The 57,671-nt window shown below is 71.6% G+C and carries 44 protein-coding genes and 2 pseudogenes (1 of these 46 running past the window's edge); 33 read left to right on the top strand and 13 right to left on the bottom strand.

Annotation, left to right across the window (positions count from 1 at the left end):
• Positions 1–81 precede the first annotated feature (81 nt).
• From EJG53_RS12010 to gatB, 7 genes are all read left to right on the top strand, one after another.
• Positions 82–1,044 carry a methionine synthase gene (locus EJG53_RS12010; protein ID WP_032927093.1) on the top strand — a complete coding sequence of 321 codons (963 nt, stop codon included), beginning with the start codon at positions 82–84 and terminating at the stop codon, positions 1,042–1,044.
• A 31-nt stretch (positions 1,045–1,075) separates the two neighbouring features.
• Complete coding sequence (ligA, locus tag EJG53_RS12005; protein WP_125044834.1) at positions 1,076–3,292, top strand: NAD-dependent DNA ligase LigA; 2,217 nt, start codon at positions 1,076–1,078, stop codon at positions 3,290–3,292.
• Positions 3,293–3,448: 156 nt separating this feature from the next.
• Positions 3,449–5,566 carry a putative bifunctional diguanylate cyclase/phosphodiesterase gene (locus EJG53_RS12000; protein WP_032927073.1) on the top strand — a complete coding sequence of 706 codons (2,118 nt, stop codon included), beginning with the start codon at positions 3,449–3,451 and terminating at the stop codon, positions 5,564–5,566.
• Positions 5,567–5,908: 342 nt separating this feature from the next.
• Complete coding sequence (gene gatC / locus EJG53_RS11995; RefSeq protein ID WP_003984986.1) at positions 5,909–6,205, top strand: Asp-tRNA(Asn)/Glu-tRNA(Gln) amidotransferase subunit GatC; 297 nt, start codon at positions 5,909–5,911, stop codon at positions 6,203–6,205.
• A gap of 5 nt (positions 6,206–6,210) precedes the next feature.
• A complete protein-coding gene (gatA, locus tag EJG53_RS11990) occupies positions 6,211–7,704 on the top strand; it encodes an Asp-tRNA(Asn)/Glu-tRNA(Gln) amidotransferase subunit GatA (RefSeq protein ID WP_125044833.1) in 1,494 nt (497 codons plus the stop codon).
• On the top strand, positions 7,701–7,943 hold the full coding sequence (locus EJG53_RS11985; protein WP_030018300.1) for a hypothetical protein: 243 nt from the start codon (positions 7,701–7,703) through the stop codon (positions 7,941–7,943). Before gatA ends, EJG53_RS11985 begins: the two co-directional genes overlap by 4 nt.
• 24 nt (positions 7,944–7,967) lie before the next feature.
• Positions 7,968–9,476, top strand: coding sequence for an Asp-tRNA(Asn)/Glu-tRNA(Gln) amidotransferase subunit GatB (gatB, locus tag EJG53_RS11980; protein ID WP_125044832.1), 1,509 nt, complete (start codon positions 7,968–7,970; stop codon positions 9,474–9,476).
• 57 nt (positions 9,477–9,533) lie between these two features.
• On the opposite strand, the gene EJG53_RS11975 is transcribed toward gatB, so the two are convergent.
• Positions 9,534–11,282, bottom strand: coding sequence for a chitinase (locus EJG53_RS11975; protein ID WP_371858676.1), 1,749 nt, complete (start codon positions 11,280–11,282; stop codon positions 9,534–9,536).
• Positions 11,283–11,626: 344 nt separating this feature from the next.
• On the opposite strand from EJG53_RS11975, the gene EJG53_RS11970 reads away from it, so the two are divergent.
• Positions 11,627–13,261 carry an FAD-binding oxidoreductase gene (locus EJG53_RS11970; RefSeq protein WP_125044831.1) on the top strand — a complete coding sequence of 545 codons (1,635 nt, stop codon included), beginning with the start codon at positions 11,627–11,629 and terminating at the stop codon, positions 13,259–13,261.
• A 42-nt stretch (positions 13,262–13,303) separates the two neighbouring features.
• Here the strand turns inward: EJG53_RS11970 and EJG53_RS11965 are convergent, their stop codons facing one another.
• The 4 genes from EJG53_RS11965 to EJG53_RS11950 are packed head-to-tail and all read right to left on the bottom strand — an operon-like array spanning position 13,304 to position 14,706.
• On the bottom strand, positions 13,304–13,546 hold the full coding sequence (locus EJG53_RS11965; protein ID WP_125044830.1) for a hypothetical protein: 243 nt from the start codon (positions 13,544–13,546) through the stop codon (positions 13,304–13,306).
• Between the two features lie 31 nt (positions 13,547–13,577).
• Positions 13,578–13,958 (bottom strand): glycine-rich domain-containing protein, encoded by a 381-nt coding sequence (locus EJG53_RS11960; protein ID WP_244955109.1) that lies wholly within the window; start codon positions 13,956–13,958, stop codon positions 13,578–13,580.
• The gene (locus EJG53_RS11955) at positions 13,955–14,230 is read right to left on the bottom strand and encodes a DUF7848 domain-containing protein (RefSeq protein ID WP_125044829.1); all 276 of its coding nucleotides are present in this window, start codon (positions 14,228–14,230) and stop codon (positions 13,955–13,957) included. The genes EJG53_RS11960 and EJG53_RS11955 overlap by 4 nt, the downstream gene beginning before the upstream one ends.
• Positions 14,227–14,706, bottom strand: a complete 480-nt coding sequence (locus EJG53_RS11950; protein ID WP_125044828.1) for a hypothetical protein — start codon at positions 14,704–14,706, stop codon at positions 14,227–14,229. Before EJG53_RS11950 ends, EJG53_RS11955 begins: the two co-directional genes overlap by 4 nt.
• A 103-nt stretch (positions 14,707–14,809) precedes the next feature.
• Here EJG53_RS11950 and EJG53_RS11945 point away from each other — a divergent pair, with 103 nt between their 5' ends.
• The 4 genes from EJG53_RS11945 to EJG53_RS11930 all read left to right on the top strand — a co-directional run bounded on the left by EJG53_RS11945 (position 14,810) and on the right by EJG53_RS11930 (position 21,656).
• Positions 14,810–16,012, top strand: coding sequence for a helix-turn-helix transcriptional regulator (locus EJG53_RS11945; protein ID WP_125044827.1), 1,203 nt, complete (start codon positions 14,810–14,812; stop codon positions 16,010–16,012).
• Positions 16,013–16,234: 222 nt separating this feature from the next.
• Positions 16,235–18,328 (top strand): phosphocholine-specific phospholipase C, encoded by a 2,094-nt coding sequence (locus EJG53_RS11940; protein WP_244955108.1) that lies wholly within the window; start codon positions 16,235–16,237, stop codon positions 18,326–18,328.
• A gap of 245 nt (positions 18,329–18,573) precedes the next feature.
• The gene (locus tag EJG53_RS11935) at positions 18,574–20,823 is read left to right on the top strand and encodes an MMPL family transporter (RefSeq protein WP_125044825.1); all 2,250 of its coding nucleotides are present in this window, start codon (positions 18,574–18,576) and stop codon (positions 20,821–20,823) included.
• 212 nt (positions 20,824–21,035) lie between these two features.
• Complete coding sequence (locus EJG53_RS11930) at positions 21,036–21,656, top strand: hypothetical protein (RefSeq protein ID WP_125044824.1); 621 nt, start codon at positions 21,036–21,038, stop codon at positions 21,654–21,656.
• Between the two features lie 83 nt (positions 21,657–21,739).
• On the opposite strand, the gene EJG53_RS11925 is transcribed toward EJG53_RS11930, so the two are convergent.
• The 3 genes from EJG53_RS11925 to EJG53_RS11915 all read right to left on the bottom strand — a co-directional run bounded on the left by EJG53_RS11925 (position 21,740) and on the right by EJG53_RS11915 (position 24,447).
• Positions 21,740–21,922 carry a DUF6191 domain-containing protein gene (locus tag EJG53_RS11925; RefSeq protein WP_125044823.1) on the bottom strand — a complete coding sequence of 61 codons (183 nt, stop codon included), beginning with the start codon at positions 21,920–21,922 and terminating at the stop codon, positions 21,740–21,742.
• 165 nt (positions 21,923–22,087) lie between these two features.
• Positions 22,088–23,245 carry a PQQ-dependent sugar dehydrogenase gene (locus EJG53_RS11920; RefSeq protein WP_244955107.1) on the bottom strand — a complete coding sequence of 386 codons (1,158 nt, stop codon included), beginning with the start codon at positions 23,243–23,245 and terminating at the stop codon, positions 22,088–22,090.
• A 209-nt stretch (positions 23,246–23,454) separates the two neighbouring features.
• Entirely contained in the window at positions 23,455–24,447 is a 993-nt protein-coding gene (locus tag EJG53_RS11915; RefSeq protein WP_125044821.1) for an aldo/keto reductase, read from the bottom strand.
• Positions 24,448–24,534: 87 nt separating this feature from the next.
• Between EJG53_RS11915 and EJG53_RS11910 the strand changes: the two genes are divergently transcribed.
• From EJG53_RS11910 to EJG53_RS11870, 8 genes and pseudogenes are all read left to right on the top strand, one after another.
• On the top strand, positions 24,535–25,497 hold the full coding sequence (locus tag EJG53_RS11910) for a 2-hydroxyacid dehydrogenase (RefSeq protein ID WP_125044820.1): 963 nt from the start codon (positions 24,535–24,537) through the stop codon (positions 25,495–25,497).
• 333 nt (positions 25,498–25,830) lie between these two features.
• Complete coding sequence (locus EJG53_RS11905; RefSeq protein ID WP_174856398.1) at positions 25,831–28,854, top strand: putative bifunctional diguanylate cyclase/phosphodiesterase; 3,024 nt, start codon at positions 25,831–25,833, stop codon at positions 28,852–28,854.
• Between the two features lie 209 nt (positions 28,855–29,063).
• Positions 29,064–30,928 (top strand): annotated as a pseudogene (locus EJG53_RS11895) (acetolactate synthase large subunit).
• A gap of 45 nt (positions 30,929–30,973) precedes the next feature.
• The gene (gene ilvN, locus EJG53_RS11890) at positions 30,974–31,498 is read left to right on the top strand and encodes an acetolactate synthase small subunit (RefSeq protein WP_030018315.1); all 525 of its coding nucleotides are present in this window, start codon (positions 30,974–30,976) and stop codon (positions 31,496–31,498) included.
• 150 nt (positions 31,499–31,648) lie between these two features.
• Positions 31,649–32,647 (top strand): ketol-acid reductoisomerase, encoded by a 999-nt coding sequence (ilvC, locus tag EJG53_RS11885; protein ID WP_125044817.1) that lies wholly within the window; start codon positions 31,649–31,651, stop codon positions 32,645–32,647.
• A gap of 297 nt (positions 32,648–32,944) precedes the next feature.
• Positions 32,945–34,536: pseudogene (serA, locus tag EJG53_RS11880) on the top strand (phosphoglycerate dehydrogenase).
• 261 nt (positions 34,537–34,797) lie between these two features.
• Positions 34,798–35,778 carry a PRC and DUF2382 domain-containing protein gene (locus EJG53_RS11875; RefSeq protein ID WP_125044816.1) on the top strand — a complete coding sequence of 327 codons (981 nt, stop codon included), beginning with the start codon at positions 34,798–34,800 and terminating at the stop codon, positions 35,776–35,778.
• Positions 35,779–35,982: 204 nt separating this feature from the next.
• On the top strand, positions 35,983–36,624 hold the full coding sequence (locus tag EJG53_RS11870; protein ID WP_125044815.1) for a TetR/AcrR family transcriptional regulator: 642 nt from the start codon (positions 35,983–35,985) through the stop codon (positions 36,622–36,624).
• A gap of 664 nt (positions 36,625–37,288) precedes the next feature.
• Here EJG53_RS11870 and EJG53_RS11865 read toward each other — a convergent pair.
• A complete protein-coding gene (locus EJG53_RS11865; protein WP_125044814.1) occupies positions 37,289–38,602 on the bottom strand; it encodes a PucR family transcriptional regulator in 1,314 nt (437 codons plus the stop codon).
• A 266-nt stretch (positions 38,603–38,868) separates the two neighbouring features.
• Here EJG53_RS11865 and EJG53_RS11860 point away from each other — a divergent pair, with 266 nt between their 5' ends.
• Complete coding sequence (locus EJG53_RS11860; RefSeq protein ID WP_125044813.1) at positions 38,869–39,795, top strand: proline dehydrogenase family protein; 927 nt, start codon at positions 38,869–38,871, stop codon at positions 39,793–39,795.
• A 108-nt stretch (positions 39,796–39,903) separates the two neighbouring features.
• On the top strand, positions 39,904–41,535 hold the full coding sequence (gene pruA, locus EJG53_RS11855) for an L-glutamate gamma-semialdehyde dehydrogenase (protein WP_125044812.1): 1,632 nt from the start codon (positions 39,904–39,906) through the stop codon (positions 41,533–41,535).
• 66 nt (positions 41,536–41,601) lie between these two features.
• Here pruA and EJG53_RS11850 read toward each other — a convergent pair whose 3' ends face one another.
• A complete protein-coding gene (locus EJG53_RS11850; RefSeq protein ID WP_244955106.1) occupies positions 41,602–42,231 on the bottom strand; it encodes a Uma2 family endonuclease in 630 nt (209 codons plus the stop codon).
• 321 nt (positions 42,232–42,552) lie between these two features.
• On the opposite strand from EJG53_RS11850, the gene EJG53_RS43310 reads away from it, so the two are divergent.
• Positions 42,553–42,684 carry a hypothetical protein gene (locus EJG53_RS43310; RefSeq protein WP_274535863.1) on the top strand — a complete coding sequence of 44 codons (132 nt, stop codon included), beginning with the start codon at positions 42,553–42,555 and terminating at the stop codon, positions 42,682–42,684.
• 69 nt (positions 42,685–42,753) lie between these two features.
• Here the strand turns inward: EJG53_RS43310 and EJG53_RS11845 are convergent, their stop codons facing one another.
• Positions 42,754–44,325: a purple acid phosphatase family protein gene (locus EJG53_RS11845; RefSeq protein WP_125044811.1), complete on the bottom strand. Its 1,572-nt coding sequence runs from the start codon at positions 44,323–44,325 to the stop codon at positions 42,754–42,756.
• A 145-nt stretch (positions 44,326–44,470) separates the two neighbouring features.
• Here EJG53_RS11845 and EJG53_RS11840 point away from each other — a divergent pair, with 145 nt between their 5' ends.
• The 3 genes from EJG53_RS11840 (at position 44,471) to EJG53_RS11830 (ending at position 47,601) form a co-directional block, all read left to right on the top strand.
• On the top strand, positions 44,471–45,511 hold the full coding sequence (locus EJG53_RS11840) for a 3-isopropylmalate dehydrogenase (protein WP_125044810.1): 1,041 nt from the start codon (positions 44,471–44,473) through the stop codon (positions 45,509–45,511).
• A gap of 314 nt (positions 45,512–45,825) precedes the next feature.
• Positions 45,826–46,911: a branched-chain amino acid aminotransferase gene (locus EJG53_RS11835; RefSeq protein ID WP_125044809.1), complete on the top strand. Its 1,086-nt coding sequence runs from the start codon at positions 45,826–45,828 to the stop codon at positions 46,909–46,911.
• Between the two features lie 147 nt (positions 46,912–47,058).
• Entirely contained in the window at positions 47,059–47,601 is a 543-nt protein-coding gene (locus EJG53_RS11830) for an NUDIX hydrolase (RefSeq protein WP_125044808.1), read from the top strand.
• Here EJG53_RS11830 and EJG53_RS11825 read toward each other — a convergent pair.
• The gene (locus EJG53_RS11825; RefSeq protein WP_154806369.1) at positions 47,598–48,923 is read right to left on the bottom strand and encodes a hypothetical protein; all 1,326 of its coding nucleotides are present in this window, start codon (positions 48,921–48,923) and stop codon (positions 47,598–47,600) included. The genes EJG53_RS11830 and EJG53_RS11825 overlap by 4 nt on opposite strands.
• A gap of 199 nt (positions 48,924–49,122) precedes the next feature.
• Here EJG53_RS11825 and EJG53_RS11815 point away from each other — a divergent pair, with 199 nt between their 5' ends.
• From EJG53_RS11815 to cimA, 6 genes are all read left to right on the top strand, one after another.
• Positions 49,123–49,563: an ATP-binding protein gene (locus tag EJG53_RS11815; protein ID WP_244955105.1), complete on the top strand. Its 441-nt coding sequence runs from the start codon at positions 49,123–49,125 to the stop codon at positions 49,561–49,563.
• Between the two features lie 263 nt (positions 49,564–49,826).
• Positions 49,827–50,876, top strand: coding sequence for an agmatine deiminase family protein (locus EJG53_RS11810; protein WP_125044805.1), 1,050 nt, complete (start codon positions 49,827–49,829; stop codon positions 50,874–50,876).
• Positions 50,877–50,893: 17 nt separating this feature from the next.
• Positions 50,894–51,511, top strand: coding sequence for a TetR/AcrR family transcriptional regulator (locus tag EJG53_RS11805; RefSeq protein WP_125049318.1), 618 nt, complete (start codon positions 50,894–50,896; stop codon positions 51,509–51,511).
• Positions 51,512–51,733: 222 nt separating this feature from the next.
• Complete coding sequence (locus EJG53_RS11800) at positions 51,734–52,957, top strand: TolB family protein (protein ID WP_125044804.1); 1,224 nt, start codon at positions 51,734–51,736, stop codon at positions 52,955–52,957.
• Between the two features lie 65 nt (positions 52,958–53,022).
• A complete protein-coding gene (locus EJG53_RS11795; protein WP_125044803.1) occupies positions 53,023–54,342 on the top strand; it encodes an MFS transporter in 1,320 nt (439 codons plus the stop codon).
• 399 nt (positions 54,343–54,741) lie between these two features.
• The gene (gene cimA, locus EJG53_RS11790; RefSeq protein ID WP_125044802.1) at positions 54,742–56,352 is read left to right on the top strand and encodes a citramalate synthase; all 1,611 of its coding nucleotides are present in this window, start codon (positions 54,742–54,744) and stop codon (positions 56,350–56,352) included.
• A gap of 90 nt (positions 56,353–56,442) precedes the next feature.
• On the opposite strand, the gene EJG53_RS11785 is transcribed toward cimA, so the two are convergent.
• Positions 56,443–57,078: a YceI family protein gene (locus EJG53_RS11785; protein WP_125044801.1), complete on the bottom strand. Its 636-nt coding sequence runs from the start codon at positions 57,076–57,078 to the stop codon at positions 56,443–56,445.
• 237 nt (positions 57,079–57,315) lie between these two features.
• Between EJG53_RS11785 and EJG53_RS11780 the strand changes: the two genes are divergently transcribed.
• On the top strand, positions 57,316–57,671 hold the beginning of the coding sequence (locus EJG53_RS11780) for a polysaccharide lyase 8 family protein (protein ID WP_125044800.1). It continues 2,089 nt past the right edge of the window; only the first 356 of its 2,445 coding nucleotides appear in the window; it begins with the start codon at positions 57,316–57,318; the stop codon falls past the right edge of the window.

Genomic DNA, 57,671 nt, shown 5'->3' with positions numbered 1-57,671 from the left:
CCTCGGACGGTGACCGAGAACACCACCCCCGCCCGCCTCGCCGGCCACGCCGGCATCGGTACGGCCACCGGCATCGGCTCGATGCCCGGCGGCGACGCCCGCGAGGCCGCCCGGACCGTCACCGGTTCGCTGGAGACCCTGCCGTACCTGCCGGAGCTGCCCGCCCGGGGCCCCGGCGCCGACATGATCGGCCGTACCGCCGGGCTCCTCGTCGACGTGTACGCGCACGTGGAGCCGAGCGGCTGGCGGATCAGCGACCGGCCGGGCCGGGACACCCGGCGCGCCCGTTCCTGGATGGGCGAGGACCTGGACGCGCTGGAGGAGTTCACCCAGGAGTACGAGGGTGACCTGAAGGTCTCGGCGGTCGGCCCGTGGACCCTGGCCGCCGCGCTGGAGCTGCGCAACGGCGAGGCGGCCCTCAGCGACCCCGGCGCCTGCCGGGACCTGACGGCGTCGCTGGCCGAGGGGCTGCGCGCGCACCTCGCCGACGTACGGCGGCGGGTGCCCGGCGCGCGTCCGGTGCTCCAACTGGACGAGCCGTCGCTGACCGCCGTCCTCCAGGGCCGGATCAAGTCCGCGAGCGGCTACCGCACGCACCGCGCCGTGGACCGGGCCGTCGTGGAGGGCGCCCTGCGCGACCTGGTCGGCGTCGCCGGGGAGGCGGGCGCGCCGGTGGTCGTCCACTCCTGCGCCCCGGACGTCCCGTTCGCCCTGCTGCGGCGCGCCGGTGTGCACGGCGTCTCGTTCGACTTCGGACTGCTCACCGAGCGTGAGGAGGAGGCGATCGGCGAGGCCGTCGAGGGCGGTACGACACTGCTGGCGGGCGTGGTGCCGGGCGTGGACGGCCCATTGTCAGACCCTGCCGGTAGCGTCATGGGTGTCAGGACGCTGTGGCGCAGGCTGGGGCTGGCGCCGGGGACTCTCGCGGAGTCCGTGGTGGTCACCCCGTCGTGCGGGCTGGCGGGCGCTTCGCCCGCATATGCCCGTTCGGTGCTCGCCCACTGCGTCCGGGCCGCGAGATCGCTCGCAGACAACCCTGAGTGACGGCACTCAAGGACCACGGGAGGACGTAACGGTGGCCGGCGAACAGCACACGGCGGGGCACGCGGTGCCCGCGAAGGCGCGGGAAGAGCATGCCCATCTGGCCGAGCAGATCGAGGAGCACCGCTTCCGCTATTACGTGCGGGACGCCCCCGTCGTCAGCGACGCGGAGTTCGACAAGCTGCTGCGGTCCCTGGAGGCGCTGGAGGAGAAGCACCCCGAGCTGCGCACCCCGGACTCGCCCACGCAGAAGGTCGCCGGGCAGTATGAGACGGAGTTCACCGAGGTCGCGCACCGCGAGCGGATGCTCTCGCTGGACAACGCCTTCGACGACGAGGAGCTGGCGGCCTGGGCCGAGCGGATCGCGACGGAGCTGGGCGGCGACCCGAAGAGCGCCGGCTACCACTTCCTGTGCGAGCTGAAGGTCGACGGCCTCGCGGTCAACCTGACGTACGAGAAGGGCCGGCTGACCCGCGCCGCGACCCGCGGTGACGGCCGTACGGGCGAGGACATCACGCCCAACGTCCGCACGATCACCGAGATCCCGGACCGGCTGAAGGGCGACCGCGTCCCGGACCTGGTGGAGGTCCGCGGCGAGGTCTACTTCCCGATGGAGAAGTTCCTGGAGCTGAACGAGCGGCTGGTGGCCGACGGCAAGCCGCCGTTCGCCAACCCGCGCAACGCCGCCGCCGGTTCGCTCCGCCAGAAGGACCCGAAGGTCACGGCCACCCGCCCGCTGCACATGGTCGTGCACGGCATCGGCGCCCGCGAGGGCTTCGACATCGACTGCCAGTCGCACGCCTACGACCTGCTGCGCGAGTGGGGCCTGCCGACCGCCGACCACAACGAGGTCGTCGACTCCCTGGAGGCCGTGCGCGGCTTCATCAAGCGCTACGGCGACCCGGAGACCCGACGCACGGCCGTCGCCCACGAGATCGACGGCACCGTGGTCAAGCTGGACGAGATCGCCCTCCAGGGCCGCCTCGGCTCGACCTCGCGCGCGCCGCGCTGGGCGATCGCGTGGAAGTACCCGCCGGAGGAGGTCAACACCAAGCTGGTCGACATCCGCGTCGGCGTCGGCCGTACGGGCCGCGTCACGCCGTACGCGGTCGTCGAGCCGGTCACGGTGGCCGGCTCCGAGGTCGAGTTCGCCACACTCCACAACCAGGACGTGGTCAAGGCCAAGGGCGTCTACATCGGCGACACGGTCGTGCTGCGCAAGGCGGGCGACGTGATCCCCGAGATCCTGGGCCCGGTGGTGGACCTGCGGGACGGCAGCGAGCGGGAGTTCGTGATGCCCGCCGAGTGCCCCGAGTGCGGTACGGCGCTGCAGCCCGCCAAGGAGGGCGACGTCGACCTGCGCTGCCCCAACGCCCGCTCCTGCCCCGCCCAGATCCGTGAGCGGCTGTTCTACCTGGCCGGCCGCAAGTCCCTGGACATCGAGAACTTCGGCTATGTCGCGGCCACGGCGCTCAGCCAGCCCCTGGAGCCCGCCGAGCCGCCGCTGAAGGACGAGGGCGACCTCTTCGACCTGTCCATCGAGCAACTGCTGCCCATCAAGTCCTACGTGCTCGACCCGGACAGCGGTCTGCCCAAGCGCGACCCGAAGACCGGCGAGGAGAAGGTCGTCACCTTCTTCGCCAACCAGAAGGGCGAGCCGAAGAAGAACGCCCTGGCGATGCTGGAGAACATCCAGGCGGCCAAGGAGCGCCCGCTGGCCCGCATCCTGACGGGCCTGTCGATCCGTCACGTCGGGCCGGTGGCCGCCCAGGCGCTCGCCATGGAGTTCCGTTCGCTGGACCGGATCAGGGACGCGAGCGAGGAGGAGCTGGCCGCCGTCGAGGGCGTCGGCGCGACCATCGCCGCCTCGCTCAAGCAGTGGTTCGCCGAGGACTGGCACCGCGAGATCGTGGACAAGTGGCGGGCGGCCGGCGTCCGGATGGAAGAGGAATCCTCAGGAGACGAAGGCCCGCGGCCACTTGAAGGCGTCACCGTCGTTGTAACGGGCACACTTCAGTCACACACCAGAGATGGCGCGAAAGAAGCCCTGCAGCGTCTCGGAGCGAAGGTGACCGGTTCCGTTTCGAAGAAGACCGGTTTCGTGGTGGTGGGAGACAATCCTGGTTCGAAGTACGACAAGGCCATGCAGTTGAAGGTGCCTGTGCTAGACGATGACGGCTTCGCGGTGCTGCTGGAGCAGGGTCCCGATGAAGCACGAGCGGTAGCTGTCACTCCGCCTGAGGGCGAGTGAGGAGTCACCTCATCGGCGCATAGCAGATGGTTCCGGATGGCCGGGTCGCATTCGGGCAACCGCTGCCGATCGCTGCCCGCGGCGGCCTTCTGCGGCCTACTGTTGAGGTGTGCGCCTGCCGTGGCGCGGGCACAGCCGGCTGTGAGAGGTATCGGAATGAAACCGACCGACAGCGCCGCTCCGGCGTCGCGGCTCCGCCGGCTCGTCGTGCCCGCGCTGCCCGCGGCCGTCGTGCTGGTGGCGGGCACCGCGCTCGCGGCGGGAGTGATCCGCACGCTCGGCGCCGGCCGGGCCCTGTTCCCGGAAGGCGCCGTCGGCTGGGCCCTGGCGATCCTGACCGGTGTCATCGTGGGCCACCTGGTCGCCCTCGGCCGCGACCGCTGGTGGGGCGGCACGGGCTCGGGCGCGGCCCTGGCCCTCGCGGTCCTCCTGCTGTACGGCTGGGTGCCCGCCGTCCTGGTGAGCGTCGCCGTCGTGCTGCTGGTCGGCGCCGCGCGGCGGCACCGCTGGCGACAGGCCCTGCTGCACGGCGCGGTGGACATCCTCGGGATCGGCGCCGCGGCCCTGGGCCTCGCCGCCTTCCAGGTCGTACCGACCGTCGAACACCCCTGGCAGCCCGCGGCCTGGGACCTGTCCGTACTGCCCGACATCCTGGTCGCGGCCGCCGCCTACCTGGTCGTCACCCGCGCCCTGCTGTGGTTCACGATGGCCTCGCGCAGCGGCAGCCTGCCCACCGTCGCCCGGACGGCGCTGGCCCGCCAGGCCCTGGTCGGCGTGGCGCTGCTCGGCATCTCACCGCTGATCGTGGTGGCCGCCGTGCACGCGCCGTTCCTGCTGCCCATGTTCGCCGTACCGCTGATCGCCCTGGACTCCACCCTGTGGATCGCCCGCGCCCGCGCCGAGGAGCAGCTTCGGGACCCGCTCACCGGCCTGCCCAACCGCCAGTGGCTGCTGGAGCGCACCTGGACCGCGCTGGACGACGCCGAGCGCATCGGCGCCCGCTCCGCCCTCGTCCTGATCGACCTGGACCGTTTCCGCTCGGTCAACGACACCCTCGGACACCTCGCGGGCGACCGGCTGCTGCTCCAGATAGCCGACCGGCTGCGGCACGCGCTGCCGCGCGGCGCCGAGGTCGCCCGGCTCGGCGGCGACGAGTTCGCGGTCCTGCTGCCCACCGCGGACTCCCTGACCAGCGCCCAGCGGGTGGCCCGCAACCTGGTCGCGGCGCTCGGCTCGCCGCTCGACCTGGACGGACTCACCCTCGTCCTGGAAGCCAGCGCGGGCGTCGCGGTCTTCCCCGACCACGCCCTGGACGCCGAGGGCCTGCTGCGCCGGGCGGACGTCGCGATGTACCAGGCCAAGCGGGACCGCAGCGGCGTCGAGGTGTACGAGGCCAAGCGGGACGGCAACACTCCCGACCGGCTGGGCCTCCTGGGTGATCTGCGCCGCGCGCTGGACGCCGGCGACGTGGAGCTGCACTACCAGCCCAAGGTCGGCTTCGACGGGCACGTGGCCGGGCTGGAGGCACTGGTCCGGTGGGTCCATCCGGAGCGCGGCAGGGTCCCGCCGGACGAGTTCATCGCCATCGCCGAGTCGTCCGGGCTGATGCCGCGCCTGACGGAGTACGTCCTGGAGACCGCGCTCGCCCAGGTGGCCCGGTGGCGCAAGTCCGGCCTGGAGGTCCCGGTCGCGGTCAACGTCTCGCCGCGCGACGTCCACACCCCCGGCTTCGCCGGCGCGGTCGCCGCGCGGCTGGCCCGCCATCAGGTGCCCCCGGGTTCCCTCCAGTTGGAGATAACGGAACACGTCCTGCTGGAGGACCCGCAGCGGGCCGCCGACACGCTCGCCGGGCTGACCGGGCACGGCGTCAAGATGTCCCTGGACGACTTCGGCACCGGCTACTCGTCCCTCGTCCACCTGCGCCGCCTGCCGGTCAGCGAGCTGAAGATCGACCGCTCCTTCGTCGCCCGGCTCGCCGTGGACAACGAGGACGCCGAGATCGTCCGGTGCACCCTGGACCTGGCCCACTCGCTCGGACTGCTGGTGGTCGCCGAGGGCGTCGAGGACGACGAGACCTGGGAGCGACTGCGCGACCTGGGCTGCGACGCCGTACAGGGCTGGCTGGTCGCCGCCGCGATGCCGCCGGACGAGACCACGGCCTGGCTGCGGGCCCGCGGCGAGCGCGGCTGGCAGCGCGAGGCGGAGCGCCCCGCCGTCGAACCCCGGCACGAGCGCGCCACGGCGGTCGAGGAAGCCGACCAGCGCGTCATCTGATCTCCGACCGGCGCGCCGTCCGACCAGGCCCGGCCGCCCCGGGCCGGCCCCGGCCACCCGCGCGGCGCTCGGCCCCACGGCCCCGGCCGGCCGCGCGGCGCACGGCCCCGCTGCCCGCGCGGCGCACCGCCCCACGACCCCCACCCCCGTCACGGCGCGCCGCCCCGCACCCCGCCGTCCTAAGCCCCCGCAGCCCCCACCGCCCCCGCCGCCCCACGCCCCCACCGCCATCCGGGCACCCCTCCGCCGGCCCCTCCGGGAATGCGTTTCGAACCCCTCTCGGCTACGCAATAGGATTGGCCCGGACAACACAGCCAAGACACTCACCCTGAGGATCGCTGCATGCCTGGCATCACGCGCGAGGAGGTTGCCCACCTCGCCCGGCTGGCGCGCTTGGAGCTGAAGGACGAAGAGCTCGATCACTTCGCCGGACAGCTCGACGACATCATCGGCGCGGTCGCCCGCGTCTCCGAGGTCGCCGACCAAGACGTACCGCCGACCTCCCACCCGCTGCCCCTGACCAATGTCATGCGCCCGGACGTGGTCCGTCCGTCGCTGACGCCCGAGCAGGCGCTGTCCGGCGCCCCGGCCCAGGAACAGCAGCGTTTCAAGGTGCCGCAGATCCTGGGGGAGGAGTGACCGACATGGCAGATCTGATCAAGCTCACCGCCGCCGAGATCGCGGCGAAGATCGCCGCCGGCGAGGTCACGGCCGTCGAGGTCACCGAGGCGCACCTGGCCCGTATCGAGGCCGTCGACGAGAAGGTGCACGCCTTCCTGCACGTGGACCGCGAGGGCGCCCTCGCCCAGGCCCGTGCCGTGGACGCCAAGCGCGAGCGCGGCGAGAAGCTCGGCCCGCTGGCCGGCGTGCCGCTCGCCCTGAAGGACATCTTCACCACGGAGGGCATTCCCACCACCGTCGGCTCGAAGATCCTCGAAGGCTGGATCCCGCCGTACGACGCGACGCTGACCAAGCGGCTCAAGGCCGCCGACGTCGTCATCCTCGGCAAGACCAACATGGACGAGTTCGCCATGGGGTCCTCCACCGAGAACAGCGCCTACGGCCCCACCGGCAACCCCTGGGACCTCACCCGTATCCCCGGCGGCTCCGGCGGCGGCTCCTCCGCCGCGCTCGCCGCCTACGAGGCCCCGCTCGCCATCGGCACGGACACCGGCGGCTCCATCCGCCAGCCCGCCGCCGTCACCGGCACCGTCGGCGTCAAGCCCACCTACGGCGCGGTCTCCCGCTACGGCATGGTGGCGTTCTCCTCGTCCCTCGACCAGGGCGGGCCCTGCGCCCGTACGGTCCTGGACGCGGCCCTGCTGCACGAGGCCATCGCCGGCCACGACGAGCTGGACTCCACCTCCATCGACGCGCCGGTCCCGCCGGTCGTCGAGGCGGCCCGCAACGGCGACGTCAAGGGGATGCGCGTCGGCGTCGTCAAGGAGTTCTCCGGCGAGGGCTACCAGGCCGGCGTCATGCAGCGCTTCAACGAGTCCGTGGAGCTGCTGCGCGAGCTGGGCGCGGAGATCGTGGAGATCTCCTGCCCGTCCTTCGACCTGGCGCTGTCGGCGTACTACCTGATCGCGCCGTCCGAGTGCTCCTCGAACCTGGCCCGCTTCGACGCCATGCGCTACGGCCTGCGGGTCGGCGACGACGGCACCCGGTCGGCCGAGGAGGTCACGGCCCTGACCCGCGAGGCCGGCTTCGGCCCCGAGGTCAAGCGCCGCGTGATGCTCGGCACGTACGCGCTCAGCTCCGGCTACTACGACGCGTACTACGGCTCGGCGCAGAAGGTCCGCACCCTGATCACCCAGGACTTCGAGAGGGCCTTCGAGCAGGTCGACGTGCTGATCTCGCCGACCACGCCCACCACGGCCTTCCCGATCGGCGAGCGCGCCGACGACCCGATGGCGATGTACCTCGCCGACCTGTGCACGATCCCGACGAACCTGGCAGGCAACGCGGCCATGTCGCTGCCCTGCGGCCTGGCCCCCGAGGACGGGCTGCCGGTGGGGCTGCAGATCATCGCCCCTGCCATGGCCGACGACCGGCTCTACAAGGTCGGTGCCGCGGTCGAGGCCGCGTTCACCGCCCGTTGGGGGCACCCGCTGCTTGAGGAGGCACCGTCCCTGTGAGTGGAAAGCTTGCGAAGGCCAAGGGCTTCAAGAAGTCCAAGGCCGGTACGTATCTGTCCATCGGCACCACGCTGTTCGGTGCGGTGAGCGTCGTCAAGCAGGCGAAGGCGGCCAAGGGCGAGCAGGACCGGCTCCAGCTCCTGGATGCCGTCGTCTCCGCCGCCGCCATCGCCACCGGAGTCGCGCTGCTGATCCGCGATCTGCGTCGTCTCGGCGACGACGACGTGCTCGCGGGCTGAGCGGGACTGAGAGGTTAGTTTTCCGTGACCGTCACTGAACTGGTGTCGTACGAGGACGCGCTGACCACCTACGACCCTGTGATGGGTCTTGAGGTGCACGTCGAACTCGGCACCAAGACCAAGATGTTCTGCGGGTGCTCGACGTCCCTGGGCGCCGACGCCAACTCGCAGACCTGCCCCACCTGCCTCGGCATGCCCGGCTCGCTGCCGGTCGTCAACGCGGTCGGCGTCGAGTCCGCCATCAAGATCGGCCTGGCGCTGAACTGCTCGATCGCCGAGTGGTGCCGTTTCGCCCGGAAGAATTACTTCTATCCGGACATGCCGAAGAACTTCCAGACGTCGCAGTACGACGAGCCCATCGCCTTCGACGGGTACCTGGACGTCCAGCTCGAGGACGGCGAGATCTTCCGCGTGGAGATCGAGCGCGCCCACATGGAGGAGGACACCGGCAAGTCGACGCACGTCGGCGGCGCCACCGGCCGTATCCACGGCGCGTCCCACTCCCTCCTGGACTACAACCGCGCCGGCATCCCGCTCATCGAGATCGTCACCAAGCCCATCCAGGGCGCGGGCGAGCGTGCCCCCGAGGTCGCCAAGGCGTACGTCGCCGAGCTGCGCGAGCTGATCAAGGCGCTGGGCGTCTCCGAGGCCCGCATGGAGATGGGCCAGATGCGCTGCGACGTGAACCTGTCGCTGCGCCCCAAGGGCACCGAGAAGTTCGGCACCCGCTCGGAGACGAAGAACGTCAACTCGCTGCGGTCGGTCGAGCGCGCCGCGCGCTTCGAGATCCAGCGGCACGCGGCCGTGCTGTCCTCGGGCGGCACGATCATCCAGGAGACCCGCCACTTCCACGAGGAGGACGGCTCCACCACCCCCGGCCGGGTCAAGGAGGAGGCGGAGGACTACCGCTACTTCCCCGAGCCCGACCTGGTGCCGGTGGCCCCGTCCCGCGAGTGGGTCGAGGAACTGCGCAAGGGCCTGCCCGAGCTGCCGCGCGTCCGCCGTAACCGGCTGCGCGAGGAGTGGGGCGTCTCCGAGCACGACATGCAGTCGATCCTGAACGCGGGCGCCGTGGACCTGATCGTCGCCACCATCGAGGCCGGCGCGGACTCCGCCGCCGCCCGCAAGTGGTGGATGGGCGAGCTGGCCCGCCGTGCCAACGAGGACGGCGTCGAGCTGGCCGCCCTGCCGATCACCCCGGAGCAGGTCGCGCGGGTCGCGGCACTGGTCGCCGAGGGCTCCCTCAACGACAAGCTGGCCCGCCAGACCATCGAGGGCGTCCTCGCGGGCGAGGGCGGCCCGGACACCGTCGTCGAGAAGCGCGGCCTGAAGGTCGTCTCGGACGAGGGCGCGCTGGGCAAGGCGGTCGACGAGGCGATCGAGTCCAACGCCGCCATCGCCGACAAGATCCGCGGCGGCAAGGTCGCGGCGGCCGGCGCGCTGGTCGGCGCGGTCATGAAGGCCACCCGCGGCCAGGCCGACGCGGCCCGCGTCCGCGAGTTGATCCTGGAGAAGCTGGGCGTCGAGGGCTGACGTCCGGTAACGCGGTAAGGGGCGGCACACCGGTGGTGTGCCGCCCCTTTCGCTGCCCTACGGCAGGTTGTGTACGTGCGGGCCCACGCCGTTCGACCAGGCGTTGCCGGTCGCCGCGTCCCAGTTGGTGGACCAGGTCATGGCGCCGCGCAGGGACGGGTAGGTCTTGGCGGGCTTGAAGGAGCCGCAGCCGGTGCCCTTGGTGAGGCAGTCCAGCGCGCTGTTGACGACGCTGGGCGACACGTAGCCGCCGCCGGCGGCGCGGGTGGAGGCCGGGACACCGATGCCCACCTGGGACGGGTCGAGGCCGCCTTCGAGCTGGATGCAGGCCAGGGCGGTGAGGAAGTCCACGGTGCCCTGCGAGTAGACCTTGCCGTCACAGCCGAGCATCGAACCGCTGTTGTAGTACTGCATGTTGACGACGGTGAGGATGTCCTTGATGTTCAGCGCGGTCTTGAAGTAGCCGCCCTGGGTGGACTGCATGTCGATGGTCTGCGGGGCCATGGTGATGACCAGCTTGCTGCCCGCCTTCTGGGACAGCGAGCGCAGGGCCTGCGACATGTAGGTCGGGTTGATGCCGTTCTCCAGGTCGATGTCGACCCCGTTGAAGCCGTACTCCTGCATCAGCGCGTAAGCACTGTTGGCGAAGTTGTTCGCGGAGGTGGAGTCGTTGACGGAGATGGTGCCCTTCTCACCGCCGACGGACAGGATGACGTTCTTGCCGGCCGCCTGCTTCGCCTTGATGTCGGCCTTGAACTGCGCGACCGTGTAGCCGCCCAGGCCCGCCGAGTCGAGGTTGAAGGTGATCGCGCCGGGCGTGGTGGTGGCGTCGGCGAACGAGACCGCGATGATGTCGTACTGGTCGGACACATCGCTGATCTTCTGCACGGTCGCGCCGTTGTTGAAGTTCTGCCAGTAGCCGGTGACCGCGTGCTTCGGTACCGAGGGGCCGGGGTTGCCGCCGCCCGGGGACGTGGTGGCGGTGACCTCGGCGGACTTGGCGGACTCGCCCGCCGCGTTGGTCGCGGCGACCTGGAAGCGGTACGCGGTGGACGGGCTCAGGCCGGTCACGGTGGCCGACGTGCCGGTGACCGACTGGACCTTGGCGCCGTCGCGGTAGACGGTGTAGCCGGTGGCGTACTTGGCCGGGCTCCAGGAGAGTGCCACGGAGGACGAGGTGACCGCGCCGACGGTCAGCCCGGCGGGCGCGTCGGGAACCGGATCGCCCGGGTCGCCGTTACCGCCGCCGTCCGGCCCGAAGACACTGATGTCGTCCGCGAAGTAGGCGGACTGCCCGTACCAGCCGTGGGTGTAGACGGTGACCGAGGTGGTGGAGGGACCGGTGGTGAAGGTGGTCTTGAGCTGCTGCCAGGTGGTGGCGCCGGGCGCCCAGGTGGACACGTCGGTGGTGCCGGTGCCGCTGGCGCCGAGGTAGACGTACGAGCCCTGGACGTACGCGCTCAGCGTGTACGTGGACCCAGGCTTGACGGCCACCGTCTGCGAGCATCTGGCCTGGTCGGAGCCGGCCGGAGTGGCCTTCAGGGCCGAGGTGCCGCCGTGCACGGGGGAGGACACGGTGGAGCCCGACCCCGAGGAGCAGGTCCACCCGGAGAGCCCGGACTCGAAGCCGGGGTTCTTGGCGTTGTTGACGTCGGCGGTGGCACCGGCGGCGGCGTGGGGGGCCGCCGAGGCGCCGGCCGCGGTGCCGGTGACGGCGAGGGCGGCGGCGGCCAGCCCGGTGACGGCGGTGGTGAGCCACCGTCTGTGCCGGGAGCGGGGGGTGCGGGACATGAGGGGGTGCGGCATGGCTGTCTCCAAGTCCGGGGCCCGGAAGGGCCGTCCGCCCGGCCCGGAGGCGGGGCAGGCGTTGCGCACAAAATGGTCCAGACCAATGCGGTTGTCAAGAGTTCGTGAAGACTTCCGCGCGCGTTGGTGCCGTCGGCCGGTGGGTGCGAACCGTTCTCAGGGAGGATGCGCGCCGCGTACGGGCCCTCCTGAGGGAGGGGAGGCGGCGTGCGGCGTACATCTTCCTCCCTAGGGGGTAGGTGGTCACCGTGGACGATGATCTGCCGCCCGGCGGGCCCGATGGTGGAGAGGTGCGACAACATCAACCACCGTCCGAGACGCCAGAGTTACGGGGGAGCGCGACCATGGGTGAAGTGAAGCGCCGGAGCCTGCTCGCGGGAGCGGCGGCGCTGGGGGGAACGGCCGCGGGCCTCGCGGCGCCGGGCCTCGCGGCTGCGGCCGGCCTGTCGGACGCGGCCTCCGCAGCGACGGCCCGCCCGCCCGGCACCGGCACCGGTCCGGTCACCCTCGGCCCCGACGACCCGCGCTACGCCTCCCTGACCCGGCGCGGCTCCAACGGCCGCTTCGTGGGCAAGCCCGACCACGTATACGTCGTGAGCACGACCGAGCAGGTCGTCGCCGCGGTCCAGCGGGCCGTACGCGACGGCAGGCGCATCGCCGTACGCAGCGGCGGCCACTGCTTCGAGAACTTCGTCGACGACCCGTCCGTCCGCGCCCTGATCGACACCTCGCCCATGCGCGCGGTCTCCTACGACGCCGCCCGGCGGGCGTTCGCCGTCGAGCCCGGCGCCCTGCTCGGCGAGGTCTACCGCGCGCTGTTCCTCGGCTGGGGCGTGACCATCCCGGCGGGCGCGACCGCCGAGGTCGGCGTCGGGGGACACGTCCTCGGCGGCGGGTACGGCACCCTCTCGCGGCGGTACGGGCTGTCCGTGGACCACCTGTACGCCGTCGAGGTCGTCGTGGTGGACCGCTCCGGCACGGCCCGCAGCGTGGTGGCCACCCGCGACCCCAAGGATCCCCACCACGACCTGTGGTGGGCGCACACGGGTGGCGGGGGCGGCAACTTCGGCATCGTCACCCGCTACTGGTTCCGCGACCCGTCCGCCGAAGGCGACGACCCCACCCGGCTGCTGCCCAAGGCCCCGGCGTCCGTCCTCAGCTTCTCCGCGACCTGGAACTGGAAGGACGTCGACGAGCGCGCCTTCACCCGCCTGGTGCGCAACCACGGCACCTGGCACGAGCACCACAGCGCCCCGGACTCCCCGTACGCGGACCTGTTCAGCGTGCTGATGCTCAACAACCGCCACTCCGGCACCTTCTCCCTGGTGGGCCACCTGGACGCCACCCTGCCGGACACGGAGCGGCGGATGCGCGCCTACGTGGACGCCGTGGGCAGCGGGACGGGTGCCGAGCCGGCCGTCCACCACGAGGTCAGGCCCTGGCTGACGGCGGTCGCCCTCGTACAGGAAACCGAACCGGCCCCGTACAAGGTCAAGTGCGGCTACCTGCGCAAGGGCTACACGGAGCGGCAGCTCACCGCGCTCCACCGGCACCTGGCGGGCCCGGCGGTGGACAACATCTCCGGGGCGCTGTGGCTGGTCTCGTACGGCGGAAAGGTCAGCACCGTCGCACCGGACGCGACCGCCGTCGCCCAGCGGGACTCGATCCTCAAGGCGGTCTACATGACCAGTTGGGAGGGCGAGGAGGCGGCCGGGGCGAAGCCGTTGGCCTGGCTGCGCGCCTTCTACCGTGACGTGTACGCGGACACCGGCGGCGTCCCCGTGCCCGGCGAGGTCAGCGACGGCTCCTTCATCAACTACCCGGACCGGGACCTGGCCGACCCCAAGCTGAACACCTCCGGCGTCCCGTGGCACACGCTCTACTACAAGCACAACTACCCGCGCTTGCAGCGGGTGAAGGCCCGCTGGGACCCACGCGACGAGTTCCGGCACGCCTTGTCCATCCGACCGCCGCGCTGACCTGAGCCGCACCCGGCCTTCGGGCAGGCCGGGTGCGGGCGGTCAGTTGCCGCCGGGCGGGACGACGAAGCCCCGGGCAGGACCGCCACCGGCTCCGGGCGGCCCGAAGTGGGCGACGACCGCCGCCAGTACCTCAGGAGTGATGTCCTTGCGCGTCCCGTGATCGGGACTGTCGTACACCCGCCATCCCCCTGCCGTGCGCCCCGGTTCCTCCGGCGCGACGACCCCACGAATACCCAGTCGCCTCAGCGTGACATCCACGTGCCGGGCTGCTTCCGCGTCCATGCGCCCACCTTCAGTGCCGGGGTGCGGCAGCCTAGCTGTTCTGGCCGCCGCCGTGTGTCGCGCACTCTCCGGGGTTGATGGGGCCGCAGCCTCCTGGCTTCGGGGTGTGCAAACAGTTCGCCGCGACCGGTACGAAAGACGTGGCCGGCCCCGTCCACAGCTCGGTGTCCACGCTGTGCCCGGCTTGTTCGACCAGGGCCGGCGTTCGGGCCAGGGCGTGCGGGTCGTGCCGCTCGGGATCCGGCCGCTCCGGGTAGTGGTGCACGAACCGGCCAAGCCGTTCGCACAACTTGGCATACGGGGCCGTGTGCAGAATCAGCGCGTGCCACCCTTCGTCCAGCACGCGTGACGGGTCGACCCGCTCCCGCCGCTCGACCTGTCCAGGGTGGGGGCGGCCGGAGCGGGGGCTCATCGGGGTGCCGGGAGCGGCGGAACCGCCGCCTGCCCCTCGTTCAGTTCCAGGCGGCGTACGAGTGCCACGTCCTCGAACGTCCGGGCGAACGTCGGGTGCCCCGTACGGCCCGTGTGGGCCATGGCCGCCAGGTCGGCCGCCTTCAGGTCGGCGGTCGCCGACAGCGTCCACGGGCATCCGCCGGTCAGGCAGCACGCCGATACGGTGATCTCGCTCTGCGGGTGCGTGCCGATGGCGTGCTGCACGGCGCGGATCACGCTGCGGGGACTCATGGGCGTAGCGCCGGTGCGGCGGTCGGCAGGCCCATCACACGCGGCTCGTGAGGGTGGTTACGGATCTCCAGCGAACAGTCCAGGGCCGCCGAGTGGTTGGTGTAGCCGTCCATGGTGCCCTTTCCCGTCCGGTACGCCCGTCGCCATGCCGCAGCATGAGCGCACACCTTGCAGTCCTGGACCGGCACCGGTTCGGGTGACGGGGCCCGTACGGGGAGAACCGCCGGCGGTTCCGGGTAGCCGCGGTGGCGCGTGGAGCGGGCCCGGCTGACGACCGGACGCGTCCAGGTGAGTGCCCGCACGCGCTCCTCGCCGGTGGGCTTGCGCAGTTGGTCGGGACGCGCCGCCCATTCACGTCCGCCACCGGGCGGGATGAGGTACACGGTCCCTTCGAGCAGCCTGCGTACCTCGCCGATCCTGTCGTTTGTCGCATCCACCGCGTACGTTCCCGTGGTGGGCGCCCAGTCGTGGGCCATGGTGCATCGCCGTCCCCTCGGTGCTTCGTGGAACGATCCTCACGCCGGACCGGTGGGGCCACCAGCGGCCCCGTGTAGGCCAGGTGTCGGCCAGACTGGCTCCATGCGAAGCAGCATCGGGGCCAACATCCGGCGTGAGCGGGACCGTTGTGGGTGGAGTCAGGAGCGCTTGGCGCACGAGATCTGCCGGGGCGCCGGGGTCATGGGCGGGCCGGTCGGCCGCCAGGAGGTCAGCCGTTGGGAGAAGGGGAAGCGCACGCCCCGCCAATGGCTGCCGTTCATCGCTGCCGCCCTGGGAGTGTCCGAGGACGTGCTCAAGGAGCCGCGGGAGGTCGATGAGCCGCCCTTGCCGACGCTGGCGGACTACCTGCCCGACAGTGATCCGCTGGCCCCGCTCAGCGCTCGCGAGGGCCGTCGTGTCGGTCTGCGGGAGGTGGGTGACCTGCAAGAGCGTGTGCACGGGCTCAGGCTCGCCGACGACGTGCTGGCCGGAGGCGACTTGATCCGTCCCGCTCTGCGGGAACTCCGCGCCGCCGTGCGGGTCTACAAGGAGGGCAGCCACTCCGAAGAGGTGGGGCGTGCTCTCCTCGGGCAGATCGGGGAGTTGGCGCAGATCGCGGGATGGATCGCCAGCGACGCCGGGCAGCATGCGGACGCGGAGCGCGTCTACCGGCTCGGGATGAGCGCGGCGATGCAGGCGGACGACCGGACGCTGGCCGCAAACCTCGCCGGCTCGCTGGCCTATCAACTGAGCAACACCGGCAGGGAGGCCGAAGGGGTCCGGCTCGCGCGGGCGGCCCTCGAAGGAGCATGGCCGGAGGCGCCCCCGAAAGCCCGCGCGCTGTACCTCGATCGGGTGGCATGGGCCCACACCAGGGCAGGGGAGGCCCAGCCCGCCATGCGGGCGCTCGGAGAGGCCGGCGAAGCACTGGCGGCGGACAGCGCGGGAGCCGAGTCACCCGCTTACCTGTACTGGGTGGACGCCGGGGAACTGCAAGTCATGGAAAGCCGGGTCCACACGGAGCTGCGCCGGCCGTTGCGTGCGGTCCCCCTGCTGCGGGACGTGCTCAGCCGGTACGACGCGACGCACACCCGGGAACTGGCCCTGTACCTGTCGTGGCTGGCCGTCGCTCTGGCCGACGCCAACGAACCGGAAGAGGCGGCCGCGACAGCGGAACGAGTCATCACGCTGAGCGAGGCCGTGACCAGCGACCGCACGGCCGAACGGGTCCGCGTCGTGCTGGAACGGTTGGAGGGCCACCGGGACGTGCCGGAAGTCCGGGCGGTGCTCGACGGCGCTGCGTGAGTGCCGGAGGAGGCGGGGCACGACCCGTCCGCCGCATGCCTCCGCAACCGGAACCGGACCCATCTGTTCTCGAAAACGTCACCCCGGCACCTGTCGCCCGCCATCGCGCTCCACTACCGTCCCGCTCGCACCGGCCAATGGGCTGCGTGTGAACCATTGCCCGACCGTGGGCAGTCGACTGGGAGGTCGAGCGTGGCATCCGAGGTATCTCGCAGACGGGTCATGGGACTTGGCGCGGCGGCTGCCGCCGCTTCGCTGCTGCCGCCGTCGCTTCAGCAGGCGCTGGCCGCCGGGCCGGCCGCCGCCGGGCACGGGCACGGGCACGGACATGGGCGGGGCGGCCTCGGAGACATCCGGCACGTTGTCGTGCTCATGCAGGAGAATCGTTCCTTCGACCACTACTTCGGCATGCTGCGCGGCGTACGCGGCTACGCCGACCGCAACGCCGTCCAGTTGCCCGGCGGCGACCGCAGCGTCTTCGAGCAGCCGGGCGCGCTCGGCGTCGGCACCGTGCTGCCGTTCTCCGTACGGGAGGCCGCGGCGGCCCAGAAGAAGGACCTCCAGTACATCGGGGCGCTCAACCACGAGTGGGCCGGCGGCGCCAAGGCGTGGCGTGACGGGTGGATGGACAACTGGGTCACCGCGAAGACGGCCGCCACCATGGCCCACTACGACCGCCAGGACGTACCGCTGCACTACGAGCTGGCCGACACCTTCACCGTCTGCGACGCGTACCACTCCTCGATCCACTCCTCCACCAGCCCCAACCGCAACCACCTGGTCAGCGGCTGGACCGGCTTCGAGCCGGGCTCCGGCAAGCGCGCGGTGGGCAACGACGCCTACGCGGAGGACACCCACACCGGCTACACCTGGCCCACGTACGCGGAGCGCCTGGAGAAGGCCGGGCGGAGCTGGCGCGTCTACCAGGAGTGGGACAACTTCACCGACAACAACCTGGAGTTCTACGCCACCTTCAAGGCGGTCATGAAGAAGGCGCTGGCCAAGGTGGGCGGCGTGCAGAACATGACCGCGTTCTACGGGAAGGTCGCCGCGGCCGGTGAAGCGGAGCGCAAGCGCTTGCAGGGACTGCTGGAGGAGGGCGTACGGGCGCTCAGCGCCGCCGACCGCAGTCTCTTCGAGCGCGCGCTGCGCCGTGGCGAGCCGGACTCCACGGCCACCGCCTTCGCCGCCGACGTCGCCTCGGGCAAGCTGCCCGAGGTGTCCTACATCGTCCCCTCCGCTGCGGACTCCGAGCACCCCGGGTCGTCCTCGCCGGTCGCCAGCGCCACCATCGTCTACAAGGTGCTCGACGCCCTCGGGAAGAACCCGGACGTGTGGCGCCAAACGGCCCTCTTCCTCACATATGACGAGAATGACGGCTTTTTCGACCACGTACCGCCGCCGGTGCCGCCGCCCGGCACGGAGGGCGAGTTCTGGGACGGCAAGCCGACCGGGCTCGGGATGCGCGTACCGATGCTGGTGATCTCGCCCTGGTCGGTGGGCGGTTACGCCTGCTCGCAGGTCTTCGACCACACCTCGATCGTCCGCTTCCTGGAGCGCTGGACGGGCGTACGGGAGCCCAACATCAGCGCCTGGCGGCGCACCGTCTGCGGCGATCTCACCACCGCTTTCGATTTCTCGCGCGGGCGCAGGCAGCCCGCCGTGGAGGGGCCCGGCGCGATCCCGCCGTTCAGCGGGCGCTGGTCCCCGCGCCCGCCGCGCGAGCAGCGGCTGCCGCGCCAGGAGCCGGGCACCCGGCCCGCGCGCCCGCTGCCGTACCAGCCCGACGCGGACGGCGCGTACGACGCGCAGGCGGGACGCTTCCGGCTCGCGGTGCGCAACGGGGGCCGGGAGAGCGCGCACTTCGCGCTGTACCCGTACGCGGGGGAGTACGGCACGCCGCAGCACCGTGACGTGCTGGGCCGGGCCGACTGGGAGGTGCCCGTCAAGGACGGCACGTACCGCTTCACCCTCACGGGTCCCAACGGGTTCCGGCGCGAGCACGCGGGCACGGCCGCCGGCGCGGCCGCCGCGGTCCGGATCGGCACCCGGCTGGACGCGCACCGGCGCGAGCTGCACCTCACGCTCGTCAACGAGGGACGCACCGATCTCACCTTCACTCTGAAGCCGCTGGCGTACGGCGACGCCAAGGTGCGCGAGATCAAGGTGCGGGCCGGCAGCACCCGTACCGTCGCGCACTCCGCGGCACCGGCGCACGGCTGGTACGACCTGGACCTGTCCGTCGCCCAGGACGCGTCCTTCCACCGCCGCTTCATGGGGCACATCGAGAACGGGAAGGAGTCGGTCACCGGCTGACCGGACAAGGGCGGAACCGGCCGTCCGCGGTCATCGGCCGGGTTCCGCTTCCCGTTCCCGTTGTGGGGAAGTCCACAAAAGGGTCAATGGATCTCTTCCTGCTGTCACTCTGCAAGAGGTACGGGCCCGCCGCCCCTTCGTCGGCAGGCGGTGGTCCCGTGCTTCCCCCTCCATTACGCGTTCGGCACCACGGGTAGACCCCGGGAGACATCGGCGCCTGACCCGGGAAGCAGACGAAGAGCTTGATGACCGCACTGACCCGGTGGTGCCTGCGGCGCCGCATCGTCGTGATCGTGCTCTGGCTCGCCGCCTTCGCGGGAGCCACCGCGGCCGCCGGAGCCGCCGGCTCCGCCTACTCCGACCACTACGACGTCCCCGGCACGGAATCGGGGCAGGCCGGAGCCCTGCTGGAGCGGGCCTTCCCGGACCGTTCCGGGGACCACGACACGATCGTGTGGCACACGGAGTCGGGCACCGTACGCGCGGGCGCCGTCCAGAAGGACCTCCAGCAGACCCTCGACAAGATCGCGAGACTGCCCGGCGTCGCCTCCGTACAGAGCCCGTACGGGCCGCAGGGCGCCGGGCAGATCAGCCAGGACGGGCACACCGCCTACGCGGACCTCGCCTTCGACGCGCCCGCCGAGGACCTGGACAAGGCCCAGGTCCAGCGCGTGGTGGACACCGCCAGGGCCGCCGCGGCCGACGGACTCCAGGTGGAGCTGGGCGGCGCCGGCATCGCCGTCACCGAGACTGCGGGGTCCCAGCTCGCCGAACTGATCGGACTCGGCGCCGCCGCCGTCGTCCTCTTCCTCGCCTTCGGCTCGCTCGCCGCCACCCTCCTGCCGCTCGTCACGGCGGTGGTGAGCGTCGGCACCGCCGCCGCGGGCATCAGCCTGCTCGGCCGCGCCATGACGGTGGCCGACTTCGCCCCGATGCTGGGCATGCTCATCGGCCTCGGGGTCGGCATCGACTACGCGCTTTTCATCGTGACCCGGCACCGCAGAGGGCTGAAATCCGGCCTCACCGTGCAGGAGGCCGCCGAGCGCGCGGTCAGCGTGTCGGGGCGCGCGGTGGTCTTCGCCGGGGCCACCGTCTGCATCGCCCTGCTCGGGATGCTCGTCCTGCGGCTGGGCTTCCTCAACGGCGTCGCCATCGCCGCCTCGCTGACCGTCGTCCTCACCGTCGCCGCTTCCGTCACCCTGCTCCCGGCCCTGCTCGGCGCCATCGGACCGCGGGCGCTGAGCCGGCGCGAACGGCGGCAACTGGCCACCGACGGCCCCCGCCCGGAACCGCCGGCCGGCTTCGCGGCGTGGTGGTCCGGCTTCGTGGAGCGCCACCCCAAACTGCTGGGCGCCGCCGCGGCCGTCGTCATGCTGATCCTCGCGCTGCCCACCCTGTCCCTGCACCTGGGCACCTCCGACCAGGGCAACAACCCCGGGACGAGCACCACCCGGCAGGCGTACGACCTGCTCGGCGAGGGCTTCGGGCCGGGCTCCAACGGGCCGCTGACCCTGGTCGGCGCCCTCGACGGGGCCAAGGACCGGCTCGCCTTCGACCGGCTGCCGGACGAACTGCGCGGCACACCGGGCGTGGCCCGGGTCCAGGGGCCGGAGTTCGACGGCAGCGGCAGCACGGGCGTGATCACGGTCGTACCGGACGGCTCCCCGCAGTCCCGGCAGACCTCCGACCTGGTGGAACGGCTGCGCGCCGACGTCCTGCCGAAGGCCGGGGAGGGGACCAGCATGAAGGTCCACGTCGGCGGGGTGACGGCGAGCTACGACGACTTCGCCTCCGTGATCGTCGGCAAGCTGCCGCTGTTCGTCGGCGTCGTCATCGGCCTGGGCTGCGTCCTGCTGCTGCTCGCGTTCCGCAGCATCGGCATACCGCTGAAGGCCGCCGCGATGAACATCGCGGCCGTCGCCTCCTCCTTCGGGATCGTGGTCGCGATCTTCCAGTGGGGGTGGGGGAGCGAACTGCTCGGGCTGGGCAGCGCGGGCCCGATCGAGCCCTTCCTGCCCGTGATCATGGTCTCGGTCCTCTTCGGACTGTCCATGGACTACCAGGTCTTCCTGGTCAGCCGGATGTATGAGGAATGGCGGCTGACCCACGACAACCGCCGCGCGGTCCGCGTCGGCCTCGCCGAGACCGGCCGGGTCATCAACTCGGCGGCCGTCATCATGATCGCGGTGTTCGCGGCGTTCGTGCTCAGCGGCGACCGCATCATCGCGATGTTCGGCATCGGCCTCGCCGCCGCCGTCGCGCTGGACGCCTTCGTGCTGCGCACCCTGCTCGTCCCCGCCCTGATGCATCTGCTCGGCGGCGCGAACTGGTGGCTGCCGGGGTGGCTGGAGCGGCGGCTGCCGCGGATCAGCATCGAGCCGCCGGGGGAGGCGGGTGCCGGGCCGGGTACGGACGGGGCGCCGACGGTTCCGGTTGCGGTTCCGCTTGCCGTGCCGGGGCCGCGGCGGGGCGGCGAGGGGCTGGTACGGAAGTAGCGGCCGGGCGGGCCGCCGCCGTACGTCCCGCAGCCCGTCGTCGTACGTTCGGCAAGCCGCCTCCGTACGCCTCGTACCCCGCCCGTCCGTACGTCCGTACCCCGCCGCTCCGCACGCCCCGTACGGCTCTCGCGTCCGCCGTCACGGCCGGTTCCCCCTGCGCCCCGGGGATTCTCATACGTCTCTCAGACGCGGCACCTACGGTCGCGCCCATGGACACCACCAAGACCGAAGAGCGCACCGACGACACGAAGGCCGACGAGGCCAAGGCGGCCACCGGGACGACGGAGGCCGACGGGGCGTCCGAGGCCGCCGGGGCGGAAGGGAAGAAGCCGTCCGGCGCCGCGGCCGACGCGGGCGCCGACGAGCAGCACGGGGCGGACGAGGCGGACGGGGAGGAGACCGCGGACGCCGACGCGGCGCCCGCCGCCACCGCGACCGGTTCGGTGGCGTCCGGCGCCGGCTCCGTCGTCGCCGCGGGACTGGGTCTCGCCTCGCTCACCGGCACCTGGGTCGGCACCGTACTGGCCGAGCGCCAGACGCTGCTCGGCCAGATCAAGCTGCAGACCGGCAAGGCCACCGACCAGATCGGCACCGTCTACGGCGCCCCCTGGCACACCCACGCCCTCGTCAACGCCATCTTCGCGCTGCTCGCCGTCGTCGTCGCCGGCCTGGTCCTCCTGCGGCCCCGCCCGACCTGGGTGCGAGCCGTGGCCTGGGGCGGACTCGCCCTCGGCGTACTGGGGCTGATCGTCTCCGCGGGCATGTACTTCGACCTGTTCGCGAGCATGCCCACCCTGCCCAAGGCCGGCGCCGGAACGCCCGGTTCCTGAGGCCGTACGCGCCGACCGGCCCCGAACCGCGCAGTACCTCAGGCCGTACGCGGCCGCCCGGGGGACTGCCGGTCCGGGCCGTCTCAGGGCCGCCGCGGCGGTTCCTGCTCCGGCAGGCGGACGGTGACCTTGCCCGAGGACAGGTCTATCGGTCCCTTGCCGGGATCACTGTCGCCGGTGTCGGTGACCACCAGGGTCAGCCGGCGCCGTTCCTCGTCGGTGTGCTTGCGTCCCGGCGCGAACAGTTCCTCCACCAGGTTGAACATCCTGCCCCCTGACGACGCGAACGGCTCCGTACGACGAGTGTAGGCACCAACGAAGCGGAACGGGCGGCTCTGGCCGTGCCTGTATGCACCTGTGCCCGCCTGGGCCGCTGTACGCATCCGTGCCCGCCGGTGCGCCCCTGCCCCTGCCGTCCCGGTTCCTCCCGTTCAGCTCACGTCCAGCCGCAGGATCCGGTCGTCGCCCTGCTTCGGCTCCCCGCGCCCGTCGGTGTTGCTGGTGACCAGCCACAGCCCGCCGTCCTGGGCGGCCACGACCGTACGCAGCCGCCCGTACTCGCCCTGGAGGAACGCCTGCGGCGCCGCCGACGCCTGCCGCCCGGCGAGCGGGATCCGCCACAGCCGTTCGCCGCGCAGCCCCGCCATCCAGACCGAGCCCTCGGCGATCGCGATGCCGCTCGGTGAGGCGTCCGCCGTCTTCCACTGCGCCACCGGGTCCACGAACCGGGCGTCGCCCCGGCCCTTGCCCTCGACCTCGGGCCAGCCGTAGTTCTTGCCCGGCTCGATCAGGTTCAGCTCGTCCCAGGTGTTCTGCCCGAACTCGGCGGCCCACAGCCGCCCCTCGGCGTCCCAGGCCAGGCCCTGCACATTGCGGTGTCCGTACGAGTACACCACCGAGCCGGCGTCCGGGTTGCCGTGCACCGGCTCGCCGTCCGGTGTCATGCGCAGGATCTTGCCGCCCAGCGACGACCGGTCCTGGGCGAGGCCGGTGTCACCGGTCTCGCCGGTGCCCGCGTAGAGCATCTTGTCCGGGCCGAACGCGATCCGGCCGCCGTTGTGGATCTGCCCCTTGGGGATGCCCTTCAGGACCGTGTCGGGGGCGCCCAGTTGACTGCCGGGCTGCTTCTTCGCGTCGTAGTTCAGCCGGGCGACGCGGTTGTCGGACTCGGTGGTGAAGTACGCGTACACCTGGGGGGACCGGCCGAACGACGGCGCCACGGCGATCCCCAGCAGCCCGCCCTCGCCGCCCGGAGCGACCCCGGGCACCGTACCCAGCTCGGTCGTGCGGCCGCCGTCCGCCGCCACCCGGAAGATCTTCCCGGTGTCCCGCGAGGACACCAGGAGGTCACCTCCGGGCAGTGCGGCCACTCCCCAGGGTGAGGTGAGACCGGTGGTCAGGGTGCTGACGACCTTCACCGACCCCTTGGCGGGCGGCGCGGAGGCGGTCGGGGAGGCCGGGGTGCCGCCCGGGGAGGAAGCGCCGGGCGGGGCGGACGAAGCGGCGAGCGAGCCGGCCGGGCCGGGGGCGCCCCCGGAGGAGCACCCCGCCGCCAGCAGCAGCGAGGCAGCGGCCAACACGGAGGTCACGGAGCGTCGTTGCACGGCGAAGTCCTCTCGTCGACGGAACCCGCCTTACGACACCACACCGCACCCTCCACGTCAGGCCCCCACTCCGGCGCGGCCTACCCGGGTCTCCGCCTCGGCCCTGCAGTCCCAGGCCCCCGCTCCGGCCCGGCCGGCCGGGGCCTCCTCTTCGGCCCCTGCAACCCCCGCCCGGTCGCCACCCGTCGGGCTCGCTAGTCCCACGATCCCCGCGCCGGCGGCAGCGCGGCGATCTCCGCGAGGTCCCGGCGGTCCAGCGTCAGCCCGGCCGCCGCCGCGTTCTCGGCGGCCCAGCGTTCCTTCTTGGTCCCCGGTACGGGCACGACGTGCGGCCCCTGCGCCAGTACCCACGCCAGCGCCACCTGCCCCGGCGTGGCCCCGTGCCGCGCGCCCACCCGGCGCAGCCCGGCCACCACCGGCTGGTTGGCGGCCATCATCTCGGCCGTGAAGCGCGGGTGCCGGGCCCGTATGTCCTCCGGTTCGAAGCCCTGCCCAGGGGTCAGCGTGCCGGTGAGGAAACCGTTTCCCAGCGGCATGGCCGCGAGGAACCCGACGCCGCGCGTGACGCACCACGGCAGCAGCGTCTCCAGTGCCTCCTTGGACCACACCGACAGTTCGGCCTGCACGCTGCTGACCGGGAACACCTGCTGAATGCGTTCCAACTGCCGCAGCGTCCCGTCGTACAGCCGCGTGCCCCGCCGGCGCCCGGCGCGCGCGCCCACCGCGCACAGCCCCAGCGCGCGCACCTTCCCGGCGGCCACCAGGCCGGCCATCGCGCCCCAGGTCTCCTCGATCGGTACCTCGGGGTCGGTGCGGTGCAGTTGGTACAGGTCGATGCAGTCGGTCTGGAGGCGGCGCAGCGAGGCGTCGCACGCCCGTCTCACGTAGCCGGGCCGCCCGTTGGCGACGATGTGCTGCTCGCCCACCAGCAGCCCGACCTTGGTCGACACGAAGGCTTCCGCGCGGCGCTCCTTGAGGGCCCGGCCGACCAGCAGTTCATTGGTGAACGGCCCGTACATGTCAGCGGTGTCGAGGAGGGTGCAGCCCTGGTCGAGCGCGGTGTGCACGGTGCGCAGCGAGCTCTCGCCGTTGCGCTGCGACTCGGTGTACCCCCAGCTCATCGGCATACAGCCGAGTCCGATTGCACCCACTTCGAGCGCTGTAGCCCCGATTGTCCTGCGCTCCACGTGGTCGTGCCTCCATCCCCTCGCCCCCGGTCAAGGGCCTGACCAAACTAACGTCTGAGCCCGGAGGGCATCGCATAGCCTCTGGCCATGGCACCAGCAGACCCGCGCACCCCCGCGAACGACGTATGGCTCCCGATCCCCGCCGACGAGATCGGCGGACTCCCGGACCGCTTCGACTACGTCCATTGGGACGCCGGGCCGGAGTTCCCCGCCGACCCCGCCCGCTGCGCCTTCTACGTGGCCCCGTACATGAAGGATCCGCAGGTGTGCATACGCCCGCTGACGGAGATGACGGGGCTGCGCGCCGTGCAGTCCCTGACCGCCGGGGTCGAGCACCTGCTGCCCGCCCTGCACCGGCTGCCTCCCGGGGCCCGGCTGTGCAACGCCCGCGGCCTGCACGACGCCAGCACGGCCGAGCTGGCGCTCACCCTGACGCTCGCCTCGCTGCGCGGCATACCGGAATTCGTCCGGGGCCAGGACGAGGGGCGGTGGCTCAACGGGTTCCGGCCCGCCCTCGCCGACAAGACGGTGGTCATCGTGGGGTACGGATCGATCGGCAGTGCGATCGAGGACCGGCTCACACCCTTCGAGTGTGCGCGGGTGGCGCGCATTGCGCGCACCGCACGTGAGACCGTGCGCGGGCCCGTGCTTCCGCTCACCGAACTGCCCGCCGTGCTGCCCGCGGCGGACGTCGTGATCATCGCCACGCCGCTCACCGACGCCACCCGCGGCCTGGTCGGCAGTGACTTCCTGGCGCGCATGAAGGACGGCGCGCTGCTGGTGAACGTGGCGCGCGGTGCCGTCGTCAACACGGAGGCGCTTCTCACCGAACTCGAATCGGGGCGATTGCGGGCGGCGCTGGACGTCACCGATCCGGAACCGCTGCCCGCGGGGCACCCGCTGTGGCACGCTCCCGGCGTGCTCGTCACTCCCCATGTCGGAGGCCCCAGTTCTGCCTTCCTGCCCCGCGCCAAGCGCCTCGTCAGGGACCAGCTGACACGTTTCGCCTCCGGTGATCCCCTGTGCAACGTCGTGGCTACGGCCGGGTGAAACCTTCCCGGACCCCTTGCGGGTAGCTCTACGGGGCCGTACGACTGCACTGGGTATCCGCATCCCACTGACAGTCACGCTGCGTAGAGAGGCTATGTCCCTGAGTGACGATCCTGGTGTATCGTCCGAGCGGGGGCCGCGCCGGGCAGTGATGCGGCGCAGCGCGAAAGACCGGAACCGAGGGGGGCGACGGGCGATGTACGGCCGATGGACGACGCACGGGACAGGCACTCCGCAATCCCCCGGGGGGACACCTCCGGGTCCATGGGCACGCCGGGCGCCGTGCGCGCACCGGTCACGACGATGTCGCGCGGTGGGCGGGAGGAGAGGGCGGTGAGCGCCACGGGCGCGGTCCTCACCCGGCCGCCGGTGCAGGCCGGCGGCGCACCGGGCGTGGTACCGCAGGTCGTGCTCGCGGTCGTCTGCGGCGGTTACGCCGTGGGCGCCGCCCTGGGCTGGGGCTCTCCGGAACTCGCGTCCTTCATGGGCGACTTCGGCCTCAGCGTGGCCGCCTTCGCGGCGGCCGTCTCCTGCTTCCTGTACTCCCGCAGGCACCACGGCCGGTTTCGACCCGCCTGGCTGCTGTTCGCCGCCTCCTCCGCGATGGCGGGGATCGGCAACGGCGTCTGGGGCTGGTACGAGGTCGTGCTGCGCGAGCCGGTGCCGAGCCCGTCGCTCGCCGACTTCTGCTTCCTGCTCTTCGCTCCACCGGCCATCGTCGGCCTGCTCGTGCTCGCCAAGAGGCCCGTGACCAAGGCGGGCTGGGTGTGCCTGGGGCTGGACGCCTGGCTGATCGGCGGCTCGCTGCTGACGCTCTCCTGGAGCCTGGCGCTCGCGCACACCGCGCACTTCCAGGGCCAGAGCGTGCCGCAGGGCGCGCTCGCGCTGGCGTACCCGCTGCTGGACATCGTGCTGGTGAGCATGGTGCTCGCACTGCACTTCAAGCGCTCCTCGGCGCACCGCTCGGCCATCAACACCGCCATCGCGGCGCTGGCCCTGACGGTGCTGTGCGACGCACTGTTCAGCTCGCCGCTGCTGCGCGAGCACTACCGCTCCGGGCAGATCCTGGACGCCGGCTGGTTCGCCGGCTCGATGCTGCTCACGTACGCGCCCTGGGTGGCCCGGCGGCTGCCCGGCGGCGACACCGCGGCCGCCGCTCCCGAGCGCGCCGCGCCCCGTACCCCGCCGGCCACGGGCACCTCGGCGGCCACCGCGGCGGCCACCCGGCCCATCGCCGGTTCGCTGGCCGCGCTCACCCCGTACCTGGCCGCCGCCGTCTGCACGCTGGGCATCCTGTACAACGTCCTGGACGGCCGCCGCATCGACCGTGTGGTGCTCTTCACCGGCTGCACGGTCGTCCTCGCCCTGGTCGTCCGCCAGGGCATCATGCTGCTCGACAACATCACCCTCACGCAGGAACTGGCCCAGAAGGAGAACCACTTCCGGTCGCTGGTGCAGGGCTCCAGCGACGTCATCATGATCGCCGCGCCGACCGGGATACTGCGCTACGTCAGCCCCGCCGCCGCGGGGGTCTACGGCCGGGACGCGGAGGAACTGGTCGGCTCCGAGCTGGCCTCCCTCATCCACCCCGAGGACCTGGGGCGGGTGGTGCACGAGGTGCGCAGATTCCTCGCCGCCCGGCCCGAGGACGAACCGACCACCCGGATCGAGTGCCGCTTCCGCGCGGGCGAACACCGCGCGGGCGGCGAGAAGTGGCTCAACGTCGAGTCCACGGTCAACCGCCACCACGGCGGCCTCATCTTCAACTCCCGCGACGTCACCGAACGCGTCCGCCTCCAGGCCCAGTTGCAGCACAACGCCTCGCACGACGCGCTCACCGACCTGCCCAACCGGGCGCTGTTCACCGAACGGGTCAGCCAGGCGCTGACCGGCCGCCGCGCCACCGATCCGGGCACCGCCGTGCTCTACATCGACCTGGACGGCTTCAAGCAGGTGAACGACACCATCGGCCACCAGGCGGGGGACGAGCTGCTGATCCAGGCCGCCCGCAGACTGGCCGAATCCGTACGGGCCGGGGACACCGCCGCGCGGCTGGGCGGCGACGAGTTCGCCGCGCTGATCATGGGCGACGGCTCCCGCGACCACGCGGCGCGCGAGCACCGCATCCTGGAGGTCGCCGACCGGCTGCGCATCCGGCTCTCCGACCCGTACAAGATCGACGGCAGGGACGTACGGGTCGCCGCCAGCATCGGTGTCGCCTTCGCCGAGCCGGGCATCACCCCCGGCCCCCTGATGCGCAACGCCGACCTGGCGATGTACCGCGCCAAACAGGCCGGCAAGGGCTGCGTCAAGCTGTACGCGCCCCAGATGCAGGCCGACGTGGTGCGCCGCGCCGAGCTGGCCACCAAGCTGCGCACCGCCCTGCACGACGGCGAGTTCGCGCTGCTGCACCAGCCCGTCGTGGAACTGGCCGGCGGCCGGATCACGGCGGTCGCCGCCCTGGCCCGCTGGCGCTCCGCCCAGGGCATACTCTTCACCCCCGCCGAGTTCCTGCGGGTCGGCGACCGCGGCCGGCTCAAGGAGGACGGCGACCGCTCCGCCGAGCTGGGCCGCTGGCAGTTGGAGGAGGCGGTGCAGCAGGCCGCCGGCCGGCACCGGGCGGGCCATCCGGTCCCGGTGGCCGTCCGGATCTCCGCGCACCGGCTGCTCGACCGGGCGCTGCCGCCGAAGAGCATCGAGGCCCTGCTGTCCCGGCACGGCCTGCCGTCCGGCTCGCTGGTCCTGGAGCTGGCCGACACCGATCCGCGGATACCGCTGGAGGAGCTGGAGCGCCGCCTGGTGGCCCTGCGCCGCCTGGGGGTACGGATCGCCCTGGACGGCTTCGGCAGCGGCGCGGCCGCCGTCGGAGCGCTGCGGCGGCTGCCCGTCGACGTGCTGCGGCTGGACCGCGACCTGGTCGACGGGGTGGTGGACTCCGCCCGGCTGCACAAGATCACCTCGGGGCTGCTGCGGATCGCCTCCGACCTCGGCATGCAGTCCGTCGCCGACGGCGTCGACCTGCCCGAGCAGATCGTCGCGCTGCGCTCCATGGGCTGTACGCACGGCCAGGGCATGGCCTTCTCCGGGCCGCTGGACGAGCACCGGCTGCGCCACGCGCTCACCCAGGGCGGCTACGCGGTGCCGGGCCCGGGCAGCGAGGGCCGGGCGGTGATGCTCAGCGGCACGGGCCTGCCGGTACGCCACGTCAAGAAGGGGCGCGAACCGGTGTCACCCGGACGGGTGCTGGGCGAACTGCCCAGGCGATTCGGGCCGGGTGACGGCCGGGACGGGGCGGAGACGGCGCTGGCCAGCCCTCCGCTGCGCCCAAATAGTGAGACCTCCGTCCCACCCACTTGACACTCCCCTGGCGGCAGGGGGAGGGTCAGTTCCATGCGCACCCGAATTCTCGTACTTGGAAAGCGCGTCGGCTGAAGCTGGGTCACCTGAGAAAACCCAGCGCTCCGCACCGGCGCGCTCCCCTCGCTTGCCTCCTGGCACGAGGGGTTTTTTGTTGCACAGCCACTCCCATACCCCACCAAAACCCTCAGCTTCGAGAAGAGACGCAGATGACCGAGCAGGCCACCGGGGCCCACCATCCGCAGCCGCGGGCCCGTAACTCCGGCGGAGCACCCGCGACCGCCGTGGAGCACGTCACGGGCGCGCAGTCCCTCATCCGTTCGCTCGAAGAGGTCGGGGCCGACACCGTGTTCGGCATTCCGGGGGCGCCATCCTCCCCGCGTACGACCCGATGATGGACTCCTCGAAGGTCCGCCACGTCCTGGTCCGCCACGAGCAGGGCGCGGGCCACGCCGCCACCGGCTACGCGCAGGCCACCGGCAAGGTCGGCGTCTGCATGGCCACCTCCGGACCCGGTGCCACCAACCTCGTCACCCCGATCGCCGACGCCCACATGGACTCCGTCCCGATGGTCGCGATCACCGGCCAGGTCGCCTCCAAGGCGATCGGCACCGACGCCTTCCAGGAGGCGGACATCTGCGGCATCACGATGCCGATCACCAAGCACAACTTCCTGGTCACCGACGCGGCCGAGATCCCCCGCACCATCGCCGAGGCGTTCCACATCGCCTCCACCGGCCGCCCGGGACCGGTCCTGGTGGACATCGCCAAGGACGCCCTCCAGGCACAGACCACCTTCTCCTGGCCGCCGCACACCGACCTGCCCGGCTACCGCCCGGTCACCAAGCCGCACGCCAAGCAGATCCGCGAGGCCGCCAAGCTGATCACCGAGGCCCGCCGACCGGTCCTGTACGTCGGCGGCGGCGTGATGAAGTCCGGCGCCACCGCCGAACTGAAGGTGCTCGCCGAACTGACCGGCGCGCCCGTCACCACCACCCTGATGGCCCTCGGCTCCTTCCCCGACACCCACCCGCAGCACGTCGGCATGCCCGGGATGCACGGCGCGGTCGCCGCCGTCACGGCCCTCCAGAAGGCCGACCTGATCGTCGCGCTGGGCGCCCGCTTCGACGACCGGGTCACCGGCAGGCTGGACTCCTTCGCCCCGTTCGCCAAGGTCGTGCACGCCGACATCGACCCGGCCGAGATCGGCAAGAACCGCGCGGCCGACGTGCCGATCGTCGGCGACGCCCGCGAGGTCATCGCCGACCTGATCGTGGCCCTCCAGGCCGAGCACGCGGCGGGCCACACCGGCGACTACACCGCCTGGTGGAAGGACCTCGACCGCTGGCGCGAGACGTACCCGCTGGGCTACGACCACCCGGACAACGGCAGCCTGGCCCCGCAGCAGGTCATACAGCGCCTGGGCGAGCTGGCTCCCGAGGGCACCATCTACGCGGCGGGTGTCGGCCAGCACCAGATGTGGGCCGCCCACTTCATCGACTACGACACGCCGTCCACCTGGCTGAACTCCGGCGGCGCCGGGACGATGGGCTACGCCGTCCCGGCCGCCATGGGCGCCAAGGCCGGGCGGCCGGACCGTACGGTCTGGGCGATCGACGGTGACGGCTGCTTCCAGATGACCAACCAGGAACTGGTCACCTGCGCGCTGAACAACATCCCGATCAAGGTCGCCATCATCAACAACGGCGCCCTGGGCATGGTCCGCCAGTGGCAGACGCTGTTCTACAACCAGCGCTACTCGAACACCGTCCTGCACAGTGGCCCCGAGGACTGCGCCGCCACGGACGGGGTGGCCGGCGCCGGCACCCGCGTGCCGGACTTCGTCAAGCTGGCCGAGGCGATGGGCTGCGTCGCGATGCGCTGCGAGGACCCGGCCGAGCTGGACGCGGTGATCGCCAAGGCGAACGCGATCAACGACCGCCCGGTGGTGGTGGACTTCATCGTCCACGAGGACGCCCAGGTCTGGCCGATGGTCGCGGCCGGCACCTCCAACGACGAGGTCATGGCGGCCCGCGGGGTCCGCCCCGACTTCGGCGACACCGAAGAAGACTGAGACGCCGGGACGCGAGACACGCGGATAGAAGAGAGAAGACCGACCATGTCCAAGCACACGCTCTCCGTCCTGGTGGAGAACACCCCCGGCATCCTGGCCCGGATCGCCGCGCTGTTCTCCCGCCGCGGATTCAACATCGACTCGCTCGCCGTGGGCGTCACCGAGCACCCCGACATCTCCCGCATCACCATCGTCGTGAGCGTCGAGTCGCTCCCGCTGGAGCAGGTCACCAAGCAGCTCAACAAGCTCGTCAACGTGCTCAAGATCGTCGAGCTGGAGCCCGGCGCCGCGGTCCAGCGGGAACTGGTGCTGGCCAAGGTGCGCGCCGACAACGAGACCCGCTCGCAGATCGTGGAGATCGTCCAGCTCTTCCGCGCCAAGACCGTCGACGTCTCCCCGGACGCGGTGACCATCGAGGCGACCGGCAGCAGCGACAAGCTCGAAGCGATGCTCAAGATGCTGGAGCCGTTCGGCATCAAGGAGTTGGTGCAGTCCGGCACCATCGCCATAGGGCGCGGCGCCCGCTCCATCACGGACCGCTCGCTGCGGGCCCTGGACCGCTCCGCCTGAGACGGCCGCACCCGCCCGGGCCACGGGTCCGGGCCCGTCCGGACCAGGCGTCCGGGCCCGCCCGGACCGTATCGCGAGACCCCCGAAACCTTCCTCATGAGCCCGACGTAATGTGTCGGGCAACCAGCTAGATCCAAGGAGATACCCGAAGTGGCCGAGCTGTTCTACGACGACAACGCCGACCTGTCCATCATCCAGGGCCGCAAGGTCGCGGTTCTCGGCTACGGCAGCCAGGGCCACGCCCACGCCCTCTCCCTGCGTGACTCCGGCGTCGACGTCCGCGTCGGTCTGCACGAGGGCTCGAAGTCGAAGTCCAAGGCCGAGGAGCAGGGGCTGCGCGTGGTCAGCCCGGCCGAGGCGGCGGCGGAGGCCGACGTCATCATGATCCTGGTGCCGGACCCGATCCAGGCGAAGGTCTACGAGGAGTCCGTCAAGGACAACCTCAAGGACGGCGACGCGCTGTTCTTCGGCCACGGCCTGAACATCCGCTACGGCTTCATCAAGCCGCCGGAGAACGTCGACGTGTGCATGGTCGCCCCCAAGGGCCCGGGCCACCTGGTGCGCCGCCAGTACGAGGAGGGCCGCGGCGTGCCGTGCATCGCGGCCGTCGAGCAGGACGCCTCCGGCAACGCCTTCGCGCTGGCCCTGTCGTACGCCAAGGCCATCGGCGGCACCCGCGCCGGCGTCATCAAGACCACCTTCACCGAGGAGACCGAGACCGACCTCTTCGGTGAGCAGGCGGTGCTCTGCGGCGGTGCCTCGGCGCTGGTCAAGGCGGGCTTCGAGACCCTGGTCGAGGCCGGCTACCAGCCGGAGATCGCCTACTTCGAGTGCCTGCACGAGCTGAAGCTGATCGTGGACCTCATGTACGAGGGCGGCCTGGAGAAGATGCGCTGGTCGGTCTCCGAGACCGCCGAGTGGGGCGACTACATCACCGGCCCGCGGATCGTCAACGACGCCACCAAGGCCGAGATGAAGAAGGTGCTCGCCGAGATCCAGGACGGCACCTTCGCGAACAACTGGATGGCGGAGTACAACGCCGGCCTGCCCAAGTACAACGAGTACAAGAAGGCCGACGAGGACCACCTGCTGGAGACCACCGGCAAGAAGCTCCGCAAGCTGATGAGCTGGGTCGACGACGAGCAGTAAGCCGTACGGCACGGGGCCGTGGCAGCCGCCGCGGCCCCGTTCGCCATGACCGGCGCCCGGCCCCCGCCACGGTGTTGTCCACCGCGTCGCACCACTACCGGGTGATCCTTCCGAAACGGCGGATGAACGGCCGGGGGCCAGCACTACACTGCACACCACAAGCGCGTCAGGCTCACAGCGTCGTGCGTCTTCCACGCGGCTGCCCCTTCACCGCCTTCGGCCGTCGGGACGGCCGTCCTCCCCGTAGCCATCAGGGGCACGGGTGGGGCCCCAGGACTAGTGAGGACTGAAGACCACGTGAGCTCGAAACCTGTCGTACTGATCGCCGAGGAACTGTCGCCCGCCACCGTCGACGCCCTCGGCCCGGACTTCGAGATCCGGCACTGCAACGGCGCCGACCGCGCCGAGCTGCTGCCCGCCATCGCCGACGTCGACGCGATCCTCGTGCGCAGCGCGACCAAGGTCGACGCCGAGGCCATCGCCGCCGCCCGCAAGCTCAAGGTCGTCGCCCGGGCCGGTGTCGGCCTGGACAACGTCGACGTCTCCGCCGCCACCAAGGCCGGCGTGATGGTCGTCAACGCGCCGACCTCCAACATCGTCACCGCCGCCGAGCTGGCCTGCGGCCTGCTGGTCGCCACCGCCCGCAACATCCCGCAGGCGAACACCGCCCTGAAGAACGGCGAGTGGAAGCGCAGCAAGTACACCGGCGTCGAGCTGTCCGAGAAGGTCCTCGGCGTGGTCGGCCTCGGCCGGATCGGCGTGCTGGTCGCGCAGCGGATGTCGGCCTTCGGCATGAAGATCGTCGCGTACGACCCGTACGTGCAGCCGGCCCGCGCCGCGCAGATGGGCGTCAAGCTGGTCTCGCTGGACGAGCTGCTGGAGGTCGCGGACTTCATCACCGTCCACCTCCCCAAGACCCCGAGACCCTCGGCCTGATCGGCGACGAGGCGCTGCACAAGGTCAAGCCGACGGTGCGCGTCGTCAACGCCGCGCGCGGCGGCATCGTGGACGAGACCGCGCTGGCCAGCGCCCTCAAGGAGGGCCGGGTGGCCGGCGCGGGCCTGGACGTCTACGCCAGCGAGCCCTGTACGGACTCCCCGCTGTTCGAGTTCGACCAGGTCGTCGCCACCCCGCACCTCGGCGCCTCGACGGGCGAGGCGCAGGAGAAGGCGGGCATCGCGGTCGCCAAGTCGGTGCGCCTGGCGCTGGCGGGCGAGCTGGTGCCGGACGCGGTCAACGTCCAGGGCGGCGTGATCGCCGAGGACGTCAAGCCGGGGCTGCCGCTGGCCGAGCGGCTGGGCCGGATCTTCACCGCGCTGGCGGGCGAGGTGGCGGTCCGCCTGGACGTCGAGGTGTACGGCGAGATCACCCAGCACGACGTCAAGGTGCTGGAACTCTCCGCGCTCAAGGGCGTGTTCGAGGACGTGGTGGCCGAGACCGTCTCGTACGTCAACGCCCCGCTGTTCGCGCAGGAGCGCGGTGTCGAGGTGCGCCTGACCACCAGCAGCGAGTCGGCCGAGCACCGCAACGTGGTCACCGTGCGCGGCACCCTGTCCGGCGGCGACGAGATCTCCATCTCCGGCACCCTGGCGGGCAACAAGAATCAGCAGAAGATCGTCGCGGTCGGTGAGCACTCCATCGACCTCGCGCTCGCCGACCACATGGCCTTCCTGCGCTACGGCGACCGCCCCGGCGTCGTCGGCACGCTCGGCCGCATCCTCGGCGAGGCGGGCATCAACATCGCGGGCATGCAGGTCTCACGGGCCGACGCGGGCGGCGAGGCGCTGGTCGCGCTGACCGTCGACGACACGATCCCGGCGGCGGTGCTCGCCGAGATCGCCGACGAGATCGGCGCCACCTCGGCGCGCGCGGTCAACCTCGCGGACTGAGGCACGTCCGTACGTGTGCGACACCGGGCCCGGGCCCCGCTGCGGCGGGAGCCCGGGCCCGCTGCCGTGCGCGCCCGCGACAGCGGGGGAGTGGTCGGCCCGTCACCCGTTCGGCCTAGTGCGGACCGATGCCGGACGCCCCGCAAACTCGCCGTCGAGCCGGTGTCCCGGGGGTTTTCCGACTCGCTGCGCGCGGCGGGGCGGCGCGCAATGGGAACTGCGCGTGCCCCCTGCCGGCGCGTGCGGAAGGAGAGCGACGCCATGAACGCACCCCTGGGTGAGAACCCTCAGGATCTGACCAAGATGAACGTGGTCGACGCGGAGGGCACCAAGGTGGGCTCGGTCCAGCAGATCTACCGGGACGACGCCACCGACGCGCCCGAGTGGATCACCGTGCGCACCGGCCTGTTCGGCATGAAGGAGACCTTCGTACCGCTCGCCGGAGGCCGGCGGGTGGGCGACGAACTGCAGGTTCCGTACACCAAGGACCAGATCAAGGACGCCCCGCGGATCGACGCGGACGGGCACCTGGAACCGGCCGAGGAGGAACGGCTCTACCGGCACTACGGGATGTCCCGGCCGGGCACCGCGCCGACCGGCACGGTCCCCGGGCGGACCACGACCACCGGAGCCGGGATGGGCACCGCCGGTGCCGCCGGGGCGGCCGGCATGCACCGGCCCGAGGAGCGCCGCCGGGAGCGGACCGAGTCCGCGCCGCTGGCCGGCGCGGGGGCCGGAGCCGGTGCGATGGCCATGTCCCGAGGCCGGGACGACGCCGCGCGGTCCAAGGAACAGAACCCGGAGATGCTCGTCTCCGAGGAGCACGTCGAGATCGGCACCGAGGCACGCGAGGCCGGTCACGCCCGGCTGCGCAAGCACGTGGAGACCGAGGAGGTGCACCGCACCGTACCCGTCAGCCACGACGAGGCGCGCATTCGGCGCGAGAAGATCACCGAAGAGGACCGTCGCAAGGAACGGGGTCAGCAGCCGAAGCTCGGTGACGGTGAGCTGGACGTCACGCTCTACGAGGAGCAGGTCGTCGTCCGCAAGGAGAACGTGCCGGTCGAGCGGATCCGGCTGGAGACCGAGCGGGTCACCGAGCAGCAGGAGGTCAACACCGAGGTCCACCGGGAAGAGGTGGAGTTCGACGACGGCAAGGGCACCGGCCGGCGCGACCGGCGCGGCCGTGGTCAGGGGCCGGAGCGGGGCCGCGGCGGTCCGGGCCCCGAGCGGGGCCGGTAGGCGGCCGGCCCCCTGGGCGCCGCCGCTTCCGGCAGTCCGCCGCTCCACGGGCCCGGCCCGCCGCACCCACAGCGCGGCGGGCCGGGCTCCGTACTGCCAGGCTCGCTCCGTACTGCCTCGGCGGCCGGGCTCCGCTCGTACGCCTGCCCGGTACACCGCTGTACCGCGTCCGGTACCGCTGCCCGCCGGGCATAGGCTGACCGCATGGGACACCGTGAAGACCTGCTGGAAGGGGCCAAGCGCTGCCTCCTGGAAAAGGGGTACGCGCGCACCACCGCCCGCGACATCGTGGCCGCCTCCGGCACCAACCTGGCGTCCATCGGCTACCACTACGGCTCCAAGGACGTCCTGATGCGCAAGGCGCTGGTGGAGTCCGTCGAGGAGTGGGGCGCCGGGCTCGCCGGTACGGAGGAGGCGGGCGGCGGGGAAGCGGCCGGTGACCCCGTGGAGCGCTTCGCGGCCGGGTGGGACCGCATCCTGCGGAGCTTCCTGGAGCAGCGCGACTTCGTGGCCTCCCAGGTCGAGGTGCTCGGCCTGCTGCCCCGCGACCCCGAACTGCGCGCGGCGCTGGCCACGGTCCTGCCGGAGGGCGGCGAAGGGCTGGTCGCGGTCTTCGAGAACGTGCCGGACACCGAGGTGGACGCGGAGTCGGCGCGCGTCGTCGGCTCCTTCTACCAGGCGCTGCTCACCGGCCTGATGGTGCAGTCCCTGGTCTCCCCGGCGGCGCTGCCCTCGGGCGGCGACCTCGTGGAGGCGATGCGGAGGGTGCTCTCCGGAACGGTGCTCTCCGCGTCGGCGCGCGGGCCGGAAGAGGAGCGTACGGGCGGCGGAGCGGCCGCTTCCTGACCGTACCGGGCCGCCCGCCGGCCTGCTCGCCGCGTCCCGGCCGCCCGCCCCGTGACCGTGCCCGGGCCGCCTGCGGACCCGGCGCCGGTGGCCGCCCGTACCGGTCAACCGGCCGAGAGCGTTCGGTATTTGACCGACCGGCCCTTGTCCGGTCGCGCCGCCGCGCTCTACGCTCGCCGTACGGGACCAGGCAGCAGCTACCGCCGGGCCCGGATCTCCCAGACCCAGAGGTCGCCGAGCAGTCCGCACCCAAGACCGGCCGGAGATCCGCGCCACGCAGCGAACACGCGCCTCCGGCCCCGCCCTTCCCGGTCCATTCCAGCCAGGGGTCCTCCCGCGCGCCCCCGGCCCACCAGGAAGGGCGAACCGTGCCGGGTGAGGGGGAAGAGGAGCCCCGTCGCCCGGCAGTCGGTCGCCGCCGGTTCCGGTTCTTCTCCCGGCGGCGGCCGCATCTCTTGCGGGTACCGCGTGCTCGCGACGGGTACCGGCCGCAGAGTCTTATCGTCCGTCCGGACCCGCCGCCTGTCCAGTACTCAACAAACCTCCGTTCCCGGGCGCCCGGGTCACGGCGCCGTCCGGCACCCGGCCCGTGCGCGGTCGTGCGCCCGTCGTGCGGGCACCGGCCGTACCGTCGGCACGCCCGGAACCGCAGGTGGCGGACGCCTCACAGCCGCGCCGTCTTCAGCGCCATGTGGAGCAGCAGGCGGTCGCCGCCCTCGTCCAGGTCGAGTCCGGTCAGCTTCTCGACGCGGCCGAGCCGGTAGTACAGCGTCTGCCGGTGGATACCGAGCGCCTGGGCGGCGCGGCCCGCCTGGCCCGCGCAGTCGAGGAACACCTCGGCCGTACGGGCGAGTTCACTGTGCGCGGGCGTCAGCAGCGGACGGACCGGCGGGTCCGGTTCGGCCGAGGGCAGACCCGTCAGCAGGCGGTACGCGCCGATGGCGTCCCACTCGGCCACCGGGCCCAGCCGGGGTTCGGCGCGCGCGGCCCGCGCCGCGGCCAGCGCCTCGTGCCAGGCGGTGGGCAGGCCGGCCAAGTCCCGTACGGGCGTGCCGAGTCCGGCGGCGCCGGGCAGCGTACGGGAGTCCGTCCCGGCCGGCGCCAGAGCGCCGCCCGCGCGCGGCGAGCGCAGCAGGTGCTCGGCCACCGTGTGGGCCGCGGCGAGGGCCGACGGCGAACGCAGCCGTACGAGCGCCGCCAGCGAGGGGGCGTCGGCGGTCGCCCGCGACGGCGGGACGGGGGCGGAGCGCCGTCCTCCGGCAGCGGCCGCCGCGCCGTTCGCGGCCGCCGGGCCCGGCACCTCTTCGGACGCCCCGTTCGCGGCGGGCAGCGCGCAGGCGGCCAGCAGCCCCGGCAGGTTCGGCAGCGGCGCGTGATCGGCCTCCGGCACGTCCCACGGCGTCACCGCGACCACCAGCAGCGGCGCGTCCGCCGCGGACCGCAGCCCGTCGCGCAGCGCCGCCGCCGCGGCGGTGCGCTCCGTGGGACGCGAGACCAGCAGCGCGCGCAGCAGGTCGCCCAGTTCGGCGCCCGCGCGGGCCTCCGCCGCCAGCAGGGCGCCGATGCCGGAGGCAGACTCCATCGCCTGCTCGATCCGGGGGTCCGGCGGCGCGCCGCCACCGCCCAGCTCCAGGTCGGTCAGGTGGCCGTCGTCCAGCAGCCAGACGTACCCCTGCACGATGCCGCGATGGCGTACGGGCAGGCAGATCCGGCCCTTGAAGACCCCGGCCGCCGGGTCGGGCGGGATGCGCAGCGCCGTCTTCGCGCGGGCGATGCCGAACGCCTCGAACCAGGCCCGTACCGCCGCCGTCGAGCGGCGCTGGAGGATCGAACGGGTCCGTACGGGGTCCATGACCAGGTCGTCGTCGCCCTCGTGCGCGCCGAAGGCGATCAGACCGAAGTCGCGGTCCTCCAGGGTCGCCGGGGCGCCGAGGGCGGCCGAGATCTCGTCCACGAGCTGCTGATAGTCGCCCCGCATGTGCCGTATGGCTCCTTTCCGGCTGGCGCTCCCGAGCCGTACGGCCGTCGCTGTCCGTGCGGTCACCGGGGGAGGTGGGTCCTCCGGTGCCGTTGTGGTCCCCCTCCATTGTCATACATCTGTCTGAGATCCCGGCCACGAAGGCCAGACAGCTGTCGATGGCCGCGAACTGGCGAGATCCTTAAGTTTCAGGTGGCTCATCTCGCCGTCGCGCCCGCCTGCCAGGCGCCCGCCCGGCTTGTCATCTTGAATCGTGGAGGTGCCCCGTGCTGGGTCCCGTGCTTCTCGCAGCAGCCCGCAGCGACAGCATCCGCCGAATCGTCTCGGCGGCCCCGGTCACCCGTCCGGTCGTCGACCGGTTCGTGGCCGGTGAACGGCTGGACGCGTCGATGGCCGCCGTGCGGTCCCTGGCGGACCGCGGGATGGAGGTCACCCTCGACCACCTCGGTGAGGACATCACCGATCCGGCCGAGGCGCTGCGCAACCGCGACGCCTACCTCCTGCTGACCGCCGCCCTCAAGGACCTGGGCCTCGGCGAGCGCGCCGAGATGTCGGTCAAGCTCTCCGCCTTCGGCCAGGCCCTGCCCGGCGGCCACGAGCTGGCCCTGAAGAACGTCACCCCGGTCGTCGAGGCCGCCGCCGAGGCCGGCACGACGGTCACCCTGGACATGGAGGACCACACCACGGTCGACTCCACCCTGGCGATACTCGGCGAACTGCGCACCCGCTTCCCGCAGACCGGCGCGGTGCTCCAGTCCTACCTCTTCCGCACCGAGGACGACTGCCGCGCGCTCGCCGGGGAAGGCTCCCGTGTGCGCCTGGTCAAGGGCGCCTACAAGGAGCCCGCGACGGTCGCGTTCCAGGACAAGCGGGAGGTCGACAAGGCGTACGTACGCTGCCTGAAGATCCTGATGGCCGGCGAGGGCTATCCGATGATCGGGTCGCACGACCCGCGCATGGTGGCGATCGGCCAGGAACTGGGCCGCCGCTACGGCCGCAAGCCCGCCGAGTACGAGTTCCAGATGCTGTACGGCATCCGGGAGGCCGAGCAGGAGCGCCTGGTCACCGAGGGTCACCGGATGCGCGTCTACATCCCGTACGGCACGGACTGGTACGGCTACTTCATGCGCCGCCTCGCCGAGCGCCCCGCCAACCTCGCGTTCTTCCTGCGCTCGCTCGTCACCAAGGGCTGAGCCGGGCGGCCGGCCCCGCGGCCGGACCGCACGCGCCGGGCCGCCCCGTGGCCCGGCGCCCCACAACTTGACGTACCCGCACACCCCCGACCGAAGGAGACGGCCGACATGGACGCCGTGACCCACGTCCCCGCCCCGTACAACGAGCCGGTGCACGGCTACGCCCCCGGTTCCCCCGAGCGGGCGCGCCTGGAGGCCAAGCTCAAGGAGCTGGCCGAGAACCCCATCGAGCTGCCGATGACCATCAACGGCGAGAAGCGGATGGGCGGTGGCGAGCGCTTCGACGTCGTGCAGCCGCACAACCACAAGGCCGTCATCGGTACGTACGCCAACGCCACCCGCCAGGACGCCCAGGACGCCATCGACGCCGCCCTGGCCGCCGCCCCGGCCTGGCGCGCCATGTCCTTCGACGACCGCGCCGCGATCCTGCTCAAGGCCGCCGACCTGCTGTCGGGCCCCTGGCGCGAGACCATCGCCGCCTCCACGATGCTCGGCCAGTCCAAGACCGCCCAGCAGGCCGAGATCGACGCGCCCTGCGAGCTGGTGGACTTCTGGCGCTTCAACGTCCACTTCGCGCGCGAGCTGCTCCAGGAGCAGCCCCCCGTTCAGCCGAACGGCGTCTGGAACCGCCTGGACCACCGCCCGCTGGAGGGCTTCGTCTACGCGATCACGCCCTTCAACTTCACCGCCATCGCCGGCAACCTGCCGACCGCGCCCGCCCTGATGGGCAACGTCGTCGTCTGGAAGCCGTCCCCCACGCAGACCCACTCCGCGATCCTGCTCATGCAGCTCCTGGAGGAGGCCGGCCTGCCCAAGGGCGTCATCAACCTGGTGACCGGCGACGGCAAGGAGGTCTCCGAGGTCGCGCTGCCGCACCCGGAGCTGGCCGGCGTCCACTTCACCGGCTCCACCGCCACCTTCCAGTACCTGTGGAAGGCGGTCGGCGAGAACATCACCAACTACCGCTCGTACCCGCGCCTGGTCGGCGAGACCGGCGGCAAGGACTTCATCGTCGCCCACCCGACCGCGGACCCGGCGATCCTGAAGACGGCCGTCACCCGCGGCGCGTTCGAGTACCAAGGCCAGAAGTGTTCCGCCGCCTCCCGCGCCTACATCGCCCGCTCCACCTGGGAGAACGGCTTCAAGGACGACCTGGTGGCGGAGGTCGAGGGCCTCACCATGGGCGACGTCACCGACCTGTCGAACTTCATCGGCGCCGTCATCGACGACCGCTCCTTCGCCAAGAACAAGGCCGCGATCGACCGCGCCAAGGAGGACCCGACCTGCGAGATCGTCGCGGGCGGCAGCTACGACGACTCGGTCGGCTACTTCGTGCGCCCGACCGTGATCGTCTGCTCGGACCCGGAGAACGAGGTCTTCAAGACCGAGTACTTCGGCCCGATCATCGCCGTCCACGTCTACGAGGACGCCGACTTCGACGCGATGCTGGAGCAGATGGAGTCCGCCTCGGCGTACGCCCTGACCGGCGCCGTCCTCGCCCAGGACCGCCAGGTCCTGGTCGCCGCCTCCGAGAAGCTCCGCTTCGCGGCCGGCAACTTCTACCTCAACGACCGCCCCACCGGCTCCATCGTCGGCCAGCAGCCCTTCGGCGGCGGCCGCGCCTCGGGCACCAACGACAAGGCGGGCTCGAAGTTCAACCTGCTCCGCTGGATGTCCCCCCGCGCCATCAAGGAAACGATGGTCGCCCCGACGGACTACCGCTACCCGCACATGGGCTGACCTGATAGCCCTGTCATGCCGACGGCCCGGCGCTCCCTTGGCGGGGGTGCCGGGCCGTCGGCGTCGTCAGCCGTCGTCGCGCGGGGGCCCGGTGATCGCCTCACCGATGACGAAGCCCTTGGCGGGGCCTTCGGGGACCTCGACGTCCATGCCGTAGGGGACGCGGTGTTCGGCGGCGTAGTCGGCCTTGTCGGGACGGGGGACGGTGAACACGGAGACGGTGCCGCGGAGATCGTAGTCATCGATGAGGACGTACACGGGAATGCCCGCCCGCGCGTAGGCACGGCGCTTGCGGACCCGGTCGCGCTCCCTCTCCTCGTGGCCCGGCGCCACCACTTCCGCGACCAGCGGCACCTCGGACGCCGCGAGGCCGTACTCGCAGGTGCCGTTCTCGACGTCGTCTTCGAGGGCGATGACGGCGTCCGGGCACCACACGTGGCGGCTGTCGACGATGTCGATGCCGAACCGGACGGCGTACGGACCGTCGCCCAGGTGGGCGTCCATGGCGTTGCGTAACCGGTCGGCGACCCGGGCGTGCGCGTGAGGGCCGGTGTGCGACACCTCGATGCAGCCCGAGTCCTCGTCGGCCTCGATGATCTCCGCGCGGAAGCCCTCGGGGAGTTCCATGTGCGTCCGGACCCGCCACAGCACCTCGCGCAGGTCGGTTCCGGGATCGTCGTCCAGCAGTTCGGTCATGGTCTAGCACCACCTCCGCCCCGAGTGTCCGCGAGCCGGGGCGCCCGTACGGTCCGCACCTCGACCGATCACTCGAACGAGCACCTCAGGCCATCGCCCGTCTCAGATAGTAGGAAGGCCAAGTAATTGTGCAGACAGCACGGCGATGCTGGCTTAGCTTTGTAGGAGCCGAACGTTCCGCTCCATCGAGCGGCGGAGCGGGTGCGGCCCGGTGCGTGTGGGCAGGTGATCCCTGCTGACGCCGTGGCCCCCGCGTTGGTCGGCCGTTTCCGGAAGGACGCTTCCGTTCATCTCTCGGGGCTTTGGCATTGGAGGCGCATCATGACCAAGACCGCTGTCCGCAGGATCCGTCACTCCGCCCGTGCGACCGGCGAAGCCGACCGCAAGAACGCCGCCGCGGCGCTCCAGCGGGCGCTCGACCGCCGGGACAACGGCGGCTCGACCGGGCACTGAGCCCGGGGCCGCCCGGCGGGCGGGGGTGCGGCGCGCCGAGCGCGCGGGCACGCCCGCCCGTGCCCGCGCTCAGCGGCGCCGGGTGACCTCGAAGCGGTCGATGCTCTCGCCGGACTCGGCCAGCGCGGTGACCTTCATCCGCGGCCGGTGGCCCGGCAGGACCTCGACCGCGATGAAGGAGTAGCCGGTGTAGCGGACCCGCGACCACTGCGCGGCTTCCTTGACCTTCACCTTGCCCTCGGCCCAGTGGTACGTGTCCACATGGTCGAGGTCCTTCACGTGGCCCTCGTAGCTGTCCGGTACGGGGAAGTCGTACAGCGACTTGCCCGCGCCGCCGGCCGTCACGTACACGATGCCTTCGCGCGAGGAGTCCACCGTCTCGCCGATGGGCATCTTCTTGGAGACCCGGCCGCCCTTGATGGCGTCGGTCCGCTCGTAGACGTGGTTGTGGCCGTTGACCACCAGGTCCACCTGGTGCTTCTCGAAGAGCGGCAGCCAGGCGTCGCGCACGCCGCCCTCGGAGGCGTGCGCGTTGGTGGTGGAGAAGGCGCAGTGGTGGAAGAAGACGACGATGAAGTCGATCCCCCGAGTGGCGCGCAGTTCGCCGAGTTCGCGGTCCAGCCACGTGGTCTGCTTGCCGCCGGTGACGCCGAGATTGGCGGGGATCTCGTACGACACGTCGTTGGCGTCGAGCGCGACCACGGCGACGTTCCCGTACGTGAAGGAGTAGACGCCGGGCGCGTTCTCGGCGTCCGGCCCGTTGTCCGGCAGGCTCCAGCGCGCGTTCTGGCCGCCGTACCCGTTGGGGGAGTACCAGGCTTCCATGTCGTGGTTGCCGGTGGTCACCATCCACGGCACGGTCTTGGCCACCGACTCGGTCTGCGCGAGGAACTGGTCCCACTGGCGCGCGTCGTAGGTGTCGTGCTCGGTGCCGCTGCCGTCCGGGTCGGCGTAGCAGATGTCGCCCGCGTGCAGGTGGAAGGACGGGTTCTGGCCCAGGATGAGCTGGTCGTTGGCGAGGGCGTGGTAGCTGACGCCCTGGTCGCCGAAGGCGGTGAAGACGAACCGCTCGGCCCGGGCCGGGGCGGTGCGGAAGGTGCCGAGGGTGCCGAAGTGGCGGGAGTCGGCGGGGTCGAAGCCGTCGTGGCCGACCCCGTAGTAGTACGTCGTGCCGGGACGCAGGCCGTCGAGCGCCGCGTGCAGGTAGTACTGGTCCACCGCGGGCAGCTTCTTGCCCAGCGCGGGCGTGTGCAGGTCCCGCACCTCGGCGTGGATCTTGCGGCTCAGGTCCCAGGGGCGCAGCCCCACGCGCAGGAACGGGCGCTTGACCGCGAACGGCACCTGCCACGAGACGCGCATCTGGTGCCGGGGGTCGGCGCCGAAGGCCAGGTGCCGGCCGAACGGCGCGACCAGCGAGCCGTGCACGGCACCGGTGGCGGGGGAGGAGAGCAGGGTGGGGGACGGGGTGGCGGCCTGGGCGGGCCCCGCCAGCAGGCCGCCGCCCGCGACGGCGCCGGCGGTCACGGCGGAGGCGCGCAGCAGACCCCGGCGGGTCAGCTTCGTGCGGAGGTATTCGTGCTGCTCGGGCATGCTCATCCGGCTGGCGAGCGGTTCGGGGATGCCCACGCGTGGTGTGTCCATGGACCGCAACGTCGCACCACTGTCCGACCGGCCGGGGCCCCGCGGGTGAACGGCAGGTGTCCGGCTGTCCATGGGTTCGGCAGTCCATCTGTCCGTATGCCGGACACCACGTGTCAACCACTGGGACGAAGAGTAGGGTCCAGCCATGTCTCGCAGCATTCGCCTCGCAGTGATCCCCGGTGACGGTATCGGCCAGGAGGTCGTGGCCCAAGGGCTGAAGGTCCTCGGCGCGGTCCTCCCGCAGGACGTCAAGCTGGAAACCAAGGAGTACGACCTCGGCGCCCGGCGATGGCACGCCACCGGCGAGACCCTGCCGGACGCGGAGCTGGAGTCGCTCAAGGAGCACGACGCGATCCTGCTCGGCGCCATCGGCGACCCGTCCGTACCGTCCGGAATCCTGGAGCGCGGCCTGCTGCTGAAGCTGCGCTTCGCCTTCGACCACTACGTCAACCTGCGCCCCTCCAAGCTCTTCCCGAACACCGCGACACCGCTCGCCGGCCGTCCCGACATCGACTTCGTCGTCGTCCGCGAGGGCACCGAGGGCCCGTACACGGGCAACGGCGGCAGCCTGCGCACCGGCACCCCGCACGAGGTCGCCACCGAGGTCAGCCTGAACACCGCGTACGGCGTGGAGCGGGTGGTCCGGGACGCGTACGAGCGGGCCGACGCGCGGCCGCGCAAGAAGCTGACGCTGGTCCACAAGAACAACGTCCTGGTGCACGCCGGCCACATGTGGAAGAAGATCTTCGACAAGGTCGGCGAGGAGTACCCCGAGGTCACCACCGACTATCTGCACGTCGACGCCGCGACGATCTTCTTCGTCACGCAGCCCGAGCGGTTCGACGTGATCGTCACCGACAACCTCTTCGGCGACATCCTCACCGACCTCGCCGCGGCCGTCACCGGCGGCATCGGCCTGGCCGCCTCCGGGAACATCAACCCCACGGGCGCCTTCCCGTCCATGTTCGAGCCGGTGCACGGCTCGGCGCCGGACATCGCGGGCACCGGCAAGGCCGACCCCACGGCCACCGTCCTGTCCACCGCCCTCCTCCTGCGCCACCTCGGGTACGAGGCCGAGGCGGCCCGCATCGAGGAAGCCGTCGCCGCCGACCTCGCGGCGCGCGACGAGATCCCCCGCACCACCGGCGAGATCGGCGACGCGCTCGCCACGCGAGTAGCCGGCTGAGGCCCGCCGCTCGCCGAGCGAACACGCGCTGACCCGACAGCGCCGGGCCGCCCCGACCCGGCGCTGTCACGCAGGTCCGCGACTGTGCTACCGCCGGGTTGGGTGCGACCATCGACCCCTGGCCGGTGCCCACGGACCCGCCCTCGGAACTCCGGCGTCCCACCCTCCCCGCACCACGGCATTTCCGTCCCCGGCACCTCGGGAGCGATAATCGAACGTGGAGCCGCTGTACGAGGGGAAATACCGGACGTCCTGTACCGACAAGGACTTCGTGAGCGCGGCCCCACAACCTCACCGGTGAAGGACACGCACTCATGACGACGCCCACGATCGAGCTCAAGCCCTCCTCCCACCCGCTCTCCGACGCGGAGCGGGAGCGGGCCCTGGCCAGCCCCGGCTTCGGCCGGTACTTCACCGACCACATGGTGACGATCAAGTGGACCGAAGGCCGCGGCTGGCACGACGCCCAGTTGGTGCCGTACGCCCCGCTGTCCATGGACCCGGCCAACATGACGCTGCACTACGCGCAGACGATCTTCGAGGGCCTGAAGGCGTACCGCCAGCCCGACGGCACCGTCGCCACCTTCCGCCCGGACGCCAACGCCCGGCGCTTCCAGGCGTCCGCCCGCCGCCTCGGCATGCCCGAGCTGCCCGTCGAGACGTTCGTCGCGGCCTGCGACGCCTTGGTCAAGCAGGACAAGGACTGGGTGCCGACCAACGCCGAAGAGTCGCTCTACCTGCGCCCCTTCATGATCGCGAGCGAGGTCGGGCTGGGCGTCCGGCCCGCCAACGAGTACCTGTTCATCGTGATCGCCTCCCCGGCCGGCGCCTACTTCACCGGCGGCGTCAAGCCGGTCTCCGTCTGGCTCTCCCAGGAGTACGTGCGCGCCGTGCGCGGGGGCACCGGCGCCGCCAAGACCGGCGGCAACTACGCGGCGTCCCTCGTCGCCCAGGCCCAGGCCGCCCAGCACGGCTGCGACCAGGTCGTCTGGCTGGACGCCCTGGAGCGCCGCTGGATCGAGGAGATGGGCGGCATGAACCTGTACTTCGTGTACGGGAACAAGATCGTCACCCCGGAGCTGTCCGGCTCCCTCCTCCCCGGCATCACCCGCGACTCCCTCCTGAAGATCGCCACCGACCTGGGCTACGAGGCCGCCGAGGGCCGCATCTCCGTCGACGACTGGAAAGCCGCCACCGAGGACGGCTCCCTGACCGAGGTCTTCGCCTGCGGCACCGCCGCCGTGATCACCCCCGTCGGCTCCGTCAAGTCCGAGACCGCCTCCTGGACCGTCGGCGACGGCAAGCCCGGCGAGGCCACCATGAAACTCCGCAAGGCCCTCCTGGACCTCCAGACGGGCGTCACCCCTGACACGCATGGGTGGATGCATCCGCTGGGCTGATCCAGTACGTACGACAGAACGGCCGTCCGGCATTTCGCCGGGGGGCCGTTCGGCGTTTCGGGGTGGTCGCGCGGTAACCGGAGACCTCCCTCCTGGGGCCATGGTCGGTGACATGCTGGACCGACGCCGGCGAGGAGGAGTGGGACCATGCAGTGGACCGTCCATGGCGAACGGCAGATCTACAGCAACCCGTGGGTCAACCTGTGGCTCGTCGACGTCCAGCAGCCCGATGGCCGGCGATGGGAACATCACGTCGTGCGGATGCGGCATCTGGCTGTCGCCGTGGTGGTCGACGAGGAGCGGCGGGTGCTGATGATGTGGCGGCACCGCTTCGTGACGGACGTCTGGGGATGGGAACTCCCGATGGGCCTGATCGAGGACGGGGAGACTCCGGAACGGGCGGCGGCGCGTGAGGTGGAAGAAGAGACCGGCTGGCGCGTCGAGTCGATGAAACCACTGGTGTACGCGCAGCCCGCGAACGGCATCACCGATTCCGAGCATCACGTGTTCAGGGCCGACGGGGCGACGCGGGTCGGTGACCCGACGGAACTCAATGAATCCGACCGGATCGAATGGATTCCCCTGTCCGAGATTCGGGGCATGATCGACCGGCGTGAAATCGTCAGCAGCGGTTCACTCGTCGGTCTGCTGTATCTGCTGCTGGACGAGGCCACCCAGGGCGCTGGTTAGCCGAACACTTCGCGCATCCGCTGCTCGAAAGCGATGACCGGGGCAGCCCGTGCGTGCGGTGCCAGGCGCTGGTGGAAATCCCGGATGTGCGCCGTTACTCGCGGCGAGTCGACGACAGCCAAGAGATCGAGGGCGAGTACGGCGCTGTCGCACGCACGGTCGAGTGCGCCTTGTTGCAGTTGAGTGCTCGCCAGCCAAAAGGCGTGGAAGGCGCGGCCGCGCTGCCGGGACCCGCTTTCCCGGCGGAGCCCCTCGGCGATCAGCGGCTCGGCGCGAGGCGCTGCACCGAGCCGCGCCAGGGCGATGCCCGTGTCGACGATCAGTTTCGCCTCGTCGAAATAGCGCGCCCAGAAAGGCGCCTCCTGCTCCCGACCGCGGGCACGGTCGTAGTGGCGGTGGGCTTCGTCGATGGCGGTATGGCAGGCCAGGCTGTCGCTCAGCATCGCCTGGGCGAATGCCTCACGCATGAACAGCATGGACATCACCAAGGGCTGATCGACTGCTGCTCTGGCTGTGTCCTGGGCCCGGCATACGAGAGCGAGGGCGTTCATCGGATTGCTGTCGTACATGGCCTGCAGACTCATGGTCTGCAGGACGTTCGCCACGAAAAGGCCGTCGGCCTGGTCGAGGGAGAGCTTCAGAGCCTGAGCGAGGTAGGCCCGCGCCGTGCTGTACCTGCACGCGTCGAAATAGGCCCAGCCTGCCATTCGGGCGAGTTCGGCCGCCAGGGACCGCAGCTCGCCACGGAACTCCTGCGTGCATCTGTGCCCGAGCTGGGTGACGTAGCGCAGGTGGCCCACGACGGCCGGCCGCAGGGTCGCCGCTCCGTGCTGGTCGTCGCGGTGCCAGTAGTCCTCCGCCGAGGATCGCAGGGCCACGAGGGCCGAGGGAGTGATGTGCCCGTCGGCCAAGGTGAAGAGATCGTCGACATACTCCGCACCGTCCGGGGGCGCCTCCCGTGTCATCCAGGTGTCAGGTGCTGCGGTGGGTGTGCAGGGCGATGGCGGGGCATCGGACGACGGTGCCGAAGGAATTTCCCAGGGGCGGTGGGCCAAGCCGAGCATGGCTCCCGGAATGCGCAGCCCATCGGAAACCCGTTCGATGACGTCGATATGCGCCAGCCCTCGTCGCCCGGCGGCAATCTCTCCCACCCGGCTGGGGGTCATGTCGCAAAGAGCGGCGATCTGTGCGGGGTAGATGCCGGCCTTCACCTTGACCAGCCGGAAAATGTGCGGGAAATCGCGCCGTCGGCACGCGTCCCGCCACTCGGCGCTCGCCAGGAGATCGGCCGGCAAGGTGCGATGGGGCTGCCTTACGGACATCGTCGCCCCTCCCTGTGAACGGTGCCGGGGTGGTGGTTGTCCAATCGGGCGACATGTTACCCACGTTGGGTAACCAGCATGGCCTGGTTCCGTGGCGTCGGCCTGCGGTGAGCTGTTCTCCGGAAGCACCGAAATGAGGGGAGTCGAGCTCTCGATGAACGCTGGAAACCCGCAATGCTCCGGACGTCGGCAATGGAAGATGCAGTTCACGGCGAACGCCAAGTGTGTCTCTCTCGCTCGCAGGCTGGTCGGCAACGTCCTCGACGCGTGGGGGTACACACAGGACGATGCCGCACGTGTCCTCCTGGTGTGCGCTGAGTTGGCTGCGAACGCCGTTCAGCACGCCGGTGTCCCGGGTCGCCTGTTCGAGGTAAGGGTGGAGGACGGGGGTGCGGTCTGCCTCATCGAGGTTTCTGACGCGAGTCGTCGGATGCCACGGAGGGGGAAAGCCGACGAGGAGGCCGAACACGGCCGGGGGCTATGGCTGGTGTCCGTACTTGCCGAGGAGGTCGGCGACCGTCTGCGTACTCCCCTCGGGAAGACGGTCTGGGCCCGTGTGCCTCTTCACGTACCTGCGGAGCCCGACATCGCAGGCGAACAGGTCTCATCCGGGTGCGATGTCGATACTCCCGGCACTTGATCGTGATCGAGGGAGCTCCCGATGCCCCGCAACCTGTGGAGCCCTGTCGGCGGTCGGCGGGCTGCCGTGGCGAACTGGAGTTTAAGTGTCGCTCTAAAACTTACTGCACGCTCATAAGCGAGGGGTTGACGTCTACCAGTCGACAATTAGAGTGACGTACTAAACCGGCGGCAGGAAACGCCGCGCACAGGCCGCAGGGCGGTCCGGACGGGGGCCGCCCCGCCTCGCCCCGGCCCCCGCCCCGAGTTCGGAGGACCCCGCCCATGACGACTCCCGCCGCCGACGGCTTCCGTATGCCTGCTGAGTGGGCTCCGCACGAGCGGACCTGGATGGCTTGGCCCGGGCCCAATGCCACCTTCGGTGAGGAGGATGGCGAGGGGCTGGAGTCGGCCCGGCGGGCCTGGGCGGGTGTTGCGCGGGCCGTGCGGCGGTTCGAGCCGGTCACGGTGGTGGCGGGTGTCGGGCAAGGGGAGGGGGCGCGGCAGTTGCTCGGGCCGGAGATCGAGGTCGTGGAGCGGGCGCTGGATGACGCGTGGATGAGGGACATCGGGCCTACCTTCCTGGTCGGCGGGGGCGGTCAACTGGGCGCCGTGGACTGGGTGTTCAACGGATGGGGTGCGCAGGACTGGGCGCGCTGGGAGCGGGACGCCGAGGTCGGCGGGTACGTGGGCGGGCTGGCCGGGGCCCGTACGTACCGGTCGTCGCTGGTCAACGAGGGTGGCGGGCTGCATGTGGACGGCGAGGGGACGGTGCTGCTGACGGAGACCGTGCAGCTCGATCCCGGGCGCAATCCGGGGCGTACGAAGGAGGAGGTCGAGGCGGAGGTGCACGCCTGCCTCGGTACCACGAAGGCGATCTGGCTACCGCGTGGACTGACCGCCGACTACGGGCGGTTCGGGACGCGGGGGCATGTGGACATCGTCGCGGCGTTCGCCCGGCCCGGCGTCGTCGTCGCGCACACCCAGCCTGATCCGGCCCACCCCGACCACGAGGTGTGCGCGGAGATCGTCGGGCTGCTGCGTTCCTCGACGGACGCACGCGGCCGGCGGCTGGAGGTGGTCGAGGTGCCCGCGCCGACCGTGGTGGAGGCGGATGGCGAGCTGGTCGACTACTCGTACATCAACCATTACCTGTGCAACGGCGGCGTGGTGCTGTGCGCCTTCGGCGACCCGCGGGACGAGGAGGCCGCCGCGATCTTCCGGCGGCTGTTCCCCGAGCGGACGGTGACGCCGGTCGACGCCCGTACGATCTTCGCAGCGGGCGGTGGCATCCACTGCATCACCCAGCAGCAGCCCAAGGTGGGCACAGTGTGACGTACCCGGAGGTTCCCGTGCCCGGACCGGCCCGACGGCCTCGGCGGCGGCTCGCCCAGCCGCGTGAGCAGGTGCTCGCCGCGGCGATGGCCACCATCGCCGAGTCGGGCCTGGACCGGCTGACCATGGCCGGGCTGGGCCGCGAGGTCGGGATGAGCAGCGGGCACATCCTCTACTACTTCGGTACGAAGGATGAGCTGCTGCTCCAGACCCTCCAGTGGAGCGAGGAGCAGTTGGGCGCCCGGCGGCGGGCCGCGCTCGCGCGTCGTGTTCCCGTGCGCGAGCGGCTCGACGCCCTGGTGGAGCTGTACCTGCCCGAAGGGCACCGGGACCCGCGCTGGACCCTGTGGCTGGAGGTGTGGAACCGCTCGCAGAACGCGGACGACGCGGCCCGCGAGCGCCAGCTCGACCTGGAACTGGCCTGGCACCGCGACCTGGTGGCGCTGCTGGTCGAAGGTGCCTCGAAGGGCGAGTTGCGGGCCGTGGACGCGGAGCGCTTCGCCACGCGTACGCGCGCGCTGCTGGACGGCTTCAGCACCCACCTCGTCGTCGGCCTGCCGGGCCTGGACCGGCAGCAGGTGCTGCGGCATGTGGGGGAGTTCTTGGATGAGGGGCTGGGTGCGCCGGATGCTTGATGCGTTGGGCGTTGGGCGTTGGGCGTTGGGCGTTCGGCATCGGGAGCCTGGCGTCTGACATCCGGCACCCGGTCCTGGTTGTACGGAAAAGAGCGCATTGACCCTGTCGCGGCCGATGCGGTTGTATCCCCTGGCGCTCCGGCGCAGGGCCGGAGGCGGGTGTTTCCGGGGGGAAACATGGGCGTGCGGACGGGTATGGGCAGACGTGGGTTATCGGGGGCCGTGGCGGTCGCCGTCCTCGTGGGGACGGTGGCGCTGGGCGGTGCCGACGCGTCCGCGGTGGCGGCGGGCGGCCACGGGCCCCGTACGGAACGGGTCAACACCGCGCCCGACGGCTCGGAAGCGGTCGGCGGCGGTTCGTTCAACGCCGCGATCAGCCCGGACGGCCGGTACGTCGCCTTCGACTCGGAGGCCGACAACCTCGTGCCGGGCGACGACAACGACGGCCCTCTCGTCCATGACGTCTTCCTGCGCGACCGCCGCACCGGCACCCTCCGCCGCATCAACGCCCCGCTCGGCCCCGGCAACGCCGACTTCGCGACGATCAGCGCGGACAGCCGCTACGTGGCCTTCAACGCCGAGACGGGCGGCCAGTACCACGTCTACGTCTACGAGATCCGCACCGGACGCCTGGAACGCGCCGACCTGGGCATGGACGCGGGCTTCACCGGCGGCGAGACGCCCGCGCTCAGCGCCGACGGCCGCTACGTCGCCTTTGCGGGCCGGCAGGACACCGTCCCGCCCGCGAACGAGGACCTCGGCCGCATTTACGTACGCGACCGCAAGACCGGCACGACACGCCGCGCCAGCAGGGTCCCCGCCAAGGAAGGCCGCGGCTACGACTCGCCGCGCATCAGCGCCGACGGCAGCAAGGTGGCCTACCGGGAACGCAGCCGGCGCGGCGGCGGCCCCGGCGGTGAGCGCGACTGGGCCGACATCCACCTCGCGGACCTGCGTACCGGCGAGCAGCGGCAGATCGACACCACCGCCGACGGCCTGCCCGCCACCTCCGGCTCCACCGACCCGCTGATCAGCGCCGACGGCCGTACCGTCGCCTTCAACTCGTCGGCCAAGAACATCGTGCCGGTGCCCGACGAGGCCCGGTCCTACGTCTTCGTCCGCGACACCCGCACCGGTACGGTCCGGCGCGTGGACGGCATCGGCGGCAACCAGTACGCCACCGCGGACGCGATCAGCCCGGACGGCCGGCGCCTGCTGCTGCGCTACTCCGGTGTCGAGTACGGGCTGTACGTCAAGGACCTGCGGACCGGGAAGGACACCCTGGTCAGCCCCGGGACCGACGGCAAGCCCCGGGCGGCCACCGCCGGGCCCGACGCGATGACCCCGGACGGCCGCGCGGTCGTCTTCGAGTCGCACCTCGACGACCTGGTCGACGGCGACACCAACCACGAGACGGACGTGTTCCTGCGCATACTCCGCAGGTAACGAAGCGTGATCGTTGCCCGCCGGGCTCTTGCCGCGGCGGGCGGCGTCGGCGACCGTGATCCGTCATGGGACGAGAGCAGTGGAAGAAGATCTGGGTCGGCTCGGCCGGCAACATGGTCGAGTGGTTCGACTGGTTCGTGTACGCCAGTTTCGCGGTGTACTTCGCCGACTCCTTCTTCCCGAAGGGGAACGACACCGCCAACCTCATGAACACCATGGGGATCTTCGCGGTCGGCTTCTTCATGCGGCCGGTGGGCGGCTGGGTGCTCGGCCGGGTCGGTGACCGCAAGGGCCGCAAGGCCGCGCTGACCCTCACCGTCACCCTGATGTCCGCCTCGGCCATCCTCATCGCCGTCGCGCCGACCTACGCGGTGGCCGGGTACGGCGGCGTCGCCGTCCTGCTCGTCGCCCGCATGCTGCAAGGGCTCTCGGTCGGCGGCGAGTACGCGGCCAGCGCCACCTACCTCACCGAGGCGTCCGCCCCCGGACGGCGCGGCTTCGCCTCCAGCTTCCAGTACGTGTCGATGACCGCGGGCCAGCTCCTCGGACTCGGCCTGCAGATCGTCCTCCAGCGCACCATGTCCGAGGACGCCCTGCACAGTTGGGCCTGGCGCATCCCGTTCATCATCGGCGCGCTCGGCGCGGCCATCGTCTTCTACCTGCGGCGCAACATGCTGGAGACGGAGGTGTACGCGCAGGACGACAGCGCGCAGAACGACCCCGAGCGCGGCACGCTCAAGGCGCTGTGGGCGCACCGGCGCGAGGCGTTCCTCGTCATCGCCCTCACGATGGGCGGCACCGTCGCGTACTACACGTACACGACCTACCTCACCAAGTACCTCTCCGGCAGCGCCGGCCTGGACAAGCCGACCGCCTCGCTGGTCAGCTTCTGCGCCCTGTTCGTCTTCATGTGCGTCCAGCCGCTGGCGGGCAAGCTCTCCGACCGGATCGGCCGCCGCCCGCTGCTGATCACCTTCGCGGTCGGCTCCACCTTCCTGACCGTGCCGATCATGACGCTCCTGAAGCACGCCGGCAGCTTCTGGCCCGCCCTCGGCCTCTCCCTGCTCGCCCTGCTCGTCGTCACCGGCTACACCTCGATCAACGCCTGCGTGAAGGCCGAACTCTTCCCCACCGGCATCCGCGCCCTCGGCGTCGCCCTCCCGTACGCCATCGCCAACGCCCTCTTCGGCGGCACCGCCGAGTACGTCGCCCTCTGGTTCAAGAAGGGCGGCATCGAGTCGGGCTACTACTGGTACGTGGCCGGCTGCGCCGCGGTGTCACTGATCGTCTACGTCACGATGCGGGAGACAAGGACCATCGACCTGAACAGGGTGAAGAAGGCGGAACAGACCCCTGTCGCGAGCCCGCAACCGGCGAAGAAATAGCCCGTCCGGCGTTTGAGGACACAGGAACCGCCATTACCGGCGGCCTTCAGCCAAAAACAAGCCCGTCCGGCGCTTGAGGACAACAGGAACCGCCACCCCCGTGGCCCGCACTCTGAGACACCCCCCCTCCCTCCGGGAACGTATGGCAAGATGCCCCCATGCTCCCGTTCGCCACGATTATTGGCAGCAGGCGCGCCGGTCCGCAGTGACCGCCCCGTACCCACCCGAGTACGGCGCGGTCACCGTCGCCCCAGACCCGCGCGCAGACCTCTCGCATCCGCGAGGGGTCTTTTCGTTTCCGGCCCACCTGCCGCCGGAGGCGGAGCGCGCGGGACCACGAGGGGGCGGTGGAACCGGTTATTCCGGTAAACCGAGACCCCGACAGGAGCCAGACCAGCCATGACGGACGTACCCGAATCCGCGTTGTCCGACGCGTTCCACGTCTTCGACACCACGCTGCGCGACGGAGCCCAGCGCGAGGGCATCAACCTGACCGTCACGGACAAGCTGACCATCGCCCGGCACCTGGACGACTTCGGCGTGGGCTTCATCGAGGGCGGCTGGCCCGGTGCCAACCCCCGGGACACCGAGTTCTTCGAGCGGGCCCGTACGGAGATCGACTTCCGGCACGCCCAGTTGGTCGCCTTCGGCGCGACCCGTAAGGCCGGCGTACGGGTCGAGGACGACCCGCAGGTGGCGGCGCTGCTGGAGTCGCAGGCGCCGGTCGTCACGCTGGTCGCCAAGTCGCACGTACGGCACGTGGAGCTGGCGCTGCGCACCACGCCGGAGGAGAACCTCGCGATGGTGCGGGACACCGTCGCCCACCTGCGCGCGCAGGGCCGCCGGGTGTTCCTGGACTGCGAGCACTTCTTCGACGGGTACGCCCTCGACCCGGACTACGCCAAGCAGGTCGTGCGGACCGCGAGCGAGGCCGGCGCCGACGTGGTGGTGCTCTGCGACACCAACGGCGGCATGCTCCCCGCGCAGGTCGCGGCCGTCGTCCGGACCGTGCTGGCGGACACCGGGGCGCGGCTGGGCATCCACGCCCAGGACGACACCGGCTGCGCGGTGGCCAACACCCTCGCCGCCGTGGACGCGGGCGCCACCCACGTCCAGTGCACCGCGAACGGCTACGGCGAGCGGGTCGGCAACTCCAACCTCTTCCCGGTCGTGGCGGCCCTGGAGCTGAAGTACGGGCGCCAGGTGCTGCCCGAGGGCAAGCTGGCCGAGACCACCCGCATCTCGCACGCCATCGCCGAGGTCGTCAACCTCACGCCCTCCACCCACCAGCCGTACGTCGGCGTCTCCGCGTTCGCGCACAAGGCCGGGCTGCACGCCTCCGCCATCAAGGTCGATCCGGACCTGTACCAGCACATCGACCCGGCGCTGGTCGGCAACAGCATGCGGATGCTGGTCTCCGACATGGCGGGGCGCGCCTCCATCGAGCTCAAGGGCAAGGAGCTGGGCTTCGACCTGAGCGGCGACCGGGAGCTGGTCGGCCGGGTCGTGGAGCGGGTCAAGGAGCGCGAGCTGGCGGGGTACACGTACGAGGCCGCCGACGCCTCCTTCGAGCTGCTGCTGCGCGAGGAGGCGGAGGGGCGGCCGCTGCGGTACTTCCGGGTGGAGTCGTGGCGGGCGATCGTCGAGGACCGGCCGGACGGTACGCACGCCAACGAGGCGACGGTGAAGCTGTGGGCCAAGGGCGAGCGGCTGGTGGCCACCGCCGAGGGCAACGGTCCGGTGCACGCGCTCGACCGGGCGCTGCGGGTGGCGCTGGAGCGGATCTATCCGCAGCTCGCCGGGCTGGAGCTGGTGGACTACAAGGTCCGCATCCTGGAGGGCCGGGTGGGCACCGGTTCGATCACCCGGGTACTGGTGTCGACCAGCGACGGGCAGGGGGAGTGGTCGACGGTCGGCGTCGCCGAGAACGTCATCGCCGCGTCGTGGCAGGCACTGGACGACGCGTACGCGTTCGGGCTGCTGCGGGCCGGGGTCGAGCCGCAGGAGTAGCCCGCGGCGCGCGGGCATGACCGCGGCCCCGTACCGGTCCTTGGGGGAGGGGTCCGGTACGGGGCCGCGGGGTTCTCGGGAGCCTTCGGCTCAGGCGGCGGCCTTCACCGCGGAGATGTCGAAGGTGAGCTTGACCTTGTCGCTGACCATCACGCCGCCGGTCTCCAGCGCCGCGTTCCAGGTCAGGCCCCAGTCGGAGCGCAGGATCTCGGCGCTGCCCTCGAAGCCGACGCGCTCGGCGCCGTACACGTCGGTGGCCGAGCCCTGGAACTCCAGGTCGATGGTGAGCGGCCGGGTGACGTCCTTGATCGTCAGGTCGCCGGTGAGCCGGTAGGTGTCGCCGCCGACGCGCTCGGCCGCGGTGGACCGGAACGTCATCAGCGGGAAGGTGTCGGCGTCGAAGAAGTCGCTGCCGCGCAGGTGGGCGTCGCGGTCGGCGATGCCGGTGTCGACGGAGGCGATCGTGACGTCGACGGCGGCGGTGGAGCGGGCCGGGTCGGCGCCGTCCAGGTGGAGGGAGCCCTCGTGGGTGCCGAAGGCGCCGCGGACGTTGGTGACCATGGCGTGCCGGACGGTGAAGCCGATCCGGCTGTGCGCCGGGTCGATGGTGTAGTCGCCGGTCAGGGCGGCGAGGGCCGGGTCGGCGTCGAGGACGGCGGCGGGCCGCTGGGCGGTGGTGCGGCCGGCGTCCGTGGCCGTGGCGCGCTTGCGGGTGAACAGAGCCATGGCTCCTCCTCGGAAGTGGGTTGTTAAACCTTCAACGAGATTGAGCGTAGCGCGATCTAGTTCAAGTTTCAACAGTTCGGGTCCGGGTGAGTGATGCGGGGCCTCCCGCGGCGGGTCGGCCCCGGGTGGCGGACGTGTCATGGGCATTGTCGGAGTGTCGGAGCCGTGCTAGACCGTCGGACACCGCTCCACCAGACCGTTTCCGTACGCACCCGACGTTCACGGAGAGGACGGACCGTGCCGCCTTCCCCCGTCTGGTCCCGCCGGGGCTTCCTCGGCTTCTCCGGAGCGGGCGCGCTCGGCCTGGCGCTGACGCCCGCGCTCACCGGGCCGGCCGCCGCCGCGCACGCCGCCGAGGGCGATCCGTACGAGGCCCTGCGCCGCCGCTGGCTCGGCATCCAGCTCGGCACCGGCTTCGACCCCGCCGCCGAACCGTACGCCGCCCGCCTGAAGGAGACCGGCGAACTGGCCCGCGGCTTCCGCGCGGCCATGCGCCCGGCCGCCGGCTCGCTCTGGCCCGACAGCCCCTTCGACCCGCCGGCCGGCATCACCCGCAGCTACAGCCGCCTCGCCACCATGGCCCGCGCCCACGC

This window comes from Streptomyces chrestomyceticus JCM 4735, assembly GCF_003865135.1.
Lineage (GTDB): Bacteria > Actinomycetota > Actinomycetes > Streptomycetales > Streptomycetaceae > Streptomyces > Streptomyces chrestomyceticus.
This window is presented reverse-complemented; position numbering and strand designations above follow the sequence as displayed.

Excerpts from the sequence above, each read along its gene's own strand:
- EJG53_RS11845 (WP_125044811.1), bottom strand. The coding sequence starts at position 44,325 with ATGGACACACCACGCGTGGGCATCCCCGAACCGCTCGCCAGCCGGATG.
- cimA (WP_125044802.1), top strand. The coding sequence starts at position 54,742 with ATGACGGACGTACCCGAATCCGCGTTGTCCGACGCGTTCCACGTCTTC.
- EJG53_RS11840 (WP_125044810.1), top strand. The coding sequence starts at position 44,471 with ATGTCTCGCAGCATTCGCCTCGCAGTGATCCCCGGTGACGGTATCGGC.
- EJG53_RS11830 (WP_125044808.1), top strand. The coding sequence starts at position 47,059 with ATGCAGTGGACCGTCCATGGCGAACGGCAGATCTACAGCAACCCGTGG.
- EJG53_RS11825 (WP_154806369.1), bottom strand. The coding sequence starts at position 48,923 with ATGTCCGTAAGGCAGCCCCATCGCACCTTGCCGGCCGATCTCCTGGCG.
- EJG53_RS11970 (WP_125044831.1), top strand. The coding sequence starts at position 11,627 with ATGGGTGAAGTGAAGCGCCGGAGCCTGCTCGCGGGAGCGGCGGCGCTG.
- EJG53_RS11940 (WP_244955108.1), top strand. The coding sequence starts at position 16,235 with ATGGGACTTGGCGCGGCGGCTGCCGCCGCTTCGCTGCTGCCGCCGTCG.
- EJG53_RS11910 (WP_125044820.1), top strand. The coding sequence starts at position 24,535 with ATGGCACCAGCAGACCCGCGCACCCCCGCGAACGACGTATGGCTCCCG.
- EJG53_RS11965 (WP_125044830.1), bottom strand. The coding sequence starts at position 13,546 with ATGGACGCGGAAGCAGCCCGGCACGTGGATGTCACGCTGAGGCGACTG.
- EJG53_RS11955 (WP_125044829.1), bottom strand. The coding sequence starts at position 14,230 with ATGAGTCCCCGCAGCGTGATCCGCGCCGTGCAGCACGCCATCGGCACG.
- EJG53_RS11945 (WP_125044827.1), top strand. The coding sequence starts at position 14,810 with ATGCGAAGCAGCATCGGGGCCAACATCCGGCGTGAGCGGGACCGTTGT.
- EJG53_RS12000 (WP_032927073.1), top strand. The coding sequence starts at position 3,449 with ATGAAACCGACCGACAGCGCCGCTCCGGCGTCGCGGCTCCGCCGGCTC.
- EJG53_RS11925 (WP_125044823.1), bottom strand. The coding sequence starts at position 21,922 with ATGTTCAACCTGGTGGAGGAACTGTTCGCGCCGGGACGCAAGCACACC.
- EJG53_RS11815 (WP_244955105.1), top strand. The coding sequence starts at position 49,123 with ATGCAGTTCACGGCGAACGCCAAGTGTGTCTCTCTCGCTCGCAGGCTG.
- EJG53_RS43310 (WP_274535863.1), top strand. The coding sequence starts at position 42,553 with ATGACCAAGACCGCTGTCCGCAGGATCCGTCACTCCGCCCGTGCGACC.
- EJG53_RS11935 (WP_125044825.1), top strand. The coding sequence starts at position 18,574 with ATGACCGCACTGACCCGGTGGTGCCTGCGGCGCCGCATCGTCGTGATC.
- ilvN (WP_030018315.1), top strand. The coding sequence starts at position 30,974 with ATGTCCAAGCACACGCTCTCCGTCCTGGTGGAGAACACCCCCGGCATC.
- pruA (WP_125044812.1), top strand. The coding sequence starts at position 39,904 with ATGGACGCCGTGACCCACGTCCCCGCCCCGTACAACGAGCCGGTGCAC.
- EJG53_RS11785 (WP_125044801.1), bottom strand. The coding sequence starts at position 57,078 with ATGGCTCTGTTCACCCGCAAGCGCGCCACGGCCACGGACGCCGGCCGC.
- EJG53_RS11875 (WP_125044816.1), top strand. The coding sequence starts at position 34,798 with ATGAACGCACCCCTGGGTGAGAACCCTCAGGATCTGACCAAGATGAAC.
- EJG53_RS12010 (WP_032927093.1), top strand. The coding sequence starts at position 82 with ATGCCCGGCGGCGACGCCCGCGAGGCCGCCCGGACCGTCACCGGTTCG.
- EJG53_RS11960 (WP_244955109.1), bottom strand. The coding sequence starts at position 13,958 with ATGAGCCCCCGCTCCGGCCGCCCCCACCCTGGACAGGTCGAGCGGCGG.
- EJG53_RS11810 (WP_125044805.1), top strand. The coding sequence starts at position 49,827 with ATGACGACTCCCGCCGCCGACGGCTTCCGTATGCCTGCTGAGTGGGCT.
- gatA (WP_125044833.1), top strand. The coding sequence starts at position 6,211 with ATGGCAGATCTGATCAAGCTCACCGCCGCCGAGATCGCGGCGAAGATC.
- EJG53_RS11795 (WP_125044803.1), top strand. The coding sequence starts at position 53,023 with ATGGGACGAGAGCAGTGGAAGAAGATCTGGGTCGGCTCGGCCGGCAAC.
- EJG53_RS11950 (WP_125044828.1), bottom strand. The coding sequence starts at position 14,706 with ATGGCCCACGACTGGGCGCCCACCACGGGAACGTACGCGGTGGATGCG.
- EJG53_RS11930 (WP_125044824.1), top strand. The coding sequence starts at position 21,036 with ATGGACACCACCAAGACCGAAGAGCGCACCGACGACACGAAGGCCGAC.
- EJG53_RS11835 (WP_125044809.1), top strand. The coding sequence starts at position 45,826 with ATGACGACGCCCACGATCGAGCTCAAGCCCTCCTCCCACCCGCTCTCC.
- EJG53_RS11865 (WP_125044814.1), bottom strand. The coding sequence starts at position 38,602 with ATGCGGGGCGACTATCAGCAGCTCGTGGACGAGATCTCGGCCGCCCTC.
- EJG53_RS11975 (WP_371858676.1), bottom strand. The coding sequence starts at position 11,282 with ATGCCGCACCCCCTCATGTCCCGCACCCCCCGCTCCCGGCACAGACGG.
- EJG53_RS11870 (WP_125044815.1), top strand. The coding sequence starts at position 35,983 with ATGGGACACCGTGAAGACCTGCTGGAAGGGGCCAAGCGCTGCCTCCTG.
- gatC (WP_003984986.1), top strand. The coding sequence starts at position 5,909 with ATGCCTGGCATCACGCGCGAGGAGGTTGCCCACCTCGCCCGGCTGGCG.
- EJG53_RS11850 (WP_244955106.1), bottom strand. The coding sequence starts at position 42,231 with ATGACCGAACTGCTGGACGACGATCCCGGAACCGACCTGCGCGAGGTG.